Here is a 56915-nt window from a genome sequence, read left to right as displayed (position 1 = left end):
TTAATCATTGGTTTATCAAATGTTAAAAATGTCGATAAGTTAAAGAAAATCGCTCCTACTGTAACATACACTTACGGAAAAGTTGATTACTTAACACAGCATTTAGAAATTGGTAAGTTATTAAACAAAGAAAAAGAAGCAAAAACTTGGGTTGATGACTTCAAGAAACGTGCACAAGAAGCTGGTAAAGAAATTAAAGCAAAAATCGGTGAAGATGCAACAGTTTCTGTTGTAGAAAACTTCAACAAACAGCTTTATGTATACGGCGAGAACTGGGGCCGCGGAACAGAAATCCTGTACCAAGAAATGAAATTAAAAATGCCTGAAAAAGTAAAAGAAAAAGCATTAAAAGAAGGTTACTACGCATTATCTACTGAGGTATTACCTGAATTTGCTGGTGATTACTTAATCGTAAGTAAAAATAAAGATACTGATAACTCATTCCAAGAGACAGAATCATATAAAAACATCCCAGCAGTAAAAAATAATCGCGTATATGAAGCAAACATGATGGAATTCTATTTCAATGATCCACTTACATTAGATTTCCAACTAGACTTCTTCAAGAAGAACTTTCTTGGTAAATAATACAAACATGAGGAATTCTTAATTTAAGAATTCCTCTTCCTTTATTCTATGAACAGAAAAGATGTGAAACGAATGACCAAAGATCATGAAAATCCACGTTCTATAGCTTTTACATACAAACTAATTTTAAGCTTAATTGCATTCTTTCTTATTTTTATGGTTGCAATGGTATTAGGTGCTGCAGATACTTCGATAAAAGATGTATGGTTAGCACTCACTTCCTCCGCTAAAGGAGACAAAATATCTATTATTCGAGAAATACGTTTACCACGTGAAGTTGCTGCTATTTTTGTAGGAGCTGGATTAGCCGTTTCTGGAGCAATTATGCAAGGATTAACACGAAATCCACTTGCAGATCCTGGATTATTAGGGCTATCTGGTGGAGCAAATGCTGCGCTTGCACTAACACTTGCTTTCGACCCTTCCATCAGCTATCTTTACTTAACGTTAGCTTGCTTTATCGGTGCTGCAATTGGCGCAATTATGGTATTTGGAATTGGTATGGTGAAAAAAGGCGGCCTTTCTCCTCTTCGAATTGTATTAGCGGGCGCTGCAGTTTCAGCATTTCTACTCGCAATTTCAGAAGGAATCGGCATTTACTTTAAAATTTCACAAGATGTATCACTTTGGACTGCTGGGGGCGTAATTGGAACAACTTGGAGCCAATTAAAAATTATTATTCCAGTCATTTCAATTAGTATCTTTATCGCTATCTTACTAGCAAAAAAATTGACAGTTCTTAGTTTCAGTGAGGAAGTGGCTATTGGACTAGGTCAAAAAATTATTGTTATTAAAACTATTTTATTTATCATTATTATCTTACTTGCAGGTGCATCTGTAGCGCTTGTTGGAAATATGGCATTTATCGGTTTAATGGTACCTCACATGGTACGCCCAATTGTCGGTCCAGATTACCGATTTGTTATACCGATGTCAGCAATTGCTGGAGCTTCCTTTATGCTACTTGCAGATACAATCGGACGTACTATTAACGCTCCGTACGAAACACCAGTTGCGGCAATTGTCGCGATTGTAGGGTTACCATTCTTCCTATTCATTGTACGTAAAGGAGGAAAAACATTCTCATGATGCAATCTATTTTAAGAAAACAGCGTCTCATTATACTCGCTTTACTTATAGTAATCATCACAACCATTGTAGTTGGAATGGGACTTGGTTCAGCATCTTTATCTTATGATCGACTACTCCCAACATTAATGGGGCAAGGGACTTTTAAAGAGGAGTTCGTTTTATACTCTTTAAGACTACCTAGAATTGTTATTACATTATTAGCTGGTATGGCTCTCGCTTTATCAGGGGCTATATTCCAAGGAATTACCCGAAATGATTTAGCTGAACCTGGTATTCTTGGTATCAACTCTGGGGCCGGTGTTGCTGTTGCTATTTTCTTTTTATACTTTCCAATAGATGTAGGTTCATTTCTTTACTTACTACCTGTAGTTGGATTTATCGGAGCATTTCTGACAGCTGTTCTAATTTACGTATTTTCATATAGTAAATCAACTGGACTTCAGCCAATCCGATTAACATTAACCGGTATCGGTTTTGCATTTGCACTATCTGGAACGATGATTGTCCTTATTTCATCCGCAGATCGTATGAAAGTAGACTTTATTTCAAAATGGATTGCCGGAAATATTTGGGGAGATGACTGGATCTTCGTTTTAGCAATGCTCCCATGGTTAATCGTATTCATTCCGTTTATTTTCTATAAAGCAAATCGATTAAACATTTTAGCATTAAACGAACCAGTCGCAATTGGCGTTGGAATTGAAATTGAAAAAGAACGCAGATACTTATTAGTTGCAGCCGTTGCACTTGCAGCTGCAGCTGTTTCCGTAACAGGAGGAATTAGCTTTATCGGATTAATGGCTCCTCATATCGCGAAATCTTTAGTAGGTCCAAGACATCAAATCTTCATGCCTATCGCCCTTTTAATCGGCGGATGGCTATTATTATTAGCAGATACAATTGGACGAAATATCGTTGATCCTAATGGCATTCCAGCAGGTATTGTCGTTGCTTTAATTGGGGCTCCTTACTTTATGTATTTGTTACTTAAAAAAGCGTAAAAAACACCCTCAAGATCTTTTCTTGAGGGTGTTTTTGTTTCATTCTACTGCTGCCCATACCCTTCAAACTTCTTCGCCAAATTCTCCATCTCATCTTCTGGCAAAAGCTTCGGTTCTCCGACGCTTTTCGTTTGATAATAAATTTGAGCACAAAACTCAATCTCTTCTGCAACAGTAAATGCCATTTTTATATTATTTGCACCAGCAATTAAACCGTGATTTGCAAGTAGCACAGCACGACGATCAATCATGCCTTCAAAAGCAGCATCCGCTAATTGCTTCGTACCAAATGTTTCATACGGCGCACAACGGACATTCGGGCCTGCAAAAGCAATTAAATATGACACAGCAGGAAGCTCCCATCCTAATGATGCAATCGTCTTCGCGTAAGGAGAATGTGTATGCACAAGCGCATTTATATCTTCACGCTTCCTATAGTAAATAAGGTGCATATCTAATTCACTTGATGGTTTTCTCTCTCCTTCTACTACTTCACCATCTAAGTTTAATATAACTACATCTTCAGGCTTTGTTTCATAATACTCTAAACCACTTGGGCTAATCGCAACAAGACCTTGTTCACGATTAAAGATACTAATATTACCGCCCGTTCCCTTTGTTAAACCACTAGAAATCATTTTCTTTCCATACGCTACAATTTCTTCTCTTTCTTTTTGTAATAACATATACATCCCCCTAAGTATGAAGCTTATGATGACTGACTTTTATATTTATCTACTTATTGAAATAGCTTTTTTAAATTCTCCGTAAACGGTGCCTTTACAATCCCTTTTTCTGTAATAATCGCTGTTACATTTTCATGTGGAGTAACATCAAATGCTGGATTATATACTTTACTTTCTTTCGGAGCTGAATATTGTCCAAAGCGATTAATCACTTCAGAAGCATCTCTTTCTTCAATCGGAATTTCTTTTCCTGTCGATGTCTTTAAATCAATTGTCGGTGTTGGCGCTGCTACATAAAACGGAATGTTGTAGTACTTAGCTAAAATAGATACGCCTAATGTGCCAATTTTATTTGCTACATCACCATTTGCTGCCACACGGTCGCATCCAACGATTACTGCATCAATCTTCCCTTGTGACATGACCATAGCTGCCATATTATCCGTAATAACAGTAACGTCAATACCCGCTCGCTGCAGTTCTAATGCTGTTAACGTTGAACCTTGTAATCTAGGACGCGTTTCATCCGAATAAATTTTTAAATTCCATCCTTTTTCTTTCGCTAAATACATTGGAGCCGTCGCAGTACCATACTTAGTCGTCGCTAAAGCACCTGCATTACAATGCGTTAATACTCCCATTTCATCATGGAATAATGTTAATGCATGCTCTCCAATTTGACGGTTAATTTCTTCATCTTCTCTATGAATTTCTTTTGCCTCTTCTAGTAATCTATTTTTCAACTGTGAGATTGATAAGTGAGCATTATCTGTCGCTACACTTTCCATTCTTTCAAGCGCCCAAAATAAATTTACTGCAGTCGGTCTTGATGTCGCCAAGTATGTACATACCTTTCTTACTTCATCCATAAATCCTTCTTCCGTACTTTCAGCAAATTCCTTTATCCCTAAATACACTCCATAAGCAGCTGAAACACCAATCGCGGGTGCACCTCGTACTTTCATTACTTGTATTGCATCCCACACACTTTCAGCTGTTTTAAAAGATTCATAGACAATTTCATTTGGTAATAACGTTTGATCTAACAAAACTAAAGCATCATCTTTCCACTGAATTGGTATTAATTGCTCTTCCATCATATTCTCCCCTTACTTCGCGTAGTGCGTTGACTGTTCTTTTAACGTTTCTACAAAACTTGTACCCGTTCTATATTGATTCGCTCGTAAAATAAAATGCTTCGCTACTTGAAGACAAATTTGCTCCGCTCTAGCACGTGCTTCCTCATTCTCAATACAAGTAATATCTTTTACTTTCGCTAATCCAACAATACGGCGAATTAATTCCAGACCTGTCACTGCAGCCGTATCCTCTAATACAGATTGCAAATAGACTTCGCTAAAGCCTTCTTCTTTCGCCATAATCTCGGTCACATGAATATCCCAAGCATCTAAAAACTTCTTCTTAAATAAATCAATTATCTCTACCATCGTAGTTTGTAACCAATCCATATACGTATCTTTCTCAGCTCCAGGTGGCATCGTTGCATCTGCATTCACCCAAGCAAACATTAAATTCGCCATTACATTCCCAACGTCATATCCCATAGGTCCATAAAAAGCAAACTCAGGATCAATAACCTTTGTAGAATCATCTCTTACAAAAACAGAACCAGTATGTAAATCACCATGAAGTAATGCCTGTGCATTCGTCAGAAAAGAAAATTTACGTTTCGCTACTTCCATACGAAGCTCTTTATCACTATAAATATGTTCCCTAATCCATCCCTCATTTAACGGAAATAACTCATTACGCTTATTATGATTGGTAAATGGTTCTGAATATACGAGGTCCTCTGTAATCTCACATAATTCAGGATTTATATAATTCTTCACAAGTTCCTTCTTCTCTTTATGATTCATTACAACATCCGATGTTAATAAAAGTGTATTTACCATAAAAGTAGTTAAATCATCCGCAAGCCTCGGAAATATTTGATGATTTATAAGTGCTGTACGTAATATTGTGTGATCCGATAAATCTTCCATTACGCAACAATTCATCACACTATCAAATAAATACACCTTAGGAACAAGTCCAGGTGCTAACTCCTCCTCTAACTGCAAAACATCTGATTCTATACGAATACGATTCGTCGACAACTTAAACTCCTCTGAAATGCGAGCTGTATCCCCAGCTTGCTTTACGATGACAGACATGGTCTCTTTTTCATCCCAAACGCGGAACACATAATTTAAATTGCCATCACCTATTTCTTTACACTGTAACCCCTTTGCATTTTCAAACTTAGATAATTTCTCTTTCACATATGCAATCACATCTTTAGCTTCCATTAAAAAATACTTCGTGAACTTAGACATGGTTTCCCCTCCACACTAATTGTAAGCGTTTTCTAAAAGCTATAAAAAATAATAGGTTGAATTTTTTCATCCTATAAATATGTATTCTTCTTTTTGAAAGGTATATCTAGGTTTTATTATATCTTGTTAGCACTTTGAGTCAATGTTTCTAACTATCATCGTAATATACTTCCTAATTATATATTTGAGATGACAAAAATTGTTCAAAAAATTTCCGATTCATTTTATTTTATTTATCACAAAATTCTTTGTAAAATAGAAGTAAGCAGTTCCTTTTCAAATAAATAACTTCTAAGAAATATTTCCTTCCTAAGAACTTATACTTACACCATATCTCTAACATACACACTACTCTTTCAAACAATCATTGAAAATTTATAAACTTAAAGTTACCTTTCAATTCCCTGTTAGTCTTAATTGAGAATAAATATTAATTAAATTGGTATAAAGTTGGTTTATTCTCTTGACAAAATAACCACTTCTATATGATAATTAATATCGAATTAGAATTATTATAGTTAATTAAAAAATATATTTTATGAGCACACTATTTTTTGATGCTCAAAACCAACATTTAGGAGGAATTTTAACATGTTATTAATCGGCACAGAAGTAAAACCGTTTAAAGCTAATGCTTACCATAATGGAGAATTTATCCAAGTTACTGACGAAAGTTTAAAAGGAAAATGGAGTGTAGTTTGTTTCTACCCAGCTGACTTCACATTCGTTTGCCCAACTGAACTTGAAGACTTACAAAACCAATATGCAACTCTAAAAGACTTAGGCGTTGAAGTATACTCTGTATCTACAGACACTCACTTCACTCACAAAGCATGGCATGATAGCTCAGAAACTATCGGCAAAATCGAGTACATCATGATTGGTGACCCAACTCGCACAATCACTACAAACTTCAACGTTTTAATGGAAGAAGAAGGTCTTGCTGCTCGTGGTACATTCATCATCGATCCAGACGGCGTTATCCAATCTATGGAAATCAATGCTGACGGTATCGGCCGTGACGCAAGCATTCTTGTTAACAAAATTAAAGCTGCTCAATACGTACGTAACAACCCAGGTGAAGTTTGCCCAGCTAAATGGCAAGAGGGTTCTGCAACACTTAAACCAAGCCTTGACCTTGTAGGCAAAATCTAAGGAGTTCGATCAAAATGATACTAGATGCAGATATAAAAACACAACTATCCCAATACCTTCAGTTAATGGAGAACGATATTTTACTTAAAGTAAGCGCAGGAGACGATAATGTATCTAAAGATATGTTATCTCTAGTAGACGAATTAGCTACTATGTCATCTAAGATTACAGTAGAAAAAGTTGAATTAGAGAGAACACCAAGCTTTAGCGTAAACCGCCCTGGTGAAGACACTGGTGTCGTATTCGCTGGTATTCCATTAGGACACGAATTTACATCACTAGTGTTAGCTTTACTACAAGTAAGTGGACGCGCTCCAAAAATTGAACAAAAATTAATCGATCAAATTAAAAACATTCAAGGCGAATATCATTTTGAATCTTATATCAGCCTAAGTTGTCATAACTGTCCTGATGTTGTACAAGCTCTTAACGTAATGAGCGTTCTAAACTCTAGTATTACACATACTATGATTGATGGCGCTGCATTCAAAGAGGAAGTCGAAAGCAAAGATATCATGGCAGTACCAACAGTTTACCTAAACGGCGAATCTTTCGGAAGCGGTCGTATGACACTTGAAGAAATTTTAGCTAAAATGGGTAACGGTCCAGATGCATCAGAGCTTTCTGATAAAGATCCATACGATGTTCTTGTTGTTGGTGGCGGCCCTGCTGGTGCAAGTGCAGCAATTTACGCAGCACGTAAAGGCATCCGCACTGGTATCGTTGCTGAGCGCTTCGGTGGTCAAGTAATGGATACTATGGGCATTGAGAACTTCATCAGCGTAAAAAAGACTGAAGGTCCTAAGCTAGTAGCAAGCCTTGAAGAGCACGTAAAAGAATACGACATCGATGTAATGAATCTACAACGTGCAAAACGTTTAGAGAAAAAAGAACTTATTGAAGTGGAACTTGAAAACGGCGCTATTCTGAAAAGTAAGAGCGTAATCGTTTCAACAGGTGCTCGCTGGCGTAACGTTGGCGTACCGGGTGAAGCTGAGTTCAAAAATAAAGGTGTAGCATACTGCCCACACTGTGACGGTCCATTATTTACTGGAAAAGACGTAGCAGTTATCGGCGGAGGTAACTCTGGTATTGAAGCAGCTATCGACTTAGCAGGTATCGTTAAGCACGTAACTGTTCTTGAATTCATGCCAGAATTAAAAGCTGATGCTGTATTACAAGAGCGTCTTAACAGCTTACCAAACGTAACTGTTCTGAAAAACGTTCAAACGAAAGAAATCACTGGTACTGATAAAGTAAACGGTATTTCTTACATCGATCGTGAAACTGAAGAAGTTCATCACGTTGAATTACAGGGTGTATTCGTACAAATCGGTCTTGTGCCAAACACAGACTGGTTAGGCGAAACAGTTGAACGCGCTCGCGGTGAAATCGTAACAGACAAGCACGGCGCTACAAACGTACCAGGAGTGTTTGCTGCAGGTGACTGTACAAATAATCCGTACAAACAAATCATCATCTCTATGGGTTCAGGTGCAAACGCAGCTTTAGGTGCATTTGATTACTTAATCCGTAACTAATAAAAAACAGGTGCCTTGGCACCTGTTTTTTATTACCCTAATGTATAAACTAAAAACCTCTCATTCCCATTCTTCTCATAAGCCCCAGGCAACCTTACTTCTTTCTTCAGCTTAAACGCAGTCTGATTTTCTAAGAAGAAAATATAGTCCTCAGAAGGATAATATAAAATAATATCCACTTCTCTCCCCGTTTCTTCTACTGAAAGCAAAATGTTATTTACTACATTCATAAACACTTGTACAGAAAATGGATTAAAGAAATAAAAACGGTTATCGCGTGGATCAACCTCATATTCCTGCGCTAAACAACATTGGAATTGAATTTTCCCCTTACTGTTTCGTGCCTTTCGGGCATAACGATCTCGATTATCCATCGCTTCTTTATAAAACTCTTCATTCATTTCAATTCCAACTGCTGATGCACCACATTTATGATGCATATAAAAGTTTAATCGCCCTTTTCCGCACCCAAAGTCTACAATTCGGTCGCTACTTCGTATTTCATATTGATTCAATAACTCATCTAACCCGCTATACGGCGTCGGTTCATAGCGGTGATAATGCATAGACTTGTTAAACCCTTTTTGCTCACCGACTGTTTTTATATGTAAAACTGCATCGTAATATTGTTCGTTCATTCGTTTTCTCCTATTAAAAAATGGTACTTATTATTATACACCATGTACTGGAGGCTCATTTTTTATCAAATTAATAGGTACGTGAAATTATATTAACGATTTTCTTAATATATCTATCGTAACTTCAAATATATCAACGATTTTCTCAATATATCTATCATAACTCAAAATATATCAACGATTTTTCAAATATATCGATTTACCGACAATTCACGACAAAAAAACAGGAGCTCTCTAGCCCCTGTCTTCTAATACTTTCAATACAGTTTGTTTCAATATTTCTACCCCATCCATAATACAACTATGATCAAATCTCATATACGGATGGTGTAATCCAGGTTGTAGGTCTGCTCCTAGTCCAAGCATGACAGCTTTTAAATGTGGTCTTTTCACTGTATAGTAATGGAAATCATCGCTTCCCGTCGTATAGAGCGGTCCCGTACATCTCTCTTCCCCATACACTTCGAGAATACCTTTACGCATAAAGCGCTCTGCTTCTTCGGAAACCTCCGCTCCTGGTGCAAGATCCATCCATTCGTATGAAGTTTTTGATCCCATCGATGCAGCTGATTCTATTACATGCTCTATCTTTTTCTTTAACTCTTCTAATAGTGTATTATTCTCTGCTCTTACATCTAAACTAAAATGACCGTTACCCGGAATAATATTTAAATTATCACCACCAGCTTGGCACCTCGTCATCTTTACTGAATAGGAACTTTGCGGTGGTAGCCATATGTTTTTCAAACCGATATTAATCATGGAAATAACATCAATCGCATTTATCCCTTGATGTGGGCGTGCTCCATGTGCATCTTCTCCGTGAATCGTACCCTCTAAAAATCTTGCTGCTCCGTGACGAATTGATGGGGCAGCTTGTTTCAAAGATAGTTCTTCAATCGGTCTTAGATGGACACCAAATAAGAAATCAGCATCATCTACAGCACCTTTCTCCACCATCTTCAAAGCACCATTACCCTTCTCTTCTGCCGGCTGAAAAATAAATCTAACCGTACCACTTTTCCATCTCATATTTTTCAATTGTAAAATAAGTCCCATTACAATAGTCATATGAGCATCATGACCACATGAATGGTTCGCTTTAAATTCTCCATCTACTTCTTGCCAAAGTGCATCCATATCAGCACGAATCGCAATAACTGGATTCCCGCCTCCAATCTCAGCAATTACACCTGGACAATCATCAAATGTTCTATATGAAATTCCTTCTTCTTTTAAAAAGTCAGTAATATACGCTGTCGTTTCATATTCTTTCCAACTTACTTCAGGGTTTTCGTGTAAATGCTGAAAAATCTCCGTTAAGCGCTCTTGTAGTTCTAATGTTTTCAACGTTCCAGTCTCCTTCCCACATTACAAACGATTCGGGTTAATTATACTTATGAAAAACAGATGTTTTTATGAACATATTGAATTTTAAGAAAAAAGTCAATTGTTTATTTTTAAATACTTAAAAAGCTTACTACTCACCTATATTACAAACTAAACAAACAACTAGAACATTCCTTATTTTCTGTTTTTTATGTTGACGCTTACATAAACTTTTAGTTATCATAATCTAATAAACGTCTATTTTACGACAATTTTAAAAATACAAACAAACATACGTAACAAGGAGGAACTTTATGAAAAAAGAAATACCTTTTGGAATAGCGATTATCCCTATTATCATTACCGTTGCAGTTATGATGGTTACAATTGTTGTATTAAAACAAACCCCTCACGTTCCACTTATTATCGGTACAACCGTTGCTTCTATTGTCGCTTGGCGTTACGGTTACAAATGGAATGATCTTGAAGAAGCAATGTATAAAGGGATTCGTCTTGCATTACCTGCTATCGTCATTATTATTCTTGTTGGCTTAACAATTGGTGCTTGGATTGGCGGTGGAATCGTCGCAACGATGATTTATTACGGTTTAAAACTTTTAACTCCATCACTATTTTTAGTTTCCATTACCGTCATTTGTTCTATCGTTGCATTAGCAATTGGTAGCTCTTGGTCTACAATGGGAACAATTGGTGTTGCTGGAATGGGAATTGGCCTAAGTATGGGAATCCCCGCTCCAATGGTTGCTGGTGCCATTATTTCAGGCTCTTATTTTGGCGATAAAATGTCACCGCTTTCAGATACAACTAACTTAGCCGCAGGATTAACAAATACAGATTTATTCGCACACATTCGTCATATGTTATTTACTACAGTTCCAGGTTTAATTATTACTCTTATCGTCTACGCAGTCTTAGGAAGAAGCTTCGGCGCTAACAATATTGATGCGAAAAGCATCGATCAAACGTTACAAGTATTGCAACAAAACTTTGTTATCTCGCCTTTCCTACTCATTATACCCGTAGTCGTTATGGTATTGGTCGCTAAAAAAGTCCCTGCTATACCAGCAATTCTCTTCGGTATTATTTTAGGATTCTTATCACAAGTCTTTATTCAAGGTGGTTCTGTCTCAGCATCTGTCGGTGCACTCCAAGCTGGATTTGTTATAGACACTGGAAACAAGCTAGTAGACGAACTATTTAACCGCGGTGGCTTAGATTCGATGATGAATACAGTCTCTATGACAATTGTCGCTATGACTTTCGGAGGAGTATTAGAACATACAGGTATTCTTCGCTCAATTGTAAATCAAATTTTAAAGTTAGCGAAATCAGCAAAAGGGCTTATCGCTTCTACTATCGCATCTTGTTTTGCAACAAACCTTACTTGCTCTGAACAATATATTTCAATTGTTGTCCCTTCAAGAATGTACGCAAATGCATACACGGAAAAAGGACTACATTCAAAAAACTTATCCAGAGCATTAGAAGATGGTGGAACATTAACTTCTGTCTTCGTTCCTTGGAATACGTGCGGTGTATTTATTCTCGCAACACTTGGCGTAAGTGCATTTGAATATGCTCCTTATGCTATTTTGAATTTCATCGTACCTATTATCTCAATCATTTATGGTATAACAGGCTTCACAATTGTAAAACTATCAGACATTGAAAAAGCAGAACTACTAAAGAAACAAAAAGCTCAACTAGAAGCTTAAAAATAGCGGTAAATTCAGTTCATATAGTGCGCGAGGTCGCCCTTGTTGATAGGGCATTTCCTCCCCACAAATATGAGCATACCCGTAATCAACTAATTTCTTTAACAACCTTTCTGTCGATCTTCGAGTTACTTGTAAGTACTCAGAAAGGTCAGCTGCTGTAAACTTCAATGACGGATGCGATTGACTAAATTGAATGATTTTTGACAAGTTGGCCGGACTAAGCTTCGTTTCCTTCGCTATTTTCATTAGTTCCGGATTATCATTTTTCAAACTTTGTACTCTCTTTTCTTTCGGGAACGGACCAAACAAATCTTTATCACTTGTTAGTATATAAAAACAACGATCTATTGGATTGTTCTTTGCAAAACTTTGAGCAATTTTTGCATTTTGCTCCGCTTCTTTCACGGTTTTCCCATAACCAAATCCAATAGCTATCGTTCCATCTACGCTCGCAAACAAGTTATCTATCGCATTTGTTTTAATAATTGATTCGATATCACCACGAGTTGTATACAAAATGCATGTCATTTCATCCACTTGTTTAAATGAACCACGTAGTTCCTTTGAAATGACATCTAGTTTTTCAAGCAAACTCGCTCGTAATTCTAAGGAAGAAATAATACAAGCACCAACAGTAGCTGAATAGCTTTTTGCTAACTCAGCTTTTATTTTTGCATCTTTTAGCCCATGTATAATGGACTGTGTTGGATCAATCATACGCTCTGAAGGAACACCTATTTTTTGAAGCTCATCGTAAACAGCGTGAATACTAGTTAAAGCTAAATGAGCCTCTCCAGATTGATATTTAGCTACATGAAAATCGATAACTCTATTTATTTCATCTTTACTCCACAGCATATTTTCATAATCTAACACTTGCGGGCTTTCTTTTATACCAATATCATGGAACACATTTGTAATAAACGAGCGGTCTACTAAATCGATGGAAATGTTATGTGGTTGAATACTTTTATGATACATGATAGAAAGAATGGAAGATGCTACAGTTGTCTCGTCTTGCTGTAAGTATGTACTTGGAATTCGTAATTGTTCTCTTATTTCTTTTGCCATATAATAAGGTAAAGCACCTGAGAAAAAGATGACATCACAAGGCTTTAGACACTTTAATAATTCAGAAGATTCCGCCGGATGAAGGTAAATATATGGATCAATTTCTATTCCTTCTAATTTTTGAGCAATAGGAAAAAGGTTCTCCATAAACTCCTTTGAACCGACAACTGCAATTTTTATCATCATTTTCTCTAACTCCTTATCATTAATTAACGACTATTTAACGTCAACTATATCAAATGTACAAAACTATTGTAAACAGGAAGGGGTTTCTATTCAATGAAAATTACAGCTATTCATCTTTACGCAATTCGTTTACCGCTTCGCAATCCGTTTGTTATTAGTTATGGCTCTTATTCTGATATGCCCTCTATTATCGTCAAAATGGAAACAGATGAAGGTATTATCGGTTACGGTGAAGGCGTTGCTGATGATCATGTCACAGGTGAATCATGGGAAAGTACTTTCCATACTTTAAAACATACGCTAACCCCTGCTCTAATTGGGAAAAATCCAATGAATATCGAAAAAATACACGACATGATGGACAATACAATTTACGGTGTTCCAACAGCGAAAGCCGCAATTGATATTGCTTGTTTTGATATAATGGGCAAAAAACTAAATCAACCTGTATATCAATTAATTGGCGGGCGCTACCATGAAGAATTCCCTATCACTCACGTTTTAAGTATTGCCAATCCAGAAGACATGGCTGAAGAAGCTGCTTCTATGATTCAAAAAGGTTACCAATCTTTCAAAATGAAAGTTGGTACGAATGTAAAAGAAGATGTGAAACGTATTGAAGCTGTACGTGAACGTGTAGGAAATGACATCGCGATTCGCGTTGATGTAAACCAAGGCTGGAAAAATAGCGCGAACACATTAACAGCACTGCGTTCATTAGGACATTTAAACATTGACTGGATTGAACAACCTGTTATCGCGGACGATATTGATGCCATGGCTCATATCCGTTCTAAGACAGACCTCCCGCTTATGATTGATGAAGGACTAAAAAGTTCTCGTGAAATGCGCCAAATTATTAAATTAGAAGCTGCTGATAAAGTGAATATAAAACTAATGAAATGCGGTGGCATATATCCAGCTGTAAAGCTCGCTCATCAAGCTGAAATGGCCGGCATTGAATGCCAAGTGGGATCAATGGTCGAATCATCTGTTGCCTCTTCCGCAGGATTCCATGTCGCTTTCTCAAAGAAAATCATTACGAGCGTAGAGCTAACAGGACCATTAAAATTCACGAAAGACATTGGAAACTTACATTACGATGTACCATTCATTCGCTTAAACGAAAAGCCCGGACTCGGCATTGAAATAAACGAAGATACACTACAAGAACTAACCGTCTTTCAAGACGTTGTACGCTAAAGGAGGACTATCATATGACAGTTCTATACAAAGGAACATTAAAACAAAATAACAATCCATTTCACGTTACATTACTATCACTAGAGCACATCGAGCAAACCTTATCACTACAAAACATTGTAGTTGAAGCACTAGAAGATAAAAGTCGTTTACAACCACTCTCACAAGAAGAATTTCAATACATTCTGGAAGGAAACGGCATGATGATCGGTGCTTTTATCGAAAACGAACTCATCGCATTTCGCGCTCTACTCGTCCCTCCTATCGATGATGAACATTTAGGGCTCGATATTGGTTTGCCAGAAAGTGAACTACACCGCGTCATCTATCAAGAAATCTCAAACGTTCATCCGAACTGTCGAGGAAATGGGATGCAAAAAATATTAGCAAACGTCATCATGGACGAATTACAAAAAGAAGATAGCAAATATGATTATGTATGCTGCACCGTTGCTCCTTTTAACATTCCGAGCTTGAAGGATAAGTTTGCGCAAGGGATGGAGATTGCTGCGCTGAAGGAGAAGTATGGCGGGAGTATGCGATATGTTTTTGTGAAGAAATTGCGCGGAGATAAAGAAAGCGATTGGACGGATGTTCAAAGTATTCTAATGAGTGATGCTAGTGGACAGCAGGCTTTGCTTTCGGAGGGGTATCGTGGGTATGAGATGGAGAAAGTTGATGAAGAATTTGTTGTGAAGTTTGGACGATAATCTATATACTCGAAAAGAGGAGATGTCCCTTGTGACATCTCCTCTTTTCGATTTGTTGAACAATCCTGTAGTAAATGAAATTATATCAACGATTTTTCGAATATATCTATCATAACTTACAATATATCAACGATTTTTAAAATATATCTATCAAAACTCACAATATATCAACGATTCGACAAGAAATATCGATTTACCGACAAAAATCGATATCCCTTCCTAAACCGTCATCTTCCAACTAGATAAAGCTAACCAGTTCTCCATTTCTTTATAATCAGGCATTATCTTCCCGACAAGCCGCCAAAAAGAACGATCATGATTTAAATGAACCATATGACACATTTCATGAACGACTACATATTCAATTACTCGCTGTGGTGCCATTGCTAGCTTCCAATTGAATGTTAGTTGTAAATTCGAATCGCAAGTACCCCAAGTACGACTACTATCTGTAATACGAATAGAACGTGGTTTTGTTTTGAAATTACTTTGATGCGCTTTAATACTCTTCTCTACTAAAGATTTACACTGCTTATAGTAAAATCGTTTTAAAGCTTGCTGTATTTTCTCATCCTTTAGCTCTTTTACATAAATATGTAACTTATCCCCTTCAAAAATCGCATTGTCTTGCTCAATACTTACATCTTGGGAAATCTGTATCGGATACGTATTCCCTAAATACAAAAAGCCTTCTCCTTGATCGTAATCCTTTTCCTGTGGTCCACGCGCTCGCTCCGCCATTTCCTTACGAGTTGTCTGAATCCAATCCCACTTTTCCTCTAGCAACTGGACTAAGTATTCAACAGGTGTCCCTTTCGGAGCCTGCACTTCCACATTTCCATACGAATCCACAAAAAGACGCACGGACTTTTTCTTCTTATAAGTTATATGAAAATTAATTGTCTCACCTAAATATGTATGTACCATTTCATCACCTAGCATAGTATTTTTACAAATAAAAAAGAGTAGGATACGAACGTCCTACTCTACCTATTATATCATTTACTGCTTTAACGAACTCATTATCCTCTATACTTTACACCTAATCCCTTAATGAAATTCCTTGCGTATCTATCGCCGCACTCTTTGTAATTTTTATGACCTTTTTTTCTTAATAGAGCGCCTAACTCTCCTTTTGTTACCGTAACGCCTACGCTATCTAATATATCAAGTACATCCTCACTCGTTAAAGATAGTGCGATTTTCATTTTTTTTAGAAGAAGGTTATTAGCACTCTCTTTACTTTGTACAGGTGCCGGTTGTCCTGGTTTCGGATCTTGCTTTCCTCTTTTTAAAGTAATAAATCCATTTAAAAATGCCTCTAACATCATCATATCGCATGTTAATACGTACTCATCTTCAGCTACCTCATCATTTTCAGCTTCATGCTGAGGAGCCCTCTTTATTTTTGTAAGCATATCAACTACGTCTTCTTTCGTTACTTCCATCCCGCCAAGTTTAAAGATTTCTACCATATCTATATCTTTTATATCTAAAGCGTATCTTACTCTTTTTAATATATCGTTGTTGCTCATTGCCATTGGGTTTCCTCCTGAAATGTTGATTATAGTAATGCTTTTAGCATGTGTAAATTAATGTCGTTAAGTTACTACTTTAACATTTTAGGGGGAGGTTTTGTAGTCTTGGGTGGATTAATGCTTTTGGAGATGATTTTAAAACAGCAACATTTGTTGTCTAGGCGTTTTAAATTATCCATTTTAACCCAATTAAATTATAATAATACTAGAGTTAATATGGGAGGTAATTAATATTGAATTATCTAATTGGTTATAAAGATGCTGAACGAAACTTCGGACATGAGGATCCAATGCTAACAGAATATACATATGGAGAGTCGGGATTTAATACCGAAAAGCTCCTAAAAGTACAAAAAGGTGATTTTCTATTCTTTCATAAAACAATACATAACAGGCGCTATATAACTGCCTATTATGTGGTCGAAGAGGTCAGGCTTATAAAAGATATTAAACAGAATAGGCTAATAACAAATAAATATAATAATCCTCACCTAAAGAAAGAGATACCGCAACTGACACCAAGCGAATGTATTGCGTTTGGAAATCCTATTCAATCCAAAGTCCTTCAAGTTCCTTTGGAAATTACACCTGAATTATTAAGTAAATTATCAAGGCCTGCAAATCTTAATCCTAATCAAAACTTGTTAAATGCAATTTCTTCTGCTCTTCGTACTTGGAAAATATTGAATCAATCTGATATCAAGTTATTGTTAGATTTAATTGAAGAAAACGAATCTAAAGGTAGACTCACTAATAGAATTTTAACCTCTGAAGAAATATTTCAAATTTTAGAAAGAGATATCGAAAAATTCATCATTTCTAACCCTGCAATACTTGATGCCAACTATACACTTGAAAAATCACAGCATATCTTCTCAGATGAATCACGTTTAGATTTGTTACTAAGAGATACTTCTAATAACGAATTTATTGTAGTAGAAATTAAGAAAGGGCCAATTGATAGAAATGCATTAAAACAAATTAAAGGTTACATTAAGCTATGTAAAGAAGAATTGAAATCAAATACTGTAAAAGGTATTTTAGTTGGTAATGGGATAGCTCCTTCCTTTGAAGATGATGTTAATAAAGCACAAAAGGATGGGATAATCGTGCGAAATTACGGATGGAGATTTACTATTAATTAACACACTTGAAAATGGACTAACCTGATATAGGTTAGTCCATTTTTTATCCCCTCTATATGAATGTTGCGTAAAACTTAGTAAAATATATCGATGTTGATAGTATTTATCTAAGTTTTATTTACAATTCGTTTCACCATGTGTCTGAATAGATTTTAATTTGTTACAAGTGACTCATGATTTCTTATTAAAAATGATTTTAATTTATCTGTTGTTTCTTTGCGTTCAAATAATTTTCGATCTTCAAACTCCAATTTTTCTTCTACTATCATTTCTTTTATAGAATCAATTGCATTTATAATTAAAGTGCTTGTATTGTCCTCATTTTTGATGTTCTTTAGAATTTCATTAGCCAATTTTTGTACCTCAGTAGAATTTAAATTGGGCGAAAACTTTCCATTCTTGACCAAGGAATATTTAATAGCCATTAAGATATGCCACTTCATTCTTGTAAATCCTTTATATTCTTTATTTTTTCTAAAGAAAGCTTCCAATCTATAAAATAATACAGAACTCACAAAGTAAGGTTCCAGTTTATCATCCTCTTGGAATATTTCATTTTTCACCTTTCTAGCAACTGTTCCATAGTGTCCCGATACTCCATGTGGATTATCTAAGAACATTGAAGTAACAGTTTTAATCTGCTTAGGTATATTAATAATTTTGGTTTGAGCTATATCACTATTTCTATATTGATTAGATCTTCTTTCGTAATACAATTGTAAATCCCTAAAAGGTATATGCTGTGATCTATAATACTCTTCTAACATTTTATGAAAATTATTTAATGCATCTAACTGCTCTGGCTTTAATCCTGTTTGGCTATTAGTAGATTTCACTATTTCATTTTTTGTATTTTCATCAGTAGTAGCTATTATCTTTAAAGGAATAGAAATATTTTTTTGATCCAAAAAGTCATATGTTTCAAAAATAACATTACTTGTTTGGCACCCATTCACTATCTGATAATTATGTAATGTGAATTTCTCTCCAACTGGTTTAATTTCATCCGTGACTATTGTAATTCCATTATTTAATATACCAAATAATTGTGAAGATGAACCTTTAAGACAATCGTGCATGTTTTTGTTAACCTCATTATTTTCTATACCCAAATAGTCCCTAATGTTATCATCGAAAACATTTTTTACTCCCCTCGTTTCACTATCCAATAATAAATTCATATACTCATTAATTTCTACCAATCCAAAATATGCAGACTTAATTTCCTCTCCTTCATACGGGAACGTTACATTTTTTGGAAATTTAAATGTCGCCTCTAAATCTGAATCTATTTTACGATATAACTTTTGTATCTCTTTAACCCCTAGAGTAGTAAATCTTACTTCATCTGATAAATATCCACTATCTAATAAAGCAGCTTTCCCATGTTCAATAGTTTGATTTATATCTTCACTAATTTGAGTGGTTGGAGAAGTTGTTGCATAATACATAGTACATTTAGGATTTTCTTTTCTAAATAGATGCGAATTTTCATAAATTATATTTCTAAGCTCCCAAAACTTTTCAATTTCTGGAATTGTACATTCCTCACTACAAATAAAATTTTTAACATGTCTTAAAAAGTATGTAATATTTGCATCATTAAATCTTTCAGACGTTTTCGATTGAACAAATATAAACTCTACAGACAATACTTGCTTTTGTTCAACAAGTATATTTATATCTTCTTCATTTAATACCAATTTGTTATTTACTATAATAGCAATACCATCAAATGCTTTTGCAGTTCCAGTATCAAGTTCTTGAAAATTTTTCTCTGAATCAATTACATGATTATTTAAAATACAATAATTAATAAACTCCTCAAATATTAAATCTATTTGTTTTTCTTCTAGTTCATATTTTATTTTAAAATCTTTTAAAAAACCTTTAATTATTGGATTTTTCATACAGATCCCCTTTGACAATAAATAATTTCCATTTTATCATACAGTATATTATTACATCTGAATAAACACATTTCAATTAGGTTTATTTTTACAGGCTCATTGTCAGAATAATATCTTACTTTCTTCTTATACATAATTATATAAAAAAACAAGCTTAACTAAATTGTGTTAGGCTTGTTTCCACGATTCTTTTAAATACATTTCTAAAAATTCATTTTTCACCTTATACTTTACTATCATTTGTAATACAATGCACTGTGTTAATTTTAACGGTAAACACTTTTAATATTACTTTATTTTGAAGTATCCATATCGAATTAACTTCTCTAATATTTTACATGTAAGTGGATGGTAATTACCATTATTAAAAAGCAAATTAGCAATAAAGCTTCTTAAGAAAGGTAGTCCTTTTACCTTCTTAATAAACTTTGAAACTTCATTTATAATCTTTATATTCATTTCCATCTTTTCGTTTCCTAAATAATAACTGTCAATAACCGCTAACTTAACTATACTTTTCTGTCCAAACTTAATATTTATATTCTCACCTTTATCTAGGCCAAATCGAGCTTTTTCACAATTAAACTCTAGATTAATGCTTTTTATGCTTTTTTCAAGTTTTTTTCTCTTATTTTGATAATCTAAAAATTTTCGTTTTTCAGTTGGATTTGATTTGTAGGTCGTTACTTCTGCTTTAATTTTTTCCATCCCAATAACCTTTGCAAAGGTTGCACGGTGTTTACCTTCTCCTATAACATATGTATTAAAATCTTCATAATAGGAGGCCGTTATTGCTACATCTTGATCAACCTGAAAAGAATCTATAAAATCATGTAGGCCCCTTTTTTCAAGACTCGTAAGCAATTTTTCAAAACTACCATTTTCACCTTGGCGATACTCATTATTTTTTGTAAAGTTATCCAACCAAGATAAGCCTTCATCAACTCGATTAATAGCATATTTGACTTCAGATAAAGGAATTAGTGTTTGTCCTAATGGTTCTACTACTTCAAACTTAGTTAGATCTAAATCCGGTTGTCTTTGTGGAAAATCATCTCTTGCTTTTTCTATTTGATCAGATGTAACCCCAGCTTTTATTAATCTTTCTATACGCTTATTTATATTCATGAATAACCCCTTTTACTATCATAGTAACCTTTAATTTATTTTCAATTAAAGGTTTAAAGATAAACTACATTCGATATTCTGAATGTAAATCCCCCTATGATTATACTACTCTAAAGTACTTATTAATTAATAAGGCAAACTACACAAGAAAAACCACTAATTAAATACTTTCCCTCAAAAATTTAACGTTATTTATGATACGGTTCACCTTAATTAAAATGAAACAAATAACGCGCCATTAAGATAACATTTTACATCCCATGCAAATCACCTATTATTCTTTAATCACATCAAAATAAAAACAAGTGGAAACCCCTCCTCACAAGAGTTCAGATTCCCACCTGCCTATTCAAATCACCTCTTCAATCAAACCCTCCACATATGCAGAGGATACATAGCAACACAAAGTTGCTGGTTGGTAATTATATTCTTTAAATTTTTTCTTTCAGTTGTCGTCTGTAAAGGCACTCAAAACTAAACAACTACCCACAAATTAATATCATCTATTTCCCTCTATCTTCAAAGTATTAAACCGTCTCACTATCCTGAGCCACACCAACACTATCCTCAAACCTATCCAACAAAGCACGCACCTCATCAGTCGACTTCGTACTCATCAATTGATTTCTCAATTCAGCAGCTCCTGGGAAGCCCTTCACATAAATTTTGAAGAAGCGGTGAAGCCCTGTGATTGAGCGTGGCAGTACTTCTGCATATTGATCTTGTAAATCAAGTTGTAGTCTTAAAAGATCTAGATGCTCTTTACTGCTATGCTCTCTTGGCTCTTTTTCAAACGCAAATGGATTTTTGAAGATGCCTCGTCCGATCATTACGCCATCAATGCCGTATTTTTCAGCAAGTTCCAGTCCCATTTTACGATCAAGGATGTCTCCATTGATTGTTATTAACGTATTTGGTGCGATACGGTCACGTAATTTTTTAATTTCCGGAATTAGTTCCCAATGCGCATCTACTTGGCTCATTTCTTCTCTTGTGCGTAAATGAATAGAAAGGTTTGCAATATCTTGTTTGAAAATGTGCGTTAACCAATCTTCCCACTCGCTTAACTCTTTAAAGCCAAGTCTTGTTTTTACGCTGACAGGTAGTCCGCCCTCTTTTGCTGCTTGGATAAGTTCTGCTGCAACGTCTGGACGTAGAATAAGGCCACTACCTTTTCCTCTTGATGCAACGTTCGGAACTGGGCAACCCATGTTAATATCGATACCTTTAAATCCTAGCTCTGCCATACCGATACTCATTTGACGGAAGTATTCAGGATTATCTCCCCAAATATGTGCTACCATCGGTTGTTCATCTTCTGTAAAAATCAAACGGCCACGTACACTTTTCATACCTTCTGGATGGCAATAGCTATCCGAGTTTGTAAACTCTGTGAAGAATACGTCCGGACGACCTGCTTCACTTACTACGTGACGGAAAACAACGTCTGTCACATCTTCCATTGGTGCAAGTACGAAAAATGGTCGTGGTAATTCACGCCAAAAATTATCTATCATTTCAAATTCAAATCCTCTCACTAAGAATACAATTTCAAAATCTCAATTTATAATTTGTGAAAATCAGCAATATTTATTTTAACTAAAATCGCTTATGAATGGTATTTTTGTAAACCAAAAAGCAGGTGGTATAGATTTTTTCTATATCAACTGCTTTCCTATTATACTAACTTAAGCCAAGCTACACACTCCACATGCGTCGTATAAAGTATATCATATCTTTTGGTGTACCCTATACTACTATAGTGCATTCTTCTGCAAAGAAAATAAATCCAAATGCCCTCTTTTTATTTTGAATGAATTTAATTTATTTTAAATGTGTGGTCATTTTTGTGGGCAGTGGTCAAACGGAGCATTTGGTTTACATGTACTAACTAAACAATATTGATTAATGAAAAAATCCCCTTCTGCATATGGGTGCGAAAGGGGATTTTTTAAATTAATCTATTCGTTCTACAGATACTGGTTCATAGATAAATAAGAAACGGTGTATATTTACACTAACATTTATAAATATGAAATTCAAGATATAATTACCTACTTATAGAATCAGATAATATTTTTTATTTATAAAACTACTCTTTTGTATAAAAAAATTAACATATACATTTATCGTTCAATAATAAGTTCTATCCTTGACTAATATTGGACATACTATTTATACATCTAGAGAATCATCACATGAGACACTTTCAACTGGGGAAGGTGTCTTTATTATTTTTGGGTCATATTGTATATAGTGGATTCATATAATTAAAATGCCGATACTGTAGTACAGAAAAAGTGTATTCCTCCCATCCAACCAGGAATGCTCTTTTTCTGTCTTTTCAGTTACACAAAATAATTTTCTGCATATATATTAAATGGTTCCAGAGAAACCACGAAAACAGAGTGCTCCTTGGTCAAGGGTTCCCTGTTTTTTTATTTTTCATGTTCATATTACTTCACAATGTTTCATATAATACAATGACAAACCAAATTAGATATATATTTCTTTATACTGTAAAAAAGAGCCTCCCTCACTCGCCAGGGGAATGCTCTTTTTAGTTTACTTCACATACACATAGGCTTCATTTGCTGTGATATAGAATGTTTTGCCTTTGCTATTGTGAACTTTATATTGCGGTGAACCATTTACATTTACTTTCGCATCGATTGTAAATCCTAATCCTGCATCTACAGAACCAGCCACATCTTTATCCTGCCAAGATGGAGTATCATAGAAACGTAGATTGTTAACCTTTGAAACAACACGCTTTCCAACAATAGAAGAATCTACTGTGCTTTTCTTATTAAACTTCACATAAGATGGATCGTTCTTAATCCACTGATCTCCACCAAGATTTAACCAACCATCTTTTTCCGCCCACACAATATAAGATTCTGGTTTGTTTAGTTGACGAATTTTAGAATAGCTTGTACCTGGTCCTTTACGTAAGTTAACGTTGTAACCTTCAATATAAGCGATACCGTCTGTTACTACTGTTGGTACTTCCGCTGGTTTAGATGGTTTCTCAGGAACAGAAACATCCGCACTAGAATTATTGTATGCTCGTTGTACATCTGCTCTAAATTGTGCTTCTGAAACGCCATGAGACTTTAAGTAATCAATTGGATCTTCATGATCCGTACCGCCAAGGTAATGAGTTACATTGCTATGTGTCCATAATCCTTTTTCTACAGATAAACTACGGTCACGTAAGATTTTAGCTAGTAACTTAACGTATTTGTCATAGCTGCGTTTGAATTTTGTATAGTCCGCTGTTTCACATAACTCAACATGTACAAATCGTTTATTAGCAGCAGGACCGCCGCCATAAGCAATGTATTTTGTATCAGCAATTTGGATTGTTTCGTCCCAATCGACTGCATAATGAACAAATGCATTTCTCCATGTACGAGACTCATATTTTTGAATGTTAATAGCTGGAGCTTCTGGAGTTGCTGTAGAATGCGCTACAACGCCCTCATAAGCACCTACACCATAACGGTATGGTTGTTTCGGTAAATCAGGAATAATAAGTGTTCGATCAGCAAAAGCACTTGTAGCAAAAGAAACAACAAGTACTAGAATCATAAGTAACGAGGTAATATGTTTCATTGTCTTTTTCATTTAGCATCAACATCCTTTTTTATAATTTTTGTGTGGTCAAATAATCCACTTGCTGACAGTCCAATGATGATTCCTTGAAATACATTTGTTTTGATATCTCCGCCCATAAATAAAACGCCTAGCATAATGCCAAGCGTTAAATTGAGTAACGGAACATATTTTGTTTGTAATCCAATTGTTTTTCCAATCTGTGAAAGACCTACTACAATTCCAATCATCACAGTAATTTCAAACATTACATACCACCTCCTTTCAAGAAGAAAGTGAGAGCTGCTCCAACAATTCCACCAACAATAAGTCGTAAAATCCAGGTAGTATTGGCGCTGATTTTATCTAACTGCTTGTTGATATTATCAATATCCTTCTCGTTACCTGTTGTTCGTATTTCTAACCCTTTAATCTCTAAACGAATGTCCTTGATCTCTTGTTTGATTTCTTGAACATCGTTTCTTACATCTTGTAACCCTTCCATTTTGACCACCTCATTTCAAAATAAAAAGAGAGACTCTTGTCCCTCTTTCATAAGTGCATTTAAACAAACCGTCTAAATACCGCCTTTTAATATTAATCCTAGAACTGCCATCACTATTGCACTGATCACAATTCTTAAGATCCAAGTTGTATTTGTACTGATTTTTTCTAATTGTTTATTAATTGTTGAAATGTCTTTTTCATTAATGGTTGTACGAGTTTCTAAATTACGAATATCTCGCATAATTTCTTTTTGTTCTGATTTAAGTCTATCAATCTTTGTATATACATCTTCCATATATTCACATCCATCTAGAATCTATATAAAGCAATCTCTATATACTATGAGACAACCCTTCTCACTGTGAATATACGAAAGCCATTTTTTATCAAAGCCGTATTTTGTACAAAATAAAAAACAGCTTATGGCTGCTCCTGCTCTGTTTGTGTGTTATTTTCATTAGTCGGTGTTGGCGGTTCTTGAGATGGATAATTCCCTGTCAGTGATGTATAACAATCTAAACAAATATTCTTTTTCGCAAATCCCATATCTAGTGGGTACAAACGTGCTCCGCGTTTACATATTTCACACAGCGTAGCGATCCGAAACTTTACTGTCCCATCCATCTCTCTCCATACTTCAACCCTGCTAACACCTTTTTGAAGACCTGCATTATTTAACATATCAGCAGGTATTTGAACAAAAATCCCTGTCTCTGTGCGCTCTGCATCCACCAGCCTCCCCACAAAAGGAAAGTCTTCACCTGCTTGAAGTGGCATCATTTGATTCTCATTCATTCTTATTTCTCCTTTCTATCCAAGTGCGTTAAATTTCCAACCGCTTGGAGTACTCACATAAAAACCTGCTCCAGCATTACCGTCTGTAAAACGAATATGCCCCCATTGTTGGAATCCACCGCCACCTAAGTTAACTCCCTGCATTGCTCGTATATTCCTAAAGATTTTAACTTCTTTTTCAGTACTTATATCAAACGTTTGTCCGTCTGGTGCTGGAGATATATTATTATTCACACCACCTACAGCAAGTGCGTTAAACGGCTGAATACCATCTGCTCTTTCTGCTGCAGCACGATCCCAATTATACATAGATGCATATTTGCCACTGTATAACGTTACACCACTTACACAAATCGCTGTCCCTTGTCTCATGTCAGCATTTCCAGAACAAACTTTAATAATCAATGCGTGTTCTTGTGGAATATAGTTTGTCGGGACTTTGAAAGTAAAAGAATACCTTCTGATCTCTCCGTAAAATGTAGACGGCTCAGGAAAGTCCATCTTTTGTTCACTCAATATGTCGTAACTAACGTTGTCTCGGAATTTAACGCAACACACGTGTATTCTCGGTTTTCCTGTCTTTCGCACGCCATTTATCATGGCAGTTCTAAAGTGTGCGGATGCTGTATATTCGTTACCAGGATGTATACCATTATTCACGATTGCTTCTGGATAGTTATACATATCTACCCTTGCAGCATTCACCATTTGCTCGTAATCGAATATATGTGTATTCTTTTCTATTACTACATTGCCCCACGATTTCCAAGTAAGACCATATCCACCTTCAAACCCATAATAATCTGAATGGCCAATGTTTTTCTTTGTAACACTAGAAAAGTCTGGATCTGCTATTAGGTTTCGTCTTGATACCGCGGTTGTTTTTGTTCCCCATTCATCTTGGAATAGGAAGTCTAGCATTTTAACAGTTACACCATCTTTATCAATGGTTATCTTATCACCGTCAATTCTAATAAGATTCGTATCAATACCTTTTGCAGTTAACCATTTCACCATTGTATCGGCATTGATATTCAGTTTCTCAGCATCGATTGTAATCTTACCAGGTGACATATTGATAGAAGTAATGATACCGTCTTTTAAAATTTGTGCTAATATCCCTTCATCTAACACTTCTAACCTAGATTCTGTTTTCGTTACATAAGCTTTATAAGTCTCATTTATAAACGTTTCTTGTTTTCCAGAGATGATTGAAACGCCCTTTTCATTAGCACTAATACTTCTTTCTAATTCTGTAACTTTTTTAGTGTAATCTTCAGTTGCTATCTTATCGGCCAACTCTTCCATGATTTTATCTTTATCTACAATATCAACAGGGTTCTCCATAAATGAAGAAGGTTTATCGCCGATCTGTAACATAGGTTGCGCTGTCCACAGTCTTCCATTTCTACGCAGCCAGTATTGTACTTGTACTTTTTTCGTTCCTTCTACTAGTAGACCAAACACATGATGTCTTACCCACATTCCTTGTGTTAACGTAATCTCTTGTCCGTATTGTTTTAACACATTTCCATTTGCATCTAAACATTTCAGTTCCATTTTCGCGCCACTATCAATACTAGATTTATTATCAGTATAAAAATATGCGGAAAAAACGTAATTCCAACCAGGTCCAGCATTTATAAGTTCATGTGAAGCTCCTCTGTATACGTCTGCTGTATTTCCCGTGGAGATTGTACGAAGTGTATTGCAACCCTTATATAAAACGTTTGTATCTCTTGTTGTGCCTGATTGAAGAATCCAATATTTTGTGTCATTCTTCCAAAGAACATTCCGTAATACAGTTTGATTACCGATTCCACCAACATAATCTTCAACATCTTTTATTTTTAGCTGCATTTCCAATGCCTTACTATGTTGTTCTATCTTTGAAGTAGCCTCATTCAGTGTCTTCCCTTGCTGAGTTTGTATTTCTTGCACTTTACCGACGCTTTGTGAAATACTATCCGCGGTTTTCTCTACTGCTGTTACACGTTTATCAAATCCACTCTGATTATTTTCTACATCTGTTATGGTTTCTTTGATTCCCGTCACACTTTGCTCAATCTCGGTTGTTTTTTTCGTGAATATTGCTTTAGAAGTAACTTCATCATTAGCAGGCTGCCATGTAGTTCTTATGTTCCCCTCTTCCAATTTCGCATGATGTGAATGTAAATTACCATCAATATTGCGTCCAGAGTAATAAAACCTAATTTGAGTTACATCCTTATCTTTTGTTTTGAATGTAACAGTTAGAGGCTCGTCCTTATAATCTACATTAATCTTTAATTGTGAGTCTGCACGTACAGATTTCCACTCTTGCTCTCCGTCTGTATAAGTTATTGCCGTTTCCACGCCAAACCAAGGATTTGTATTGAGTTTTGTCATCTTTCCAGTGAATAAGAAGGAGATTGTGATTGTTTTGTTTCTGTAATTAACCTTATCGGAAAGAGTCATTTGCTTACTCTCTGACCATGCTCCCGTCATGTTTTGTTTATTTAATCCTGATTCTGAATCACTTGCTAGATTAATTGAACCTACAGAAATGTTACTCATATCGGTTTGTAATTGTTCAATGGTCTGCTTATTTGAAGTGGCCGTACTCTTTATTTCATTTGTTGTTTTTGTTAAATCGTTTGTTGTTTGCTTCATATCGGCAATAGTTTGTTTTGTACCTTCAACAGTATCTTCCACTGTATTTAATTTATTGTTGATTTCACCATTTTCTCGTGTTAATGCTTCAATTGATTTAGTGAATCTTTCGTCAGTCTGTTGCAAGCTAGTAACTTTTTTATCAATTTCACCCTGTGAATTTTGTACAGAAGAGATAGTTCTCGTAACTTCTTGAAGGCTTTCTGTTACTTTATTAAATTGTCCATTGGTTTCGCTTTGAGCTTCTTCCACTTTCTTATTTAATTCTTCTTTTGTGACCTGAATATCCTTATTAACCTGCTCCAGTGTATCCTTTTTAATTGATTCCACATCAGGAATAAGAAGCTCCCAATCTTTTCCGTTCCACACTTTTAAGATACCAGGTTTACCGTTACTAATATCTCTCCATATCGTTTTACCAATTTGAAGATTCTCTGTGGGCGACTGCTTAGATTCAATGATATTTACGGTATTATTTTTTAGATTTTCTTGAACTTTTTCAGCGAGTGTTTTCGCTGCTTCTGATTCTTTCTTAGCATTACTAGCTGTTTCATTTGCATCTTTCACTAATTTATCTAACTGATCTATCAGTTCTTGTTTATTGCCTAATGACCCTAAGATTCGATTGTAAATTTTTCGTAGTTCTTCGTTTGGATCCGTAATTTCGCGATAATCACCAAACACATATTTATCTTGTGTAGGGTCCGTAAATGATTCATCACCAGCAATAACACGAGCTTCTAAATACAGTTTAGGTGTAAATCCAGTATCTTTAATTCGGATTGTATCACCTTCATTTATCAATTCGTGAGCTAGTCCAAATATACGACCGATACTTTGCGCTTGAACTTCATAAGAAATAAAGGTATTCACACGTTTTGCTAACTCTGTTTTCATAAGAGTCATTAAACGCTCTGGAGTTATATCTTGTTCTGTTTCTGGCGTATAAAATCCAAATTTATGCTTTCCGTGTGCATTCCACCGTTGGAACGCATCATTATCAACAATGTAAGGAAGTCCGTTATTAATGGTTTCGATTGTAATAGGTTTATCACCTTCACCTCGTACAAAACCGACAAGTGCTGTACAAATATCCCTTGAGTGCTCAATACGTCTAACACCAACTAAATCTTTTTCTAGCACTACTTCTTTTCCCGTTTCTTGACCACGTTTTTTTATCATATCGACATACCAGCCAGTAATTTGAGAACCTACTACTTCGACACGATATTGGATTTCTAACTCAAACAAAGTAGCGATTTTCTTTAAAAAAGTGAGCGGATCTATAAATTCATCAATAGTCATCGTATGGAATGAAGAATAATCCGTTTTTCCACGTTTCCATTTCGAATCCGCAAGAGCAATATCAATAAACGTATTAACTGTTTCGCTCTCAATGCGTTGTGGTTTAATGAACCCATCTTTGGCTATTTGAACCCAGGCACCAGACGAATGCACAGTTAATGATCTATCATTTGAATCTTTTTCTACTTCATTGTTAATAACATACGGAACAATTCGACCATCTCGTACTTCCTTTAAAACCAAGTTCTGTTGTTGTAATGTAATTGCATGTGGAGTGCCGTCAAAAGTTTTGAAATCTAGCGTATCAATGTTATTCTTAATTTCCCAATGACGTTTATCTTCCCAGTAGTCCTTTGGTTGAATGACTGATATAATCTGATCTGTTTTGAAATCAACAACATGAAGTATCCCACTTGGTGTTCTCATCTAAATCGCTCCCTATATTTAACCTTTGCTGTTCCTATATCGGATGGCATAATTTCAAGTTTATTAGTACCTTTATTGATAACAGGAAAATTACTAAAAATATCTTTTATGTTAATAGCATTTTTCCCTTCAATACTGACATGACTGCTTTCTGTATCAATCACGACTTTGTCACCAACATCGAATATATAAGGCGGTGTATTTTGATTATTTAAATTCACTTTCCAAAATTTCAAATCAGAAACTGACATCGCTTCTACTGGCGGAACATCTTGCCACTGCATGATACTAATCTGTATTTGAGCTGCTTTTTCCATATGTTTATTGTCTTTATCGGTCCATCTTGCAAAGCGTTCTGAATCATCCTTTTCTGTTCCAGGAAGAAATTTTGAAATATAAGCCTCCCAATCATTACCGGTTCTAGCGATCCACAACCTACCATAATACTGATTCCATGTATTCGGATAATCACCACTCTCATAAATCAAACCTGTTTTTCCAGGCTTATTGTCATATCCAATTACCATCGTTCCAAAATTTTGTTCAGCTTGCCAATAGAGGTCATTCATGGCAATTTTTGAAAGAACTTTGCTGTTTTCATCGAGTATCGCTATCTCAACTCGTCCCATTTCATTGATCTTTTTACTTTTACATGTAACGTGGGCTTGCATAATAAAATCTTGTACTGGCCCACCAGGAATACTCTTTTTAACAGATGCGCCATGCCATCCATTACTCGAACCATAGTCCGAACAATAGAATTGGTAACTATCTGTTTTCATTTCACCAACTGGATTACCATCTTCCATAGAACTAACCTTACTCCACCCTACAGTAGTGGACATATCATCCCATATAAGACGTTGATTTCTTTCTAAAGGCAATTGTTCCATTTTTAATGGCACTCCAATACGGAAATAATCTGGTTCCTTTGAATATTTATCTTCAAACCATACATCTAAAAAAGTGTTTGGTTTTTTAATATCAATTTCAATAATCGGATTTGAATGCACAGAGCCTTTGTTTTTAACATTAGCAATTAACCCTCGGCCATCATTTTTAAAATCAACCGTTTGCTCATTTCCTAACTTATACGGCATTGGACAAATAAATTTCAAAGTGCCTTGTCCGATATCCACAAATTTATCAATATCAAAATCTTCATCTATAACTGCCATATATGTTCTATCAGGCATTACATCAAAAATCAGTTCTGCTGGATTTTCAGTAATAAGCCAATCCGCTATTTCTTCTTTTAACGTTTCCAAATTCGTCCCATTTGGAACAATAATCCCCACAGGTACAGGGAGAGGACGGGTTTCGGTATCTGTACTTAATAACCTTGCGCCCGGATATCCGGGGGTTTTCAGAAAATTCCTCCTTAAAGGTGCCCATGTTGGAGGATTCCACCCTCTTTCAATATGAATATAACTTTTTCGTTCTCCATTAAATTCAAAGGAACTCATCGTCTCTCTCCTTTTATACAAAAGAAAAGAAACCCAAATCTAAAAGATTGAGTTTCTTGCTTGTGCTCTATTTTGATATTCAGTTACATACGGATGGCTCACACGTGCTATTTCCCTTCCTTCCAGTATGACGGGAATTTCTATATATGTTGGTCCTGACTTTGTATATGGTTGCTTATCCGGATTATCATTGTCAGGTCTATATTGAATAACATTAGGATTATCAGATAACACTTCTCTCCATCTGGAAAGACTCCCCACATCTTGACTTGAAAGTCCCTCGAACCGTTCCATTTGACGTCCAATTTCTCTTACCATATCACGCATATTTTCTGGAATATGTGTAATCCAATCGTTTTGCCAATCTCCATCGACAAAGATCGCATTAAAATACTTTGTTAATGGATCATCACCTTGGAAACTAAATATTTCTTCTGGTTTTATAGAACGAATACTATCCATAGCTCCTGTTACTGTATCTTGCAATGCATCTCGTACAACAGAATATTGGCTTTTAATACCTATCGCAATTCCCTGTGCCATACGAACACCAGAGAATCTCAACTTATTGGATTCACTATTTAATTTCAATTCATTTACCAGAGCTGCATTTGCTTTGTTACCCATTTCTTTACTTTCTTTTTCAGCCATAGGAGCCGACTTTTGAATACCTAATGCAAAACCTTCACCGAATGGCATACCACCTTTATCCCTTGTAAGCTTAGATGGTGAGTTTACATTAAGCGTAGCAGTTAACGCGTTAAATGCTGTACTGGCTAACGATGCTGCCTTCGCCCTCACTTGGTTAAAAGCCCCATCCATACCAATTGCGAAACCTTGTGCGAATGCAAGCCCCACGGAATTGGCAATAATGGACCCAAGTCCATTCAAACCTCCACCAGCAACATTCGCTCCACTCCCTTGTGCCGCTCCACGTTTTGATCCTAAATCGTTAACAAACTTATTACCAGCTTTATCTCCGCCCCCTCCATCAGTTGCACTACCTAGAGTACCTTCAACACCTTGTTTTACGTTAGTGGCCGCACCTACAACATTCCCTTTGTTACCGAGAATCTTATTCTGCATGAGATTAGTCAATAATGCTCCACCATTACCGTCAGTCGTGCTTCCTAATGTTCCTTCTACACTTTGTTTTACCCCTAATGCCGCTCCATTCACATTACCCTTATTATTCATAATGTTATTGAACATCATAGAAGTTGAGTTATTACCACCATTATTATCAGTTGTGCTTCCTAATTGTTGTTCTACACCTTGTTTAATACTCGTAGCTTCTCCGATAATACTAGGCTTATTTTGGGCCATAATCCGATTCATTAATATAGTGGAAGATGCTCCACCATTTCCGTCTGTTGTAGAGCCAAGTGTCTGCTCTATAGATTGCTTGATTTCCTGGGCAGCTTGCACAGGTTGGCCACTATTTTGACGAATTCCATCTGCTGATGTTTGCGGAATGGCAGCTCCTTGCGCGGTTGCATCAATATTCGTTTTTTGTACAACCATTTGTCTAATAACTTCGAGCGCCTGATCTATATTAAATTTCCCATTTTGTAAGCCTTGAACAAGAGACGCAATTGTCACTTCTCCATTCGGCCCTAAGTTGTACTTCGTCTTATCTTCAATATTAACTCCCAATGTATTGAGAACGTCTTGTACATTAATAAACCCTGTTTCCATACCATTTTTCAACGTAGCCATTATACGATTGCCGTCTTTTGCTAAATCTGCTGCTGTTAATTTAGATAACTGTTGTTGAAAAAAAATAAACACAGCGTCAATACCTACTGTGCCCTCGTGTAATCCATTTACAAATTGTGTAGTCTTCATTTTCCCAAGTGGTCCTAAATCTATATCAAGGTTTTTCTTTAAATCTAAGTTTAACTTAGATGCGACCTCCCCAATATTCATCTGTTTAAAACCATCGGTAAATGAAGTCATAACTTTAATACCTTCCGGTGTCAATGGTTTATTACCCATTTCTGACCGCATAGTATTTATAATTGCAATTGCTACATCTTGAACCTTATACTTACCAGATTTAATTCCATCAACAAACTCTTCTACTGCAACCCAACCTTGCTCTCCTAAATCAATCGTTTTACTTCCATCTTCAAATGTTTTCGCAATATCATTTGCAACTTCAATAGATTTTTCACGAGTTGACTGAAAAAGATTATCATAAACGATATTGGAATTTGCAATTAATGACTCTCCATATGTTTTTACTTCATCAGCACTTTTCTTTCTCAGATCAGCTTCTTTTGAAGCTCTATCTTGAAGTCGCTTGAATAGATTCTCATTTTTGCTTTCAATGATTTCGGAATTCTTAACGTACTCTCCGAATCCTCGGCCCTGAATTTTAATTTTCTCAGTTTCAGCCTTCGTAATACCTGTTGTTAAATCCATCTCAACACCTTTGGATTCTAACACTTTTTGCGCTTGTTGAAGTTGTTGCTCATACCCTTTTGTTATCAATACAGATTGCTCAGAGTATTTTTTGTTAATTTGAGCTATCGCAATTTCTTGCCCTTTAGTATCAGCTATTTTGCTTTTCGCAAACTCTATTTCTTTTTGTCTTGCTTTATCTAATTCATTTGTTAATTTCGTATACTCTGAACCTAGCTCTTTTACTTTACCTTGGATTGTCTCAACAGAAGTATTTTTGTTGAAATTATCCATTGCTTTACCTATTTTTTGAATCTCATCCACATTTTTTGAAGCTGCTTTTCCAACCTCTGCATCAATAGCTTTTAAAGCTGTAAGAAATACTGACTTATCAGCAGCAGTCATCTTATATATTTGTCCATTATATTGTGTAAGTAAGCTTTGAATTTTCTCATTTGCCTTAATAACTGCTTCTTCTTGTGCCTTAAATACTTCCATTTGATCGTTAACAATTTTATCTTTTGCTCTTAATACTGCGGAATCAGTTTCACCAGCAAACCAACTATCTAAATGAGCTTGTAACTTGCCTCTATCTTTATTGATCGCTTGGATTGCTTCGTCTGCTAACTTACCAAATTCGTCATGTGCTCGTTGCACAGCCTCTTTAGCCTTTTCCCCTGTCATTGTTGGTATTTCATCTAATGTTTTAAAAGCCTGCTCTTTTAAATTCACATATCCTTCAAGAGCTTTTTTCGTACCTTCACTTACACCATCACCAAAGCGCCTACTGTCCTCTTCTGCTTTTTGTGCCTTTTTCCCAGCATCTACGAAAGCAAAACCTAATGCACCAAGTCCAATTACAACTCCACCAATTGTTGCGACAATTGGATTCGCTATAATTGCACCAATACCAAAAGAAAGGAACCCAAGTGCACTAACTACTCCCATAACTGCCGGAGCTAGTAATAATGCTGTCCCATATACTTTTTTAGAGCTATCATCTAACCCGTTGAACCAATCAGCGACACCCTTCACAGATTCTTTCAATTCAGGAATCGCTTGTTTAGCGATATCTAAAATCACCTTACCAAGTGGTTCTAGAGCAATTTGTAGTTCTCTAGTTACAGATTTCCATTGCTTTGCGCTTGTGTCGTAACCGTCAACCATTTTATTCATTGCACCACTATAGTTTCCTAAACCAGTTTCCATATTGTTTAGAGATAACATAGTAGTAGCTTCTAGGTCTTCCCATTTCACTCCGAAAAGTGCAACGCCTAACTGATTCACTTTAATTTGATCATCCGTTGTTCGTAACTCATTTAAAACAGCATTAAAAACATCTTTGGAAGTCGCTTTTCCCTCTAGCATCGCTTTCCAAACTTTTTGCGTTTCTTTACTCATTTGACCCATTGCTTCTGTTGTGGACTTACTACCATCTTTTACACGAATACCAAATTCTTTTACAACGTCATTCACATAATCCAAGTTATATGCGCCATTTTTCGAACCGTTAATGAGAATTGTGAACATTTCATCAGCGCTAAATCCCATTTCGTGGAACAAAGGACCATACTCACTTAAATTATCAAATAGCTCATTTGAGTAGTTTAAACCCTTTACAGAACCTTGTGCTAATAAATCAAATGCTTGTTGGCCAGACAAACCAAAGCGTCCCATTAATTGGGCTGCACCACGAGTTACCTCGTTTACATCTGATTCCATTGTTTCCGCTAAGATTTCACTATCACGAGTTACTTGTTTTAAAGTATCATCATCATTAATATCCTTAATATTGCGCTTTACTTTAACTAAAGAATCACTGACACTAGCTAAATCTTCCCCATAACCTTCGCGCCATACTTCTTTGGCTACGGCGCTAACTTTTAAACTCTCTTCCCTAGTTAATCCTAAACCAGACTGTACCTTCTTGTTCGCTTCTTCAAATTGGCTTGCATTTACAACTAAAGCTCCAACACCAGCCGCCACACCAACTGCTGCTGCACCAAATCCTTGGCTTACTTTAGTACCAGTTTCTTGCATTGTGCTTCCAACTTCGTTCATACGCTCGCGTAATCTTCCAGAAACGTTACCCAATTGCTCTATTCTTTCTTCCGTATCACCAAGCTCATTACGATAACGATGTAAAGCTGCTGAAGCATTATTAAATGCTGTATCATTTCTAGAAACTTGAGCGGTTAATCTTTGTAAAGCTTGTGTGCCTTGCTTGTATTCTTGCTGTAATTGATTATATTGAGCTTGCAAATCTTTTGTTTCTTGAGCATTTTTCCCGTATGCCTGAGTACTTTGCTGTATCTCTTGTTCTAATTGTTGCATAGATGTAGCTAACTGCTCACATTTTTGGCGCATTTCTTGTTGTTTTTGTTGCGAAGTCCTCAAAGCTTGCTCATAATGCTTCATTTTTTGCGTTTGCGCTTCAATCTTTTGATTTAGATGGTTTGACTTATTTTGCAATTGATCCATCTCAGAACCAACGCCACGTAACTGCTCAGACGTGTTACGAAATTCAGCATCTATTCTTTTCAGACTTCTATTAATGCCCGCAATCCCATTTTCGAATTGATCTGTATCCAAACGGACACGACCACCAATTGTATTATCTCCTAGTGCCATTCAAATTCTCACCTACCTTTACAACCACATTGGTACTTTATCTGCTGTTGTCACTCGATTTGCTTTTTGTTTTCTCGCTAAACAGGTAAAGTAAAACGCAATATCCATTTCATTGATTTGATTTTGTGTCATACCTGCATCCATCAATATGTTATAGATATCAATTACAGCTTCGCTATATTTGATTTTTCCTCCGTCGGTTTCATTTCTAGTTGTGCCATTAACTTTTTTTTCGCATCTTCTACCGTTTCCATTACCTTAATCGCATCATTTAAGCGTCCCATAATCGTTAAACAAACCGAATGAATAGTAAGACTTAAAAACCAGACATGAGTGCCATCCACAAATTCCTGTGCTGTAAATTGATTTCCGTACACACTGGCAACAAAATTAGCGGCTCTTTCAATTGTTTCTTTTGGTACTAACTCCGCTTGTAATTCATCAGCTAATGTTGACGCTTCAAAAGTAGCTGAACCTGGGATAAATTGTGGTAAATAGAAATCTTTTTTACCTTCTGCATTTTGTAATGTGATTTTCATAATCTGTTTCCTCCTTAATAAAAATAGGGACGGCATTTCGCCATCCCTTTTCTTAATTACTTCCCACTTGGTGGGGCCGTTTCTATTGGTGGAGCTGGTACTTCTTTAAACCACTTCGCTGCAACTGCTGCATCGTGTCCTTCTTCCTCTTCATCTAATCGATGTCTCCAGTTACCGTCCGAACGTTGAATCGCCTTACCTTTAATTTTTGCGCTTTGGAATGTTGGTTTGTCTTCTGCTGTTTTATGTTCATCACTTGGAAGTTCAAACTTCATTTTGTAATAACATACATATAGATTTTTTCCGTTGTCGTATGGTAAACGATATAGCAATGCTACATAAGGAGGAACATCACTTGTATTGTCTACAACTTGACCTTTTACAACCTTTTTACCTAACAATTCGGCATAAACAGATAAAGGTAATGTATCAACTTCTAATTCAATTTCTGTTCCGCCAAATGCACTAGCTGTTGCTGCTGGTCCACCTTCAGCATAAAAAGTTACTGATTCCGCTTTAGGTGATGCTTTACCACTAACTGTTTTACCGATTCGTTTTGGTGCAGAATAATTAAATTTACCATCTGATGTTTCATTTAAAACCGCATAATGTAAATCTCTAAAATCTATTGTCATTGCCATATTTCATTTTCCTCCTTAATTAATAATTTCCGTTACAAAACGAAAACCATATCGATAAATTTTTGTATCCATTTCATAATCTGGATACGTGCTTAAACGCTGAAAAGACAGTTTTTTCATAGCTGCCTGAACTGCACTTTTTAATTGTGTTTTGATTGGTGCCATTGACCATATATCAACCTGATACATAACGTTAGTGGTTTTTTCCTCATTCTCTGCATATAGCCCAGGAGAACTATTTAACTCTGAAAATGTAATCCATATATCTGTTTTGTCATTTCCTTTGACAAATTGATATATGAATTCTCCACCTAACTCAGATTTAATAACTACATCTGTACGTAAAACATCAAATATTTCCTTATTAAAATTTTTCATCGGCCTGTCACTCTACGCATAAATTCTATTTCCATAACTTTCAAGACCTCTTTTTCACTTTGAATTAAAGTCTTTTCTGCAAAACCTTTATGTGGTGGATTTGGATTTTTACTAGTCCCCCAGTTTTGAAACTTCATATAAAAGTGAGGAGAGCGATCCGCTTTATCCCATCCAACTTCAATGAAATAAGAACCACCTTTTTTTACAACCTTTCCTTCTTCAATAGCGTTCTTTGCGTGTTTACCATCCCACCACGATTGTTTTAGCGTTGGTTTATTAGGTTCGGGGCCAACTGGAGAATTAAATTCCAACTTTTCTTTAAATACCCTTGCACCAGCTTTTAATGATTCTTTTGTAATTTTGGGGACATCCTGTCCTAAATTTTCTAATTCACGAATCCATTCTTCTATACCGAAGACCTCTAATTCTGCCAATTAGATCGCTCCTCACAGATTAAACACATATCTTTGTGTTTTTCATCAATATCGATCACTGATTTAATTTGAAAAAGCTTCCCTTTATATTTCACGCGCATATCAGAATGAACACCTTTTCTGTACGGAATTGTAAAATTTATTAACTTAATAACAAATTCTGCATTTCCCTTAAAAACTTCAGAATTAAACCCTGAACCTACGGGAGTTTCAGCCTTCGCCCACGCTTTAGAAAAGACTTCCCATCCTGCTGGTAGCGCGTTTCCCTCATCGTCTTTCCTTTCAGTTTTATGTTCGATCATAATTCTTTTATCTCTTTTTCCTGGATTCATGCTGTTTCCTCGCTTAATTGAAGTTGCAATACCATACTCTTAATGGTATATCGTACTTTTTCATCTACTTGACCAGAAAAATCACGATTTTCATACCAATTTGTGATTAAAACTAATGCGATTTTTTGCGCTTGTTTTCGGTTATCCTCAGTAGCATTGTAATGCTTACCTACAGATCCTTTTACATATATCTCGGCATTATCAATTAAAAGCTCTAAGATATCATCTTCTTCTGTATCCTCTTCTTCTAATCTCAGCCATTTTTTTGCCAACTTTAAATCTATTAACATGAAACCCCTCCTAAAAAAGAGGGGATGTCCCCTCTTATGCTTGTGTTTGTTCTGCTAATATAAGCTCTCCCACTACTAACGCTTTTTTATCAACTGGTTTAACATCTAAGCGCTCTCTAACTTTCATACCAACTAAATCTTTCCCCCATAAATCTAATGCTTGCTCAGAGAATTCAATAAATAATGCTTCTCTATCAAAAACAGTTATCGCTTCTTTTAAATCACCAAAATACATCGGTACTTTCTTTGTTTTACTATCTGTTTTTAGCGTCTTATTACTTAATACAACAATTGGATACTTGCCAAATAACAGTTTCTTCGTCGCCATTGTTGGATCTGGTTGTAAAATGTACTTACCATCTGAATCTTTCAGTTTATCTAAATAATTAAAAGCATCTTGATTCATGATGGCAATTGCCGTTGTTTCAAACGCAGTATCCAATTTAACATTGAAAATGTCCTTTAAATCATCTACCTTACTAACCGGAACCTTTGTTGTACCGAAATTATCATTTATTGCTTTTAATATCAGAGCATTACGAGTTGCTTTTGATTTTTTTCCTGTCCATTTCCTAACATATCCTTGAATATTTTCTGCTGTATCTGCGAGTAATTCTTTAGAGAATTTTAAAATTCCACCTTTTTTCTTTACAGCAAATTGAATATCTTCAAATTTTGGTGATTCCATTTCTGGAAAGTCTGCCGCTTCATCAATATTATCGAAAGGAATGTAGTCAGCTTCCACTTCAATAACACGAGAACCAGTAAGAGTAGATACAGATTCTACATTTACATAATTCTCAAGTGCATCTGGAGCACTACGACGTAATTCCTTGATAGCTGTTCGAATATCCTTTGGTACTGTTAAACCACCATCGGATGGAACACCTTCTGTCATTGTAGTTGCATTTAATACTTCCTTTTCGTCATCTGTAAGTTTATGTTTCCCTACAGCCGCTTTCATTGCATTAACAAATGCATCAGCAGGTTTTACTGTATTATTTTGAGGTTGTGGAATAGGGTCTGTTGGAATATTGTTTTTTTCATCTTCATAAAGAGCAGATGCAATATCAAATTCCTTCTGCAAATCCTTAATTTCATTTGTAAGTTGCTCTGCTTCCTCAAGCTTTTTTTGAGCCAATAACTCTCTTGCTGCTGCCTTTTTGTTCTGAATCTTATTCAATAACTCTCTTAATTCTTTTGGCATCTTTCTTCCTCCTTAAAATTGAGCAATAAAAAAAGAGTTAGATTAAATCTATCTCTCTCATCAAATTATTAATTTTTTCTTCTTCACTTTTTTGCATCGGTTCTCTTCTTGGCTCTTTGAAAGCCTTTGGGGTATTCCTGTATTCCTTAAACAGATTACTTGTACATGCAACCGCAGTATTTTCTTCTGCCACCTCAACGTTAAAATATTCACTTGCTTTAAAACCGTTTAGCCACGTCTCGTTTTGCACCATTTCTCTTATTACTTCGATGTCTACGCCTTCTTTTAGATTATCCTTATAAACATTGATGATCCCTTCCTCTATTGCATCTAAGTCATCGGCCATCTTTCTAAAGTCATTAGAATTTCCATATATACCATTCCACGGTTTATGAATCATTAAGTATGCATTAGAAGGAATGATCAACTTATCCCCAGCAAATGCAATTACAGAAGCGATTGAACCTCCAAGCCCATCAATATGAACCGTTTTATGCCCCTCGTGACGTTTAATCATATTATAAATAGCCATTCCTGCAAAAACAGAGCCTCCACCGCTATTTATATAGATGTTTAAGTCTTTCCCTTTTACACCATCAAGGATATTTCTTACGTTCTCAGGATATTGGTCCTCATCATCCCAAGCCCCCCACCAAGAAGAAACGATATCACCATAAAAATAAAGAGAAGCAGTATCTTCAGCTTGATTTTTAATCTGTAGCCAATCCACTTCCATCACCTCCTTTCTCAACTGATACTAATGGAACATAGTTTCCATTACACATTAATGAATCTCCACCATCTTTACGCGGCAAATCTACAAATTCTCTTGCCTCATTTGGAGTATAAATAGCATTGTTTACACCCTTTGATAAGCCTTCCATCTGTATTGCGAAATCAGCACGTAAAATACCATTCACATTAAATTTAAAGCAATATCCATTTTGAAATTCATCACTAAGAAGCAGCTTATAACTCATTTCTTCCTCGTAATTTTTCAAAATATATAAAAGGGTATCTACGTAAAAGGAACGCTGTTGCGTTTCAACATTTGCATAGTTACCCTTGTCATAATTATTTACTTGTGCAGGTTTTATACCAAATGCCCCAGCAACCTGTAGTGCTGTATATTTGTTTATCTCTAAGAATTGAGCATCTGCCATGTTCACATTTAATGGAGTGAGTTGAAAACCTAATGGTAGCGGAACAATTCTTCCTGCATTTTTCAAACCATTACTAAATTCTTCAATTTTTGCTGCCATTTTCTTTGCTTTGTCATGATCCAAATCACCAGTATACTGGACAACTGCCTTTCCCATTAAACCATTTGAAAAATAGTTTTTGAGATATAAAGCTCCACTTTGTATGTTCTCAATTGAGACTTTCAATATGTCTTTTACTGCTAGGCCAGATATACCATCTAAAGATAATGAAGTTTTAAAATGCATAACCTGATCATATCGAAACCTATATTGTTTACCAGATTTATTATCTCCCCATATATACCAAATCGCATTTTCCCTTTGGAATATACCTGCATTATCAATCCAAATCTGTACGTGTTCGCTAGGAAGAATCCACAAATCTTTTACTTTATCCCTCTCCGTATTAACATAGACATACGCATTTCCATAATGATTTTTATTTGCTTCTACTGTAGACCAAAATGTACTTGAAGTCATATATGGATTAGGCCGCATTTTTAAAAGTGTATACAAATTGTGATCTGTTGCTTTTTCAAGACCGTTATTTGTATCTCTATATAATTTTAAAGGTAATTTCCCAATACTTTCAGATAAAAGCCTTAAACAGGTAAAATATGTGATTTCACTTAATTTATTTTTATTTACACTACCTATATCAATACCTAACATCTTTAAAAACTCGTCCGAATCAAGTGATACTGAGTTTTGAACCTTCTTAGGTTTTAATTTATTGAGCCATTCCCACATTCACTCACCTCCTTTACCAACCAAGTTTATCTAGATTCTCATCCGTAACATATTGGCTTAGTTTCAATCCTACTTCACCCTTCATTGCCATCTTATATGCATCAATAACCGCATCAATTGGATCAATTCTTTTCTCTTTTAAGTGTTTATCGATCTTGATTTCACCGAAACTATTAGATACTGTCTTTGCATTTGCTATACTCCATGTTAACAATTTATTTTTTCGATTATATTGAATGTTTTTAGCCTCAACCTCTAGTCTGAAATCGACTGTAGCATCATTTAAATTCTTTGCTGATTGGACAATCATGATACTGTTATATCCAAGCTCTTCAAGATCACTCAAAAAGGCATCTGCATTGTGGGGATCGTATGCTATTATATTTACAATTAACTCGTACTCTTCTACAATTCTTTTTATATAGGCGATTATATATTTATAATCTGTTTTAATACCCCCTAATGTCTCTGTAACAGTTAATAACCCATCTCTAATCCAGATGTCATAAGGAGCTTTATCAGTCTCTATATGTTCTGTTACCCGATTTTTAGGGATAAAACTATGAGAATGTATGAAATAATTTTTCACTTCTTCTTTTGAATATGGGAATACTGCCCCTAAACTCGTTAAATCACCACCGCTAGATAAATCCAGGCCTAAATAACACTCTTTCCCTCTAAAATCCTCTAAATCTAAATCTGAAGCACATTTTTTCCAATGTTCCATGTTCATATATTGATTGTCTGTGAATTGTACCCAAATATTTAAGTGCTTTGTAAGGAAATTGCGAAGTTCACTTCCGCCCCTACGTTTTGCTGCACTTGCCATAGTTAAAAGTGTTTCTATTCCTTCTTCATCTCTTGCTACTAAAGGATTAGCTTTTATCCAATTACTTGAATCCCAAATATCATCATCTTTATCTAATTGAGCAATATATACAAACTGTTTATCGTCTTCATATACACCTTCAAGAAGTCTACAACAATCTTCATACAACTCGTAGCAAGGACTATTTAAATCAAATCCTGCTGTTGTGATAACTGATATTAAGCATTCTTTTAATTTGGTTGTTCCACCCTCCAATAATTTATACATTTGATTTGTAGGGTGTTTATGGTATTCATCCACGATGCCAAGGTAAGCACGAAATCCATCTATACTCTCCGTATCTCTTCCCAGAGCACGGACAACTCCATTTGTTACAAGTGCTTCAATGGTATTCTTATATTCTTTCACCTTGAAACACTCACTTAAATCTTCATCTGTTTCAATGAACTTAATCATTTCTTTGAGAACTATGTTTGCTTGATCTTGTTTTGTAGCTGTACAGTATACTTGCGCATAATTATAGCCATCAAAATTACTATAATATGTCCCTAATACACCATTCATCATAGATTTACCATTTTGTCTGCCCACTTGAACATAACTACTTCTAAATCTACGATAACCCGTTTCTTTATGAACCCAACCATGTAATGATCCAAAAATAAATGCTTGGAATGATGCTAAAGTAAGTGGTTCTACTTCTTCTCCTTCACCTATCATTAAAGTTTCAGCATACTCAAGTAACCGATCTGCCTTTTCCTCATCAAAATAATAGACGAACGGCGCCAACTTACTTTTTTCCAAATCATCTGAGTGCCTTTGGCAAGCTAACTTAACGTACTTCCCTGCAATTTCTCGACCTTCTAATACATCAAGAGCATACTGTGTGACCCTATTCATATAACTTACCTACATAAACTTATTAAATTTATTTTGAGGCTTTTCATCGTTCTGTTTTGGAACTACTAATCTGCATCTTGATGTAATTGTTAAACCTAAATCGCTGGAAGCTTGTCTACATTGTTTAAAGAGTTTGTCTTGATTTATAAGTAAGTCTGAATACACGCCGTTAGATATGGTATACCTATTCTCAGATATAATGTTACCTTCCTGATCCTTTTTTACATCCACCACTTCTTCTAACGGACTAAGCTCAAGCATAACATTTGTAATTTCTACATACATTTTCCTTGCTATTAAAAATCTTGCTAAAGCATCAACATCAAGATTGGACATGATTTCAATCCTGATTAGTTCATCGGATATTTTTTTAAAGTCTCTTCTCAAATCTTTTGGTAAATAAGAAGGCGCCCTGATTTTATCACTAGGCGCCTTGATTTCTTTTGATTTACGATTTTCAATTTCAGCTTTTGTTAAATGTTTTTTTCCCTTGAGTACAACTAAATCCACAGGTTCTCTCGGTCTAGCCATCCACCTTCCTCCTTTCGGAATTTTCATTTAGGGAGTTTTCGCGAAAAAAAAGACCACCCGGCGACTCGTCGCCCTCCTTAAAAAGTTTTTGATATCCCCCTACCCTATTAAACTTCTTAACTTCTTCTGTATATTGAACTTTTCCGTTCTAACGTCATACAGCTTATGAACTTTCTGGTGGCATTTCTCACATAACGAAATCAAATTACTTCTTACTAAAGATAATCGATCATTCTCTTCTAAAGGAATAATATGATGTACTGTGTTCATTGGTTTAACTTTGTTCTCACTCCAACACAGTTGACACAACCCATTGTCTCTATCCTTTATCCTTGCTCTTGTTACCCGCCAAGGCTTTGAGTTATAGAACTTCTGGTTGTCTGTATCCGTTCGCTTCGCCTTGTAATCTTTGTGTCGTTGCTTCCTTCTTTCTTCAGCAACCACAGCACACTCTTCACACATACCTTGCTCCATTGGTACTGTCTTACCACATCTACATATCTTTAGTAACATGTTCATCACCTTTAGCTATTTCTTTTCTTAATGAGTTGTTTGAAGATAATGCCAACAATGCTATGGACTTTGCTTGCATTAACGAACAATATGAATCCGTTCTATCCAAGCGATCTCTCCTTAATAACTTTAAAGTTACATCGATATCTTTAATGTGTTCTTGAATGTCAACATCAATCATTCGTTTCCACTATTCTTAATAGGATGATTATGTTGTATCACTTCAGTATTACAGCGCTTGTTGTCAGCAGGTACATGTTCAATATGAATATATGTCTGATTAATCTTATCAATCGATTGTGATTCCCAATCAAATGCCACCCGTAACCTTCTATCAATCTGTTTACCTTTGTAGTGAACTAATGGCACTGAATCTATATCTGAGAGTACAATTTGTAATAAAGGTTCGTTCTCATCTTTTACAACATTCATTTGTTTACAACCCTCTAACATAGCATTCGTCCTTTGTTCGCATGCAACTTTCAATAAAATCTCAATAGGTTCCAAGTCTAATAGCAGTCTCGCTTCGTTGACACTTAGCTTCCCTTCTTTTATTTTCTTTTGTATAAGTTCAGCTTTCTTCATTACCATTTAACTTCACTCCTTTACTTAGTTCCTTCCATCCTCTTCCTCAACCGTTTCATTTCATCCTCTATGGCCAGATTCTTTTTATTAATCCGTTCCTGACACTTTGCAATGTCTGCTTGATGCTTACGAATCTTATCGTTCACATATGCAGCTACATGTTCCTGGTCACAATGAGGACATGTGAAGTAACACTTCTCAATACGGTTAGGAAGCTGTGCTACTTGTGGTTGCATATCGTAATCTTTATTGCAGCTACAACAGTAGACTTGCATCTATCCTCACTCCTTTAGAAAGAATATTCCAATTATATATTTACCAAATAAATACAAGTTGTTATAATAAAGTTAACATTGCCATCAGGAAAAGTGATTCGCACCCCAAAGCGAGTTGCTTTTCCCTTTTTTATGGCTATTTTTCTAATAATTCATCTACCGCTTTACCAAGCAAACTGATCATCGCTTCTCTCTTTTGCTTTGGTGTTGTATTATCTTGCATTTCATTAAAGATAGGAAGTACACTTTCTAATTTCCGTTTATCAATGTGCTCATTCACAAGTTCCTGTCCTAACATTGAAATGAATGTACCAATTGCAACCGCTTGTTCTTGTTTATTTAGTTTCATTTACGCTCTCTCCTTAAATATTGATTTTTTGTAGGAAATTCTTATTTTGTGTCGAATTAAATAAGCAAAAAGGAGGTGTTATTATGCATAGAGAAAGAGAAGAATTACTTTCACACTTTGATATTGAAAATCAATTTAAATTCCCTTCTGTTAGAGGATTCGTGCTCAGGCTAATCGATTCAGAATTAGAATACCAAGATTTAATATCTTTAGAAGCTTCCGACCCACAAGAGTGGATTAAATATAGAAAAAAGCGTATTGAAGTAGAATACGCTAACCATAAATCTAATGTTCAATCCATAATAATCGGAAATGCTTATAGAGAAATGAAACAAAATGAAGATTACCAACTAGCTTCCGAGATTCTAGAAGAAGGCATGAAAGTTTTAGAGCTATTCAATTCAATTTTAGAAAACTACGATAAAGACTCTACCTATAAGCCATCATGGTATGATGTCCTATTAATTAAAGTGACAAACTAAAATTTTATTCCTGTTTCTTTAAACTTAATTAGTGTCCCACACATACTACAGTAAAGATGATTTAAATCATGTAATTCTCTTATACATACATGTCCATCTGAACTAGTATGCTTAAACTTAATTTTAGTTTTTTCTCTAAGTTCATACATGCCAGCCTCTGTTTTTATTGAGGCTGGTTTAATTATTTGCTTTTCCATCTTTCATCCTCCTCCAAAATAAAAAGCACCCATATGGATGCTTTTTCATCATTTACTATTCACTTTTAATTACGGTATGTGAAGTTTTATTCTTCTCTCAGCTAACAACCACGACAGACACTCTTGGAAAACTTATCAGGTTCTCCTCATTCTGTCTACCTAGGATGTTGTTAGCTCAAAGAAGAGCAAAAGCTCTCCTTAATAACGGTACCATTCAATCAGTACCATCTGCTGGTTTCGGATTTTATGTGCCGTTATTATGAAACCGTTTAAACAACATATATTATAAAGAAATTTTATGAGTTGTGTTTTCCGCCACTTCTCACAATACAAATATAACACGATAATTCCAAAATAGCCGATACATTTCCTGCCAAAAAGCGGTCACGACTCTGCCAACTTTTTATATTTCGAATTTTTTTACCTCATTTGTTAATTCCACTGGTACACCAAAGATGCTTTTTTTCATTTCTGTCATCTTCTTTTTAATAATCCATTCTGGATAATTCAATTCTTCTAAAATACTTCTAAAATAAGTTGGATTTAGCTTTAACATATTAGGATTCCTTCCAGTATTCCTTTTATATCTAATTATTACTTCTAATAGTTCTTCATTTAACATGAACCACAATTACCTCCTCCTTACATTTTATATTTATGTATATACACCATGCAATTCCTTGATACCGCCACTTACCCATATCTTGTATTGTGTGTAACTGACCCCTTCGCCAAATCCCTTGCTATCATTGATTTCATTCTACTTTCTCTTTTGAGTTACACAGTACGAAATTTATGAGTAACTGTATAGATTTAAAAAGAAAAAGCAATGCTTAGATTTTAAATCTAGTCATTGCTTTATCCATTGCATCTTGGTTTACACCTATATAACGTAACGTGACCTTCTCTGACGAATGATTGAATATCTCCATAAGTAATGCTATGTTTTTCGTTTGCATGTACATATGATACCCGTACGTCTTTCTCAGTGTATGTGTTCCTATTTCATCTAATCCAAACTCTGCCGCTGCTCCACTTAATATCTTATATGCCATGCTACGACCAATCGGACGATTCTTTCCTTGTCTACTTTGCAATAAGTACTCATTATCTTCTCTTTCTTCAATAAACCATTTAAGTTCTCTTTTCAGTGCTGCAGTAATTTGTATTCGTTTCTGTTTCCCGGTTTTCTTTTCTCTCATAGATATATGACTACCTTTGACATCTCCTACCTTCAATTTCAAAATGTCCGATATTCTCAAGCCTGTATTGATTCCCATAATGAAGAGAATGTAATTACGCAAGTTCTTTTCTTTAAAATAATCTTTTAGCTGTTGTATTTCTTCTGGATCACGTATTGGCTGAACAAAATTCATTATTCATTACCTCCAGTCTCTTCTGTCTCGTAAACTTCTAATCCAAGTGCAAAAGCAAGCTTATAAAATGCTTTAGACTTCCAACGACGATAAGTACGCTCTGACATTCCAATCTCGTTATAAACCATGTAATCACATACATCCTCTTCTTCTAAATAACGTTTATAAATGATATCCCTTTGGATAATTCCTGCACGTCCATTTCCTAATCGATTCAGAAATTGATCAATACGTAATGACATTCTTTCTAGCCATTCTTCTCGTTTACTTTGTTGAATATTTGCTATAGCAACATCTTCTAACGGCTTACTAACTGCATGTGTAGGACCGTGCTCACGTATTTCATAAGAAGGAGTGACTTTCATTTCTTTACGCATCATCCCAAATTGTCTATGTATACGTACGCTTTCCAACACACCTTCTAATTCCTCTTGTGTCGCTGTTCTATCAATTTTTGGTAAGAAAGATAATTGTTTAGTCATGTAAGACCACTCCTTTTTATTTTTAGATTACTTTTGTCTTATTGCTCCACGTCTTCGTTCATAACAAGGTCTATGCATCCCCATTAAATTCTCAATTTCACGAGTACTTAATTTCTCTTTTTGTTTTTTATTGTTTTTCTTCTTTCCTTGCTTGGAATGCTTTTTCCATTCACGTAGCTGCTCCTTTAGTGCCTTCATTTCCACATCTCCCTTTTCAAAATAAAAAGGACACCTATTCCTAAAACAGCCTTACTTGCTGCTTTAATGAATTGGTGCCCTCTAGTTTTCTAGCCGGACGATATTTATTTTTCGTTTATTTAATGATACCAGCCTGAACAAAGATATTTCTCCAAGCTTTGTTAACTTGGTGTTTCTCAACGACTGTCGCACGACGAGCAATAGCTTTTCTTACTTTCTTTTTCTTTGCATTTGCCATTTTCCTCATCCCTTTCATACAAGCATCTCTCATTTTCATTTTTGAGCGTTTTACTCCTTTTGATACCCATTACATTCAAAAATAATCGAAACGTGAATTGTACCTATTTTATAAGTTTCTTTTCCCTATCAAAGGATTATTTTATTAAGTTCTCTATGAAATATTTCCTCCTATCTCTTGGCTTTCTTCTCTTATTTGACCGATTAATGAAACTACTGAACCGACCGCTTGGACCCAACTCCCCGTAATCACTATAAGCTGTCCATCCTCATCATCGCCTTCCGAAATTCCCTCCACTTTATCCCGACTAGCTTTCAATTCATCAATTCCGCCTATTGCCTGTAATGAATTACCAGTCGCTTGTAACACATTCCCGACAATGTTATACGATTCATCTATATTGGAACTATCCTCTATTTCCCCACCTATTGATGTAACACCACCTAATGCTTGTATCCAATTTCCTGCAATCACTAATTTTTTTTGTGTTTCATCTTCAAATTCTATAATGAGTCCTGTTAGAACCGTTACATTACCAATTGATTGGATTTCGTTCCCAAACAATTCAAGGGATATTTCTCCTTGTCCATCAGCTTCCAAACCATTCCCCGTTGCCTGTAATACATTCCCCCATACGTTCAAATCTTTTCTTAATTCGCTGTTCAATCTTTTTAAAGGTGTACTCCCAATCGCAGCAATAATTGTCCCTATTGCAATAAACCAAGCGCCAACTATCTCCTTAATCGAATCATCCATTCTCCATCTATCCCGTCATTAATTTATTACTTACAGAATATGAATTTGCGCATTTCCATGTTAATCCCCTACCTCTCTCCCTTGTATAAAACTCAATAATCCGTTAATAATAGGCATAGGCCCCATTTGTTGTAGTTCAATTTTTAACATAGCATTCCTTATTCGGAGCCGAGCAGTTAGCTTTTGCTAGCTGCTTTTTTCATTTTTCATCACCTTCTTTATGAAGTAACATACTTTGTATTGAACACTTTTCAATACACCTTCATAGAGACTGCCTAAATGATTTATATTCACTCCAAGAAAGAGCACTGTTCGTAGGTGCTCTTTTTTATTTTTTACACATCCGAATATTCCTTAATATTAAACACATACTATATACGGGCGATAAGCCAGAACTCTTTTAACCGTCCATGTATTCCTTCACTTCTTATCTGTATCGAGCAGTTAGATTTTGCTAGCTGCTCTTTTATTTGCGAACACTTTAGACAAGATTTCATATAATATATCCAGTCCGTTCTTATAACTTAAGCTCGTCAATTTCGTTATAAAAATAGGGTTATATCCTATAACTTTTTTCAGAAATCATCCATATGTTATATATGAAAAAGTGGCTCTGTTTTATAAAAAGGTGGTTGCGGAAACAGCCGCCTTTTTATTTATGACAAAATGAAATTTTTATTAAAAACCGAACATTATCCTTAAACAGCAGCTGCAAGTATTAATCAAATTCCGAACATTAAGCTTCATATTCATAAAACATATTGTTTGCAGTCATCCAATTTTCACGTTCTGCCTGTGCAATCATTTCTTGTTCCGCTTCAATCTCTAAACGCTCTTGCTCATTCCAAGTATCTTTCATTTCATATTCTCCTTTTCTAATAAAATAGCGTTTTGGTTAAAGTTTCTTAACATACTCCCAAACGTCATCAATTTTTTCGTTTTGTATATCCAGCATTTCCTTATAAGTATCTAAACGTTCTTTTGAGCGTTTTAAATCCAACTTTATACACACGATGTGACCAAACAAAATACCAATAATTATCCAAAAAACCAATTCCATTACCTTTACCTCACTTCCACACAAGATAACGTTTTTGTTAGAAACTTTTCACCTTTTAATCAAACAAGCATATGATGTAATGTACAATTTGCTAGAAGTAATGTTTTCCTAAGTGCACTTGGAGTTTTGCACTTAGGATTTTTACATATATTATTCGATTTGAAATTAAATAACGATTTTGTTTTAATTAATTCCTTGCAATGCTTGCATTAGCCCAAAAAACAGCTTCTTCAAGTTTCGTTAAAGCTAATGACTTTTCACGACTATTCGGGCATGATCCATCAATCAAGCTTGCGAAGTGTAAAGCTTCATTTCTAATATCTACAAACTTCTCTGTTTGTCCCTCTTTAGGCGGATGGTAAGTAAAATTCTTTTTAATTTGTTCTTTCATGATTTTTAGCTCCTTTTTCAAAATAAAGATTTTGTACTAATTTTGCTTAACATTTCCTGATTTAGTTTCAATAAATGTGTCTTCATCAACCTCAATACTCACCATATTCATCTCACTATCAAAACCTACGACTTTTCCAGAAACTCCTTTTAATACTCCTTTAATAATCGTTGCTTGAATATTAACTGTTACTGTGTTCATTTCTTTCCCTCACTCTCTTTAAAATAAGAATTTTGTATAAAACTGCATTATTAGCACAAGCCTTTACCTTACGTAAAGAATAAAGTATTTCTATATTCACAATCAGGAAAGGTATGATTAACATGTTCTTTGCAGCTACCCTTCTAGATATTTACGAAATTGATGATAATTATCTTATAACTTGTTCAATTGATAACCATTCTAAATTTAACTTTGTAATTTCTAAAGACAAAGTGTATGGCACTCCATTTATAGGCGCACATGTTTCAGGAGACTATGATGATAATAAAAAGATAAAACATCTCTTTATTGAATAAGATGACATGTTATTCATGTCATTACATATGTTTTTAATACCAAATAACTATTTTGTTTGATTTATTTGCTATTTCTCTTTCGATATTCACATTCTTGCTTTGCAAAAAAATCTTTAATTGCATTTTCCCAATACGTACACATCATTCTTCATCTCCTTCTAAAAATAGATCATCTGGCTTTTTATCTTTGTAATCATAGAATTCAAATTTAATAGTGCAGCCTTTTCCGTTCATCATCTTTACTACCTGAAACATATCATTCATCTTCTGCTGTGCTTCATCTAAAGAATAGTTTTCAAATTCTCCATCCATCATCACTAATTTGTGCACTCTACATTCCCCTTTAATTTTTCTATTTATTTTTTCTACTAATCCTGTCATTAGACCGATAATCCAACCTAATAAAAATATGAACGTATATCCCACTGCACCACCTACCTTCCGACCAAATAACGCTTTTGTTTAGTTACGTTAATGATTCAGTCGCTATTCTGTTCACATCTTTAACAATGGCATTTTCTACTCCATTCGTTATTCCTTTTATCAAATTTAACGATTCCTGATATTTTTCATTGCGTATTTCGTACTCTTTACACCCCTTTGATGCTTGATCTAAATTCCACACGCAATTTAAACGATAATTATTTATGTCATAAGCTAAACTGAGTAATTCATTTAAGTCAGATAAGCTTACCTCGACTAAGGTTTTTCCACCCTCAAATCGAGATTTCCCAGTAGACAGTTTCTCTTTGATTAAATCAATCTTTTTCTCCATTTCACACAGCCCCATTTCTTAATAAAATTCAAATTTTGTCTTACTTTAATAAACCTGAACCTACATTTTTTCTCTATGCTGATTTAAGATAGTCTCTAATGCAATTGCTGTTCCCTCATTCGCGATCCATTGACCACGATAGTAACCTGATAAACCTAAATCTCCAGAATCATACGCTTTGTCTGATTCCTTTCTATTTTCTAACGCTGATTGTTGCAATTGATTTATATATTCCTTGATTACTTCCTTCATTATCTTCAGCTCCTTTTTTAATTCTTTCCGTGTCTCACAATCGATTTCTTGAATCGTACTGAGGCATTTTTTCCAGTTCTAATTACTGGTGTTGTTACAGCCTTTTCTATATCCCACTTTCTAGTAATTACTCTTGTCATAAACGTGCTATAGCCAATTCCATTGGGCTTCGCCCGTTCTAACCACACTTTTCCCAAGCCTTTTCTTTTTAGAGCTGGTTTCGTAGAGGCCTCTTGATATCCCCAACCACTATTTAATCTACTGTAAAATGTAGCAGCGTTTATACCATTCGCCTCAGCTATTCTACGCCATTTCGTGTGCACTCCCTCAAACCTGTTATGTCTGACGCTTCTCGGCGTTGCTGTTAACGCTTCTTCTAGATCCCATTCCGCTTCATAAACACGATAATGTAGCGTCTTCCTACTAATTCCATTAGATAAAGCCTTTGCATATTCTTCATCGGTTAACCATCGATTCAAAGCCGCCATCATTCTCCCTCCTAATCGAGTGCTAAAAATTCTGTTCTAGTACGATTCGAATGAGTTATCATAATCTTCTGAATTTCTTTCCCGTGCTCTTCTATAGCTGCATTCCAAGCTTCAATTTCAGTTTTGGCATCAAAACAATCCATTTTTTGTCGTTCTTCTTTATCGTAAAAATGTACTTCAAAGCTTGGATTCAAAAATTTTTCACTGGTACTTATAGCTTTGTAGCAAAAACTGCCTATCACATCATCAATAGTTAATTGCTTCATAATCGTATCCCCAGTTATTTAATTTTTTCTGTGACCGTAGTTGATATGCGATCAACTTTTCCACCCTGCCACGTAATAATTTGTTCTCCAAATCCAGTTGCTGGAGGATTTAGCGGCGTAACTTCACCATTTTTAACTACATAAATTTTATTATCAGTAACGTCAATTTCGACTTTCGTAGACTTCATATAAGTGAAATCCTCCTTTTTCTTATTAGCTAACTTTTTGTTGTTGATTGCCTTGTAACTCTTTTTTCATTGATTCGAATTTTATTAACCATGCTTGCCAGCGTCTATCGTTTTCTTCTTGCTGTTGCTTTGCTACTTCACAGTTACACCCTTCCGTTAGAGTTACACCCGGATAGATTTCTTTACGAATAATTCCTTTATCACGACATAATACACACATACTTATTCCCCCTTTATTAGAATCTTTTCCCACTCAAACCTACTATTTTGGTATAATCTCCCTTGAAGGGAGGGAAGTTTAATGAAAGATATTGTATTTACTTTAGAATTTGATGATGATTCCGCTAACTCACGTGCCAACGATTATTTAGCAAAAGGTTGGACTTTATTACATGTTGGCACGAAAGTAATTGATCTCTACAATGAGCAAACATACTACAACACCGCCTATGTTGTAGGTGCTAATCAAGACCAATATGATGTGTATAAAAAAGAGTTAGAAGAAGATCAATTCGAATTATTTTAAGACTTTTTGAACGCATTATGAATTACGCTTTTGTAAAGCTCTTCATCAGCTAGATGAAGGGCCTTATTTACCTCCACATAACTCAACTCACTTTTTAAGCATTCTTCTTTAATTTTCATCAATAAATTTTCTGTACTTTTTTTAAGTTCTTCTCTTTTAATACTTGTTGGCATTCCATCCGTTAATTGAATTTTTTTCATTTTTTATTCCTCCTTATTAGAAACCTAAATTTGCAAGCCTTTGATCCGGTGTTGTAAATTTCAAAACCTTTGAATCACCTAATAAACGACTAACTGTTTTAGCATCGTATTTATTAAAAAGTTGTTTTCCAGTAAAGTTTGTTGTGGTAAATGTACTCATTCCTTGTCTAGCATTTGATACTGCATATAAAAGACGTTGAATGAAATCAGATGCCTGTCTATTTGAATCCGTCGATCCACTTTCTGCCCCAAGATCATCTAATACCACAAAATCAGCTTGTCCAATTAGTTGAACGAAATATTGTAGTGTGTATTTACTGCTCTTATCATCGAAAGAATCCATAATCATCCTTGTTATTGCTTCTAATTCAACGTACAAGCAACTTTTCATAAGGTGATAATTTTCTTCTCCCTGACTGATATCCCAGAAATATTGATTTAATTCATGAAGCATACTGTATGCTAGGAAACTTTTCGCCGTCCCTTGATTTCCTGTAAATACAACTTTTCTAATTTCCCCGTTCTTTAAATCCTCCAAAGTCTCTTCTACAGCCTTCTTGTGACTAATCGTTTCATCACAATCGATTCTGTAATCAGATAATCTCGAAAGAGGAATTTTCTTATTTGTAATAACGCTTGCCTTTTCCAACATGTTAAATTTCTGTAAACGGCTAATCTTCTTATAATGAGCATTAGCTTGTTCTTCCAAAACTTTGTTGTTTTGTTCAACTACACATCTAGGGCAAACAACTTGCCCTTTATATTCAATCATTTGAACTGGCTTAATAATTTTTTGTCCACCTATTTCATATGAGTGATTTATACATTGATCAGAATGGTAATTCACCTTCAATTCCAGGGATTCTGCCAGCTTTTTCATTGGTGTTGCCATTTCTATTCGCTCCTTTTTTACCTTTGTTTTTAAACTCTATTTCCGCTGCATTAACATCAGCTAAAGTACGAATATTTTTGTTAACCCATTGTTTTAAAATGCCCTCAGCATAATTCCATTTCTTTTGCTGTTTCAAAGCACGTTCCATAGCTGCCTGTACAAGTTCTTCGCTTGTATCGTTTACCCATTGCGAAATACTTTCGGCTATGAATGAATTTAAAATACCGAAATTATTTTCGTAGAAAGAGAAGATTCTACTACTACTTACATTCTCTGTAGTACTCTTTGTAGTAATCTCTGTATTTGTCTTTACTTTGAAGTTAGGAGACTCCTTACTTGTAAGTGAAGAGGGTCTTGATTTAGAAGTAACCACCCTATTTACTTCTAAGTAACCAGGGTCTTCTTTTATTTGTTGATACATACTAGAAATTTTCCTTATTTCTGTTGGTACAGGTTCCACAAACATTACGTTATTCAAAATTTTCCCATCAGCGTTAATAGTCCTAAACTCGATTTTGACAAGTAGCATATCAGTTAATAAATCACATGCTCTTTTCACTTGTAATTTTGTAAATCCAAAAGTATCAGCTAACTGTTGATAATTTTTTTGCAACTTGTCTGCTTTAAATTTTTTCTTGTAAGTTACTTTCCCATCTATTTCATCTCGAATTACTGTAGGGCGATACCAATAAACGATTTCACTCAATACCATAATCGCTACAATGTGAGGCTTACCATTACTAAAAGTGATGTAATTAAACCATTCATGATCTACCACATTACCTTTGAAATTTAAACTACCAATTTCAGTTACTACGTTTGACATAAATATTTACCTCCTTGTACAAACCGCCACATATGCTTGTCCACTTTTGATAATTCGTTGAATTTCATAATGTGGATAACCAACTTTGAAATACTTTTCAATCACCTTCTTTAATTCATCCTTGTTCTCTGCTAAGTCCCAGAACTTATTAGGTAATAGCACTTGATATTCAATTAAATCCATGTACTATTTCCCTACTTTCCGTGGTATACTTATAACAAATTGTTTTTCTTAAAGGACCCACTGCCATGGGTCTTTTTATTTT

Annotated in this window: 70 protein-coding genes (2 of these 70 only partly in view); 12 read left to right on the top strand and 58 right to left on the bottom strand. The window is 35.2% G+C overall.

Features of this window, described 5'->3' with window-relative positions:
* The 3 genes in view from JFU02_RS21405 to JFU02_RS21395 are tightly spaced (at most 48 nt apart) and all read left to right on the top strand, a layout consistent with a single transcriptional unit that may run on beyond the window.
* A protein-coding gene (locus JFU02_RS21405) for an iron-hydroxamate ABC transporter substrate-binding protein (RefSeq protein WP_090978196.1) crosses the window boundary here: on the top strand, positions 1 to 588 show its 3' portion. Its footprint begins 330 nt before the window's first position; the window shows 588 of its 918 coding nt (coding positions 331–918); its start codon lies off the left edge, out of view; the stop codon is at positions 586 to 588.
* A 48-nt stretch (positions 589 to 636) separates the two neighbouring features.
* On the top strand, positions 637 to 1677 hold the full coding sequence (locus tag JFU02_RS21400) for a FecCD family ABC transporter permease (protein ID WP_003306186.1): 1041 nt from the start codon (positions 637 to 639) through the stop codon (positions 1675 to 1677).
* Positions 1674 to 2681, top strand: coding sequence for a FecCD family ABC transporter permease (locus JFU02_RS21395; RefSeq protein ID WP_000983750.1), 1008 nt, complete (start codon positions 1674 to 1676; stop codon positions 2679 to 2681). The genes JFU02_RS21400 and JFU02_RS21395 overlap by 4 nt, the downstream gene beginning before the upstream one ends.
* 44 nt (positions 2682 to 2725) lie before the next feature.
* On the opposite strand, the gene JFU02_RS21390 is transcribed toward JFU02_RS21395, so the two are convergent.
* The 3 genes from JFU02_RS21390 to mtnK are packed head-to-tail and all read right to left on the bottom strand — an operon-like array spanning position 2726 to position 5706.
* Complete coding sequence (locus tag JFU02_RS21390) at positions 2726 to 3367, bottom strand: L-fuculose-phosphate aldolase (RefSeq protein ID WP_000926555.1); 642 nt, start codon at positions 3365 to 3367, stop codon at positions 2726 to 2728.
* A 53-nt stretch (positions 3368 to 3420) separates the two neighbouring features.
* Complete coding sequence (gene mtnA / locus JFU02_RS21385; protein WP_061666185.1) at positions 3421 to 4467, bottom strand: S-methyl-5-thioribose-1-phosphate isomerase; 1047 nt, start codon at positions 4465 to 4467, stop codon at positions 3421 to 3423.
* A gap of 9 nt (positions 4468 to 4476) precedes the next feature.
* Positions 4477 to 5706, bottom strand: a complete 1230-nt coding sequence (gene mtnK, locus JFU02_RS21380) for an S-methyl-5-thioribose kinase (protein ID WP_061666184.1) — start codon at positions 5704 to 5706, stop codon at positions 4477 to 4479.
* A 591-nt stretch (positions 5707 to 6297) separates the two neighbouring features.
* On the opposite strand from mtnK, the gene ahpC reads away from it, so the two are divergent.
* Positions 6298 to 6861, top strand: a complete 564-nt coding sequence (gene ahpC, locus JFU02_RS21375) for an alkyl hydroperoxide reductase subunit C (RefSeq protein ID WP_000924420.1) — start codon at positions 6298 to 6300, stop codon at positions 6859 to 6861.
* 14 nt (positions 6862 to 6875) lie between these two features.
* Positions 6876 to 8402 (top strand): alkyl hydroperoxide reductase subunit F, encoded by a 1527-nt coding sequence (ahpF, locus tag JFU02_RS21370; RefSeq protein ID WP_000599512.1) that lies wholly within the window; start codon positions 6876 to 6878, stop codon positions 8400 to 8402.
* 32 nt (positions 8403 to 8434) lie between these two features.
* Here the strand turns inward: ahpF and JFU02_RS21365 are convergent, their stop codons facing one another.
* Together JFU02_RS21365 and JFU02_RS21360 are read right to left on the bottom strand one after the other, a co-directional pair.
* A complete protein-coding gene (locus tag JFU02_RS21365) occupies positions 8435 to 9040 on the bottom strand; it encodes an SAM-dependent methyltransferase (protein ID WP_061666183.1) in 606 nt (201 codons plus the stop codon).
* 234 nt (positions 9041 to 9274) lie between these two features.
* A complete protein-coding gene (locus JFU02_RS21360; protein WP_097820934.1) occupies positions 9275 to 10390 on the bottom strand; it encodes a M20 peptidase aminoacylase family protein in 1116 nt (371 codons plus the stop codon).
* A 293-nt stretch (positions 10391 to 10683) separates the two neighbouring features.
* Between JFU02_RS21360 and nhaC the strand changes: the two genes are divergently transcribed.
* A complete protein-coding gene (gene nhaC, locus JFU02_RS21355) occupies positions 10684 to 12105 on the top strand; it encodes a Na+/H+ antiporter NhaC (RefSeq protein ID WP_201071635.1) in 1422 nt (473 codons plus the stop codon).
* Here the strand turns inward: nhaC and JFU02_RS21350 are convergent.
* Positions 12094 to 13365, bottom strand: a complete 1272-nt coding sequence (locus JFU02_RS21350) for a transcriptional regulator (protein ID WP_086406869.1) — start codon at positions 13363 to 13365, stop codon at positions 12094 to 12096. The genes nhaC and JFU02_RS21350 overlap by 12 nt on opposite strands.
* Before the next feature lie 93 nt (positions 13366 to 13458).
* Here JFU02_RS21350 and JFU02_RS21345 point away from each other — a divergent pair, with 93 nt between their 5' ends.
* Positions 13459 to 14568 carry a mandelate racemase/muconate lactonizing enzyme family protein gene (locus JFU02_RS21345; protein WP_000704487.1) on the top strand — a complete coding sequence of 370 codons (1110 nt, stop codon included), beginning with the start codon at positions 13459 to 13461 and terminating at the stop codon, positions 14566 to 14568.
* A 14-nt stretch (positions 14569 to 14582) separates the two neighbouring features.
* Positions 14583 to 15278, top strand: a complete 696-nt coding sequence (locus JFU02_RS21340) for an N-acetyltransferase (RefSeq protein ID WP_086406871.1) — start codon at positions 14583 to 14585, stop codon at positions 15276 to 15278.
* A 219-nt stretch (positions 15279 to 15497) separates the two neighbouring features.
* On the opposite strand, the gene JFU02_RS21335 is transcribed toward JFU02_RS21340, so the two are convergent.
* A complete protein-coding gene (locus tag JFU02_RS21335) occupies positions 15498 to 16205 on the bottom strand; it encodes a M48 family metallopeptidase (RefSeq protein ID WP_201071632.1) in 708 nt (235 codons plus the stop codon).
* A 95-nt stretch (positions 16206 to 16300) separates the two neighbouring features.
* Positions 16301 to 16819, bottom strand: coding sequence for a YehS family protein (locus JFU02_RS21330; RefSeq protein ID WP_001251704.1), 519 nt, complete (start codon positions 16817 to 16819; stop codon positions 16301 to 16303).
* Between the two features lie 230 nt (positions 16820 to 17049).
* On the opposite strand from JFU02_RS21330, the gene JFU02_RS21325 reads away from it, so the two are divergent.
* A complete protein-coding gene (locus tag JFU02_RS21325) occupies positions 17050 to 17961 on the top strand; it encodes an endonuclease NucS domain-containing protein (RefSeq protein ID WP_016117085.1) in 912 nt (303 codons plus the stop codon).
* A gap of 152 nt (positions 17962 to 18113) precedes the next feature.
* Here the strand turns inward: JFU02_RS21325 and JFU02_RS21320 are convergent, their stop codons facing one another.
* The 27 genes from JFU02_RS21320 to JFU02_RS21190 all read right to left on the bottom strand — a co-directional run bounded on the left by JFU02_RS21320 (position 18114) and on the right by JFU02_RS21190 (position 46539).
* On the bottom strand, positions 18114 to 19871 hold the full coding sequence (locus JFU02_RS21320) for an AIPR family protein (RefSeq protein ID WP_098013697.1): 1758 nt from the start codon (positions 19869 to 19871) through the stop codon (positions 18114 to 18116).
* Between the two features lie 288 nt (positions 19872 to 20159).
* A complete protein-coding gene (locus tag JFU02_RS21315; RefSeq protein WP_016117083.1) occupies positions 20160 to 20999 on the bottom strand; it encodes a hypothetical protein in 840 nt (279 codons plus the stop codon).
* A gap of 527 nt (positions 21000 to 21526) precedes the next feature.
* Positions 21527 to 22516, bottom strand: coding sequence for a tRNA dihydrouridine synthase (locus JFU02_RS21310; protein ID WP_086406873.1), 990 nt, complete (start codon positions 22514 to 22516; stop codon positions 21527 to 21529).
* 1048 nt (positions 22517 to 23564) lie between these two features.
* On the bottom strand, positions 23565 to 24629 hold the full coding sequence (locus JFU02_RS21305) for an N-acetylmuramoyl-L-alanine amidase (RefSeq protein ID WP_201071629.1): 1065 nt from the start codon (positions 24627 to 24629) through the stop codon (positions 23565 to 23567).
* Positions 24626 to 24865 (bottom strand): hypothetical protein, encoded by a 240-nt coding sequence (locus tag JFU02_RS21300; RefSeq protein WP_000461722.1) that lies wholly within the window; start codon positions 24863 to 24865, stop codon positions 24626 to 24628. The genes JFU02_RS21305 and JFU02_RS21300 overlap by 4 nt, the downstream gene beginning before the upstream one ends.
* A complete protein-coding gene (locus JFU02_RS21295) occupies positions 24865 to 25101 on the bottom strand; it encodes a hemolysin XhlA family protein (protein WP_000398730.1) in 237 nt (78 codons plus the stop codon). Before JFU02_RS21295 ends, JFU02_RS21300 begins: the two co-directional genes overlap by 1 nt.
* A gap of 72 nt (positions 25102 to 25173) precedes the next feature.
* Positions 25174 to 25398 (bottom strand): hemolysin XhlA family protein, encoded by a 225-nt coding sequence (locus JFU02_RS21290; RefSeq protein ID WP_000390475.1) that lies wholly within the window; start codon positions 25396 to 25398, stop codon positions 25174 to 25176.
* A 125-nt stretch (positions 25399 to 25523) separates the two neighbouring features.
* Positions 25524 to 25898 carry a hypothetical protein gene (locus JFU02_RS21285; RefSeq protein WP_201071616.1) on the bottom strand — a complete coding sequence of 125 codons (375 nt, stop codon included), beginning with the start codon at positions 25896 to 25898 and terminating at the stop codon, positions 25524 to 25526.
* A 15-nt stretch (positions 25899 to 25913) separates the two neighbouring features.
* Positions 25914 to 30281, bottom strand: a complete 4368-nt coding sequence (locus tag JFU02_RS21280) for a phage tail spike protein (RefSeq protein ID WP_201071614.1) — start codon at positions 30279 to 30281, stop codon at positions 25914 to 25916.
* Entirely contained in the window at positions 30278 to 31747 is a 1470-nt protein-coding gene (locus tag JFU02_RS21275) for a distal tail protein Dit (protein ID WP_201071611.1), read from the bottom strand. The genes JFU02_RS21280 and JFU02_RS21275 overlap by 4 nt, the downstream gene beginning before the upstream one ends.
* Positions 31748 to 31786: 39 nt before the next feature.
* A complete protein-coding gene (locus JFU02_RS21270) occupies positions 31787 to 36784 on the bottom strand; it encodes a phage tail tape measure protein (protein ID WP_201071608.1) in 4998 nt (1665 codons plus the stop codon).
* Positions 36785 to 36948: 164 nt separating this feature from the next.
* Positions 36949 to 37323: a phage tail assembly chaperone G gene (gpG, locus tag JFU02_RS21265; RefSeq protein WP_000705181.1), complete on the bottom strand. Its 375-nt coding sequence runs from the start codon at positions 37321 to 37323 to the stop codon at positions 36949 to 36951.
* Positions 37324 to 37379: 56 nt separating this feature from the next.
* Complete coding sequence (locus tag JFU02_RS21260; RefSeq protein ID WP_001251819.1) at positions 37380 to 37964, bottom strand: major tail protein; 585 nt, start codon at positions 37962 to 37964, stop codon at positions 37380 to 37382.
* A gap of 15 nt (positions 37965 to 37979) precedes the next feature.
* Complete coding sequence (gene gp17, locus JFU02_RS21255) at positions 37980 to 38342, bottom strand: tail completion protein gp17 (protein ID WP_000787877.1); 363 nt, start codon at positions 38340 to 38342, stop codon at positions 37980 to 37982.
* Positions 38339 to 38776 carry an HK97-gp10 family putative phage morphogenesis protein gene (locus tag JFU02_RS21250; RefSeq protein ID WP_201071606.1) on the bottom strand — a complete coding sequence of 146 codons (438 nt, stop codon included), beginning with the start codon at positions 38774 to 38776 and terminating at the stop codon, positions 38339 to 38341. The genes gp17 and JFU02_RS21250 overlap by 4 nt, the downstream gene beginning before the upstream one ends.
* Complete coding sequence (locus JFU02_RS21245; RefSeq protein ID WP_001068032.1) at positions 38764 to 39108, bottom strand: phage head closure protein; 345 nt, start codon at positions 39106 to 39108, stop codon at positions 38764 to 38766. Before JFU02_RS21245 ends, JFU02_RS21250 begins: the two co-directional genes overlap by 13 nt.
* Complete coding sequence (locus JFU02_RS21240; protein WP_086390528.1) at positions 39105 to 39398, bottom strand: head-tail connector protein; 294 nt, start codon at positions 39396 to 39398, stop codon at positions 39105 to 39107. Before JFU02_RS21240 ends, JFU02_RS21245 begins: the two co-directional genes overlap by 4 nt.
* 34 nt (positions 39399 to 39432) lie before the next feature.
* Complete coding sequence (locus tag JFU02_RS21235; RefSeq protein WP_201071604.1) at positions 39433 to 40605, bottom strand: phage major capsid protein; 1173 nt, start codon at positions 40603 to 40605, stop codon at positions 39433 to 39435.
* A gap of 37 nt (positions 40606 to 40642) precedes the next feature.
* Complete coding sequence (locus tag JFU02_RS21230; RefSeq protein WP_201071603.1) at positions 40643 to 41341, bottom strand: head maturation protease, ClpP-related; 699 nt, start codon at positions 41339 to 41341, stop codon at positions 40643 to 40645.
* Positions 41316 to 42557 carry a phage portal protein gene (locus JFU02_RS21225; protein WP_201071602.1) on the bottom strand — a complete coding sequence of 414 codons (1242 nt, stop codon included), beginning with the start codon at positions 42555 to 42557 and terminating at the stop codon, positions 41316 to 41318. The genes JFU02_RS21230 and JFU02_RS21225 overlap by 26 nt, the downstream gene beginning before the upstream one ends.
* Before the next feature lie 13 nt (positions 42558 to 42570).
* On the bottom strand, positions 42571 to 44286 hold the full coding sequence (locus JFU02_RS21220) for a terminase large subunit (protein ID WP_201071601.1): 1716 nt from the start codon (positions 44284 to 44286) through the stop codon (positions 42571 to 42573).
* 9 nt (positions 44287 to 44295) lie between these two features.
* The gene (locus JFU02_RS21215) at positions 44296 to 44817 is read right to left on the bottom strand and encodes a phage terminase small subunit P27 family (RefSeq protein WP_201071600.1); all 522 of its coding nucleotides are present in this window, start codon (positions 44815 to 44817) and stop codon (positions 44296 to 44298) included.
* Between the two features lie 99 nt (positions 44818 to 44916).
* Positions 44917 to 45330 (bottom strand): HNH endonuclease, encoded by a 414-nt coding sequence (locus tag JFU02_RS21210; RefSeq protein WP_201071598.1) that lies wholly within the window; start codon positions 45328 to 45330, stop codon positions 44917 to 44919.
* The gene (locus JFU02_RS21205) at positions 45311 to 45511 is read right to left on the bottom strand and encodes a hypothetical protein (protein ID WP_201071596.1); all 201 of its coding nucleotides are present in this window, start codon (positions 45509 to 45511) and stop codon (positions 45311 to 45313) included. The genes JFU02_RS21210 and JFU02_RS21205 overlap by 20 nt, the downstream gene beginning before the upstream one ends.
* Positions 45508 to 45921 (bottom strand): hypothetical protein, encoded by a 414-nt coding sequence (locus JFU02_RS21200; RefSeq protein WP_201071594.1) that lies wholly within the window; start codon positions 45919 to 45921, stop codon positions 45508 to 45510. Before JFU02_RS21200 ends, JFU02_RS21205 begins: the two co-directional genes overlap by 4 nt.
* Before the next feature lie 14 nt (positions 45922 to 45935).
* Positions 45936 to 46190 (bottom strand): hypothetical protein, encoded by a 255-nt coding sequence (locus tag JFU02_RS21195; RefSeq protein ID WP_201071591.1) that lies wholly within the window; start codon positions 46188 to 46190, stop codon positions 45936 to 45938.
* Between the two features lie 136 nt (positions 46191 to 46326).
* Positions 46327 to 46539 carry a hypothetical protein gene (locus JFU02_RS21190; protein WP_201071589.1) on the bottom strand — a complete coding sequence of 71 codons (213 nt, stop codon included), beginning with the start codon at positions 46537 to 46539 and terminating at the stop codon, positions 46327 to 46329.
* An 83-nt stretch (positions 46540 to 46622) separates the two neighbouring features.
* Between JFU02_RS21190 and JFU02_RS21185 the strand changes: the two genes are divergently transcribed.
* Positions 46623 to 47021, top strand: coding sequence for a hypothetical protein (locus JFU02_RS21185; RefSeq protein WP_201071587.1), 399 nt, complete (start codon positions 46623 to 46625; stop codon positions 47019 to 47021).
* On the opposite strand, the gene JFU02_RS21180 is transcribed toward JFU02_RS21185, so the two are convergent.
* From JFU02_RS21180 to JFU02_RS21135, 11 genes are all read right to left on the bottom strand, one after another.
* Positions 47018 to 47218, bottom strand: coding sequence for a hypothetical protein (locus JFU02_RS21180; protein ID WP_201071584.1), 201 nt, complete (start codon positions 47216 to 47218; stop codon positions 47018 to 47020). The two genes, JFU02_RS21185 and JFU02_RS21180, sit on opposite strands and share 4 nt — an antisense overlap.
* Positions 47219 to 47621: 403 nt before the next feature.
* Positions 47622 to 47840: a hypothetical protein gene (locus JFU02_RS21175; protein ID WP_201072167.1), complete on the bottom strand. Its 219-nt coding sequence runs from the start codon at positions 47838 to 47840 to the stop codon at positions 47622 to 47624.
* Between the two features lie 211 nt (positions 47841 to 48051).
* Positions 48052 to 48594, bottom strand: coding sequence for a site-specific integrase (locus JFU02_RS21170; RefSeq protein ID WP_136804098.1), 543 nt, complete (start codon positions 48592 to 48594; stop codon positions 48052 to 48054).
* The gene (locus JFU02_RS21165; protein ID WP_201071582.1) at positions 48594 to 49076 is read right to left on the bottom strand and encodes an ArpU family phage packaging/lysis transcriptional regulator; all 483 of its coding nucleotides are present in this window, start codon (positions 49074 to 49076) and stop codon (positions 48594 to 48596) included. Before JFU02_RS21165 ends, JFU02_RS21170 begins: the two co-directional genes overlap by 1 nt.
* Positions 49077 to 49103: 27 nt before the next feature.
* Positions 49104 to 49274: a hypothetical protein gene (locus JFU02_RS21160; protein WP_170957356.1), complete on the bottom strand. Its 171-nt coding sequence runs from the start codon at positions 49272 to 49274 to the stop codon at positions 49104 to 49106.
* Positions 49275 to 49389: 115 nt separating this feature from the next.
* Positions 49390 to 49512 (bottom strand): DUF3983 domain-containing protein, encoded by a 123-nt coding sequence (locus tag JFU02_RS21155; RefSeq protein ID WP_014894886.1) that lies wholly within the window; start codon positions 49510 to 49512, stop codon positions 49390 to 49392.
* A gap of 153 nt (positions 49513 to 49665) precedes the next feature.
* A complete protein-coding gene (locus JFU02_RS21150; RefSeq protein ID WP_201071580.1) occupies positions 49666 to 50268 on the bottom strand; it encodes a DUF6944 family repetitive protein in 603 nt (200 codons plus the stop codon).
* 736 nt (positions 50269 to 51004) lie between these two features.
* Positions 51005 to 51127, bottom strand: coding sequence for a hypothetical protein (locus tag JFU02_RS32500; protein WP_255289407.1), 123 nt, complete (start codon positions 51125 to 51127; stop codon positions 51005 to 51007).
* A 36-nt stretch (positions 51128 to 51163) separates the two neighbouring features.
* Positions 51164 to 51328, bottom strand: coding sequence for a hypothetical protein (locus JFU02_RS21145; protein WP_201070077.1), 165 nt, complete (start codon positions 51326 to 51328; stop codon positions 51164 to 51166).
* A 187-nt stretch (positions 51329 to 51515) separates the two neighbouring features.
* Positions 51516 to 51719, bottom strand: coding sequence for an Acb2/Tad1 domain-containing protein (locus tag JFU02_RS21140; RefSeq protein WP_201071578.1), 204 nt, complete (start codon positions 51717 to 51719; stop codon positions 51516 to 51518).
* Between the two features lie 36 nt (positions 51720 to 51755).
* Positions 51756 to 51920: a hypothetical protein gene (locus JFU02_RS21135; protein ID WP_098582261.1), complete on the bottom strand. Its 165-nt coding sequence runs from the start codon at positions 51918 to 51920 to the stop codon at positions 51756 to 51758.
* Between the two features lie 122 nt (positions 51921 to 52042).
* On the opposite strand from JFU02_RS21135, the gene JFU02_RS21130 reads away from it, so the two are divergent.
* Entirely contained in the window at positions 52043 to 52237 is a 195-nt protein-coding gene (locus JFU02_RS21130; protein ID WP_201071576.1) for a hypothetical protein, read from the top strand.
* Positions 52238 to 52378: 141 nt separating this feature from the next.
* On the opposite strand, the gene JFU02_RS21125 is transcribed toward JFU02_RS21130, so the two are convergent.
* Genes JFU02_RS21125 through JFU02_RS21095 form a run of 7 tightly spaced genes read right to left on the bottom strand, consistent with a single transcriptional unit; the run spans position 52379 to position 54426 of the window.
* A complete protein-coding gene (locus JFU02_RS21125) occupies positions 52379 to 52663 on the bottom strand; it encodes a hypothetical protein (protein WP_201071574.1) in 285 nt (94 codons plus the stop codon).
* 40 nt (positions 52664 to 52703) lie between these two features.
* Complete coding sequence (locus JFU02_RS21120) at positions 52704 to 53012, bottom strand: hypothetical protein (protein WP_201071572.1); 309 nt, start codon at positions 53010 to 53012, stop codon at positions 52704 to 52706.
* A gap of 60 nt (positions 53013 to 53072) precedes the next feature.
* Positions 53073 to 53264, bottom strand: a complete 192-nt coding sequence (locus tag JFU02_RS21115; RefSeq protein ID WP_000665839.1) for a hypothetical protein — start codon at positions 53262 to 53264, stop codon at positions 53073 to 53075.
* Positions 53265 to 53281: 17 nt separating this feature from the next.
* Entirely contained in the window at positions 53282 to 53755 is a 474-nt protein-coding gene (locus tag JFU02_RS21110) for a nucleoside permease (RefSeq protein WP_201071570.1), read from the bottom strand.
* A gap of 8 nt (positions 53756 to 53763) precedes the next feature.
* The gene (locus tag JFU02_RS21105) at positions 53764 to 54018 is read right to left on the bottom strand and encodes a hypothetical protein (RefSeq protein WP_000811852.1); all 255 of its coding nucleotides are present in this window, start codon (positions 54016 to 54018) and stop codon (positions 53764 to 53766) included.
* A 14-nt stretch (positions 54019 to 54032) separates the two neighbouring features.
* Positions 54033 to 54206 (bottom strand): DUF3954 domain-containing protein, encoded by a 174-nt coding sequence (locus tag JFU02_RS21100; protein ID WP_000843209.1) that lies wholly within the window; start codon positions 54204 to 54206, stop codon positions 54033 to 54035.
* Positions 54207 to 54231: 25 nt separating this feature from the next.
* Positions 54232 to 54426 carry a hypothetical protein gene (locus tag JFU02_RS21095; protein ID WP_000337985.1) on the bottom strand — a complete coding sequence of 65 codons (195 nt, stop codon included), beginning with the start codon at positions 54424 to 54426 and terminating at the stop codon, positions 54232 to 54234.
* A gap of 81 nt (positions 54427 to 54507) precedes the next feature.
* On the opposite strand from JFU02_RS21095, the gene JFU02_RS21090 reads away from it, so the two are divergent.
* Positions 54508 to 54732 carry a hypothetical protein gene (locus JFU02_RS21090; protein WP_201071567.1) on the top strand — a complete coding sequence of 75 codons (225 nt, stop codon included), beginning with the start codon at positions 54508 to 54510 and terminating at the stop codon, positions 54730 to 54732.
* On the opposite strand, the gene JFU02_RS21085 is transcribed toward JFU02_RS21090, so the two are convergent.
* The 5 genes in view from JFU02_RS21085 to JFU02_RS21065 are tightly spaced (at most 29 nt apart) and all read right to left on the bottom strand, a layout consistent with a single transcriptional unit that may run on beyond the window.
* On the bottom strand, positions 54729 to 54932 hold the full coding sequence (locus tag JFU02_RS21085; protein WP_000723770.1) for a hypothetical protein: 204 nt from the start codon (positions 54930 to 54932) through the stop codon (positions 54729 to 54731). The genes JFU02_RS21090 and JFU02_RS21085 overlap by 4 nt on opposite strands.
* Positions 54933 to 54948: 16 nt before the next feature.
* On the bottom strand, positions 54949 to 55824 hold the full coding sequence (locus JFU02_RS21080) for an ATP-binding protein (protein WP_201071565.1): 876 nt from the start codon (positions 55822 to 55824) through the stop codon (positions 54949 to 54951).
* Positions 55763 to 56650: a DnaD domain-containing protein gene (locus JFU02_RS21075; RefSeq protein WP_201071563.1), complete on the bottom strand. Its 888-nt coding sequence runs from the start codon at positions 56648 to 56650 to the stop codon at positions 55763 to 55765. Before JFU02_RS21075 ends, JFU02_RS21080 begins: the two co-directional genes overlap by 62 nt.
* A 6-nt stretch (positions 56651 to 56656) precedes the next feature.
* A complete protein-coding gene (locus JFU02_RS21070; protein ID WP_016111345.1) occupies positions 56657 to 56833 on the bottom strand; it encodes a hypothetical protein in 177 nt (58 codons plus the stop codon).
* Positions 56834 to 56862: 29 nt separating this feature from the next.
* On the bottom strand, positions 56863 to 56915 hold the end of the coding sequence (locus JFU02_RS21065; protein WP_016111344.1) for a hypothetical protein. It continues 115 nt past the right edge of the window; only the last 53 of its 168 coding nucleotides appear in the window; its start codon lies off the right edge, out of view; it ends in the stop codon at positions 56863 to 56865.

The sequence above is a fragment of the Bacillus sp. TH13 genome (assembly GCF_016651175.1).
Classification (GTDB): Bacteria; Bacillota; Bacilli; order Bacillales; family Bacillaceae_G; genus Bacillus_A; species Bacillus_A thuringiensis_S.
Note: the sequence above shows the minus strand (reverse complement) of the source record. Positions and strands in the feature narration are given on the sequence as shown.

Coding starts and splice junctions, on each gene's coding strand:
- JFU02_RS21400 (WP_003306186.1), top strand. CDS start 637: ATGAACAGAAAAGATGTGAAACGAATGACCAAAGATCATGAAAATCCA.
- JFU02_RS21395 (WP_000983750.1), top strand. CDS start 1,674: ATGATGCAATCTATTTTAAGAAAACAGCGTCTCATTATACTCGCTTTA.
- JFU02_RS21390 (WP_000926555.1), bottom strand. CDS start 3,367: ATGTTATTACAAAAAGAAAGAGAAGAAATTGTAGCGTATGGAAAGAAA.
- mtnA (WP_061666185.1), bottom strand. CDS start 4,467: ATGATGGAAGAGCAATTAATACCAATTCAGTGGAAAGATGATGCTTTA.
- mtnK (WP_061666184.1), bottom strand. CDS start 5,706: ATGTCTAAGTTCACGAAGTATTTTTTAATGGAAGCTAAAGATGTGATT.
- ahpC (WP_000924420.1), top strand. CDS start 6,298: ATGTTATTAATCGGCACAGAAGTAAAACCGTTTAAAGCTAATGCTTAC.
- ahpF (WP_000599512.1), top strand. CDS start 6,876: ATGATACTAGATGCAGATATAAAAACACAACTATCCCAATACCTTCAG.
- JFU02_RS21365 (WP_061666183.1), bottom strand. CDS start 9,040: ATGAACGAACAATATTACGATGCAGTTTTACATATAAAAACAGTCGGT.
- nhaC (WP_201071635.1), top strand. CDS start 10,684: ATGAAAAAAGAAATACCTTTTGGAATAGCGATTATCCCTATTATCATT.
- JFU02_RS21350 (WP_086406869.1), bottom strand. CDS start 13,365: ATGATGATAAAAATTGCAGTTGTCGGTTCAAAGGAGTTTATGGAGAAC.
- JFU02_RS21345 (WP_000704487.1), top strand. CDS start 13,459: ATGAAAATTACAGCTATTCATCTTTACGCAATTCGTTTACCGCTTCGC.
- JFU02_RS21340 (WP_086406871.1), top strand. CDS start 14,583: ATGACAGTTCTATACAAAGGAACATTAAAACAAAATAACAATCCATTT.
- JFU02_RS21335 (WP_201071632.1), bottom strand. CDS start 16,205: ATGGTACATACATATTTAGGTGAGACAATTAATTTTCATATAACTTAT.
- JFU02_RS21330 (WP_001251704.1), bottom strand. CDS start 16,819: ATGGCAATGAGCAACAACGATATATTAAAAAGAGTAAGATACGCTTTA.
- JFU02_RS21320 (WP_098013697.1), bottom strand. CDS start 19,871: ATGAAAAATCCAATAATTAAAGGTTTTTTAAAAGATTTTAAAATAAAA.
- JFU02_RS21315 (WP_016117083.1), bottom strand. CDS start 20,999: ATGAATATAAATAAGCGTATAGAAAGATTAATAAAAGCTGGGGTTACA.
- JFU02_RS21310 (WP_086406873.1), bottom strand. CDS start 22,516: ATGATAGATAATTTTTGGCGTGAATTACCACGACCATTTTTCGTACTT.
- JFU02_RS21305 (WP_201071629.1), bottom strand. CDS start 24,629: ATGAAAAAGACAATGAAACATATTACCTCGTTACTTATGATTCTAGTA.
- JFU02_RS21300 (WP_000461722.1), bottom strand. CDS start 24,865: ATGTTTGAAATTACTGTGATGATTGGAATTGTAGTAGGTCTTTCACAG.
- JFU02_RS21295 (WP_000398730.1), bottom strand. CDS start 25,101: ATGGAAGGGTTACAAGATGTAAGAAACGATGTTCAAGAAATCAAACAA.
- JFU02_RS21290 (WP_000390475.1), bottom strand. CDS start 25,398: ATGGAAGATGTATATACAAAGATTGATAGACTTAAATCAGAACAAAAA.
- JFU02_RS21285 (WP_201071616.1), bottom strand. CDS start 25,898: ATGAATGAGAATCAAATGATGCCACTTCAAGCAGGTGAAGACTTTCCT.
- JFU02_RS21280 (WP_201071614.1), bottom strand. CDS start 30,281: ATGAGAACACCAAGTGGGATACTTCATGTTGTTGATTTCAAAACAGAT.
- JFU02_RS21275 (WP_201071611.1), bottom strand. CDS start 31,747: ATGAGTTCCTTTGAATTTAATGGAGAACGAAAAAGTTATATTCATATT.
- JFU02_RS21270 (WP_201071608.1), bottom strand. CDS start 36,784: ATGGCACTAGGAGATAATACAATTGGTGGTCGTGTCCGTTTGGATACA.
- gpG (WP_000705181.1), bottom strand. CDS start 37,323: ATGAAAATCACATTACAAAATGCAGAAGGTAAAAAAGATTTCTATTTA.
- JFU02_RS21260 (WP_001251819.1), bottom strand. CDS start 37,964: ATGGCAATGACAATAGATTTTAGAGATTTACATTATGCGGTTTTAAAT.
- gp17 (WP_000787877.1), bottom strand. CDS start 38,342: ATGAAAAATTTTAATAAGGAAATATTTGATGTTTTACGTACAGATGTA.
- JFU02_RS21245 (WP_001068032.1), bottom strand. CDS start 39,108: ATGAATCCAGGAAAAAGAGATAAAAGAATTATGATCGAACATAAAACT.
- JFU02_RS21240 (WP_086390528.1), bottom strand. CDS start 39,398: ATGTTAATAGATTTAAAGTTGGCAAAAAAATGGCTGAGATTAGAAGAA.
- JFU02_RS21235 (WP_201071604.1), bottom strand. CDS start 40,605: ATGCCAAAAGAATTAAGAGAGTTATTGAATAAGATTCAGAACAAAAAG.
- JFU02_RS21230 (WP_201071603.1), bottom strand. CDS start 41,341: ATGGAAGTGGATTGGCTACAGATTAAAAATCAAGCTGAAGATACTGCT.
- JFU02_RS21225 (WP_201071602.1), bottom strand. CDS start 42,557: ATGTGGGAATGGCTCAATAAATTAAAACCTAAGAAGGTTCAAAACTCA.
- JFU02_RS21220 (WP_201071601.1), bottom strand. CDS start 44,286: ATGAATAGGGTCACACAGTATGCTCTTGATGTATTAGAAGGTCGAGAA.
- JFU02_RS21215 (WP_201071600.1), bottom strand. CDS start 44,817: ATGGCTAGACCGAGAGAACCTGTGGATTTAGTTGTACTCAAGGGAAAA.
- JFU02_RS21210 (WP_201071598.1), bottom strand. CDS start 45,330: ATGTTACTAAAGATATGTAGATGTGGTAAGACAGTACCAATGGAGCAA.
- JFU02_RS21205 (WP_201071596.1), bottom strand. CDS start 45,511: ATGATTGATGTTGACATTCAAGAACACATTAAAGATATCGATGTAACT.
- JFU02_RS21200 (WP_201071594.1), bottom strand. CDS start 45,921: ATGGTAATGAAGAAAGCTGAACTTATACAAAAGAAAATAAAAGAAGGG.
- JFU02_RS21195 (WP_201071591.1), bottom strand. CDS start 46,190: ATGCAAGTCTACTGTTGTAGCTGCAATAAAGATTACGATATGCAACCA.
- JFU02_RS21190 (WP_201071589.1), bottom strand. CDS start 46,539: ATGAAACTAAATAAACAAGAACAAGCGGTTGCAATTGGTACATTCATT.
- JFU02_RS21185 (WP_201071587.1), top strand. CDS start 46,623: ATGCATAGAGAAAGAGAAGAATTACTTTCACACTTTGATATTGAAAAT.
- JFU02_RS21180 (WP_201071584.1), bottom strand. CDS start 47,218: ATGGAAAAGCAAATAATTAAACCAGCCTCAATAAAAACAGAGGCTGGC.
- JFU02_RS21175 (WP_201072167.1), bottom strand. CDS start 47,840: ATGTTAAATGAAGAACTATTAGAAGTAATAATTAGATATAAAAGGAAT.
- JFU02_RS21170 (WP_136804098.1), bottom strand. CDS start 48,594: ATGAATTTTGTTCAGCCAATACGTGATCCAGAAGAAATACAACAGCTA.
- JFU02_RS21165 (WP_201071582.1), bottom strand. CDS start 49,076: ATGACTAAACAATTATCTTTCTTACCAAAAATTGATAGAACAGCGACA.
- JFU02_RS21160 (WP_170957356.1), bottom strand. CDS start 49,274: ATGAAGGCACTAAAGGAGCAGCTACGTGAATGGAAAAAGCATTCCAAG.
- JFU02_RS21155 (WP_014894886.1), bottom strand. CDS start 49,512: ATGGCAAATGCAAAGAAAAAGAAAGTAAGAAAAGCTATTGCTCGTCGT.
- JFU02_RS21150 (WP_201071580.1), bottom strand. CDS start 50,268: ATGGATGATTCGATTAAGGAGATAGTTGGCGCTTGGTTTATTGCAATA.
- JFU02_RS32500 (WP_255289407.1), bottom strand. CDS start 51,127: ATGAAAGATACTTGGAATGAGCAAGAGCGTTTAGAGATTGAAGCGGAA.
- JFU02_RS21145 (WP_201070077.1), bottom strand. CDS start 51,328: ATGGAATTGGTTTTTTGGATAATTATTGGTATTTTGTTTGGTCACATC.
- JFU02_RS21140 (WP_201071578.1), bottom strand. CDS start 51,719: ATGAAAGAACAAATTAAAAAGAATTTTACTTACCATCCGCCTAAAGAG.
- JFU02_RS21135 (WP_098582261.1), bottom strand. CDS start 51,920: ATGAACACAGTAACAGTTAATATTCAAGCAACGATTATTAAAGGAGTA.
- JFU02_RS21130 (WP_201071576.1), top strand. CDS start 52,043: ATGTTCTTTGCAGCTACCCTTCTAGATATTTACGAAATTGATGATAAT.
- JFU02_RS21120 (WP_201071572.1), bottom strand. CDS start 53,012: ATGGAGAAAAAGATTGATTTAATCAAAGAGAAACTGTCTACTGGGAAA.
- JFU02_RS21115 (WP_000665839.1), bottom strand. CDS start 53,264: ATGAAGGAAGTAATCAAGGAATATATAAATCAATTGCAACAATCAGCG.
- JFU02_RS21110 (WP_201071570.1), bottom strand. CDS start 53,755: ATGATGGCGGCTTTGAATCGATGGTTAACCGATGAAGAATATGCAAAG.
- JFU02_RS21105 (WP_000811852.1), bottom strand. CDS start 54,018: ATGAAGCAATTAACTATTGATGATGTGATAGGCAGTTTTTGCTACAAA.
- JFU02_RS21100 (WP_000843209.1), bottom strand. CDS start 54,206: ATGAAGTCTACGAAAGTCGAAATTGACGTTACTGATAATAAAATTTAT.
- JFU02_RS21095 (WP_000337985.1), bottom strand. CDS start 54,426: ATGTGTGTATTATGTCGTGATAAAGGAATTATTCGTAAAGAAATCTAT.
- JFU02_RS21090 (WP_201071567.1), top strand. CDS start 54,508: ATGAAAGATATTGTATTTACTTTAGAATTTGATGATGATTCCGCTAAC.
- JFU02_RS21085 (WP_000723770.1), bottom strand. CDS start 54,932: ATGAAAAAAATTCAATTAACGGATGGAATGCCAACAAGTATTAAAAGA.
- JFU02_RS21080 (WP_201071565.1), bottom strand. CDS start 55,824: ATGGCAACACCAATGAAAAAGCTGGCAGAATCCCTGGAATTGAAGGTG.
- JFU02_RS21075 (WP_201071563.1), bottom strand. CDS start 56,650: ATGTCAAACGTAGTAACTGAAATTGGTAGTTTAAATTTCAAAGGTAAT.
- JFU02_RS21070 (WP_016111345.1), bottom strand. CDS start 56,833: ATGGATTTAATTGAATATCAAGTGCTATTACCTAATAAGTTCTGGGAC.